Below are 57,671 nucleotides of genomic sequence, written 5' to 3'. Positions count from 1 at the left end.
ACTATAGTTCATGCCGGCAAAATTACACAGGTCAATTTTGCTTCGCAAGAGCAGCAAGAGAACGATCAAAAGAATGTGGAATGGACGGGTAATTACTCGCTCGATTTTAGAAAGAACCATCTTAAGGTGTTGGGAGGTTATTCGTACTCTTTGTATAACTATAAGCAATTCTACGCCCAAAATTACGATTTTCCGTTTGATACATACCTATGGAACAGCTTAGGATCTGGCTTATATAATGGCGGAGCCGCAGGGCAGGGTCAATTGGCTGTAGGTTCTACACAAAATGGCTCCACACTTATCGCTTTTTTTGGCAGGCTGAATTACGATTTTAATAATCGTTACATCTTAACAGCAAGTTTACGGCGCGAGGGATCTTCAAAATTTGGATCCAACAATAAGTGGGGCAATTTTCCCGCGGTTTCAGGCGCATGGAGATTATCAGAGGAGAATTTTTTAAAAGAAACTTTACCATGGGTAAATGAATTGAAAGTTCGGGCAGATTACGGTATTACCGGTAACCAGGATTTCGATAACTACCTTTCTTTGCTGCTATATGGCGGTGCCGGGTATTTCCCTTTTAACGGCGCGCCATACCAGGTGTATGGGCCAGCATCAAATGTTAACCCGGATTTGCGATGGGAAAAGGCAGTCAACTTTAACGCGGGTATAGATTTCGCTATACTCAATAATCGTTTAAGCGGGTCTGTAGATTATTATATCCGCACGAATAAAGACCTTTTAGGGCTTTATGATGTTCCGTTACCTCCCAATTCGCAAGATCGTACTTACGCCAACGTGGGTACAATGAAGAATTACGGTATTGAGGTTACCTTAAACGGAGCGGTAATTAAACAAAGCGCTTTTAGCTACAATGCTACGTTGGCGTTTGCTTATAATAAAAATAAATTTATTTCATTCTCTAACAGCATATACAAAGGTGCAACCTATCAATACGTTGCCGGCTTGCCCGCTCCGGGATCACCGGGTACTATACAGCGTATAGAAGAAGGACATAGCATTGGTGAATTTTATACGCTGCGATCTGCCGGTGTAAATGATGAGGGAGCTTTACTGGTGTATAAAAAAGACGGCAGTATTATTCCGGCCAATGAAGCATCTGATGATGACAAGCAATATGTAGGCAATGGTTTGCCAAAAATTACGGCCTCGATGAACCATAGTTTCCGTTACAAACGATTTGACTTGAATATATTTTTAAGAGGCACTTTCGGGTACAAAATTTTTAATACCCCGGCATTTTATTTGGGTACGGCGGCCAGCCAAACCGATGCAAATGTGTTGAAATCGGCTTATGATGATAAAAGCAAGTATTCAAAACTTACAAATGATAAAACTCAATACCGCGCAGCTGATTATTTCCTGGAGTCGGGCTCATTCGTGAAAATTGATAATGTTTCTTTAGGATACACACAGCCATTAAAAACAAAATATCTTAAATCTGTAAGGTTTTATGCAGCAGGTAGAAACCTGCACACATTTAAGAGCTATACAGGAGGCGATCCCGACCTTGTTCAGATCAATGGGCTTACTCCCGGTGTAAATACCTCATTGAACTATTATCCATCAACATTGCAAGTAATACTTGGCTTGCAAGCAACCTTTTAAGAACTAAAAACATGAAAAAATATCAACTTTTTATAAGTGGTGCGTTCCTGGCAATATTTTTAATGGAAAGCTGTACTAAACTGGATGAGCATGTATACGATAAAGTGGATGCAGCCAACTTTTTAACCCGCAGGGATGATGTGATAAGGGCTTTTTTAAGGCCATTTGAGCATGGTTACTGGAGTATTCAAGGGAATGACGTGTATGCTGTAGGCGAAAATAGCACCGATGAAATAGGTACTTACAACCGCCAGGGCGATTGGCAAGATGGGGGATACTATCAGCGCATGCACTATCATACCTGGACAACTAACGATGGTTTTACAAGCAGGGCCTGGAAGAACTTTTATCAGGGTGTTGTTCTTGCTACCAACTCCTTGCAGGATATGGAAAGCATACAGGACCCTGCAAAGCTGAGCATTACACCCGAAGAACTGGCCGATTTTAAATCTGAACTGCGTACGCTGAGGGCATGGTTCAATTTAAGGGCTTTTGATTTTTACCGTAACATTCAAATAGTTACCGATGTGAAAAATTCTACGCAAGGTAACCCGCAGGCTACGCCGCAGGAAACCTTCGCGTTTATTGAAAAGGAACTAACGGAATCAATCCCCGGTTTACCAACACGCGAGCAATTAGGTGCTAAAGGCATTGGCCGCTGGACCAAAGCCGGTGCTGCCGCTTTACTTGCAAGGCTTTACCTGAATGCCAAAGTTTATATCGGTACCGATAAGTTTGCCGAATGCGAAACAGTGTGTAAAGATATTATTGCAGGTAAATACGGCGCCTATCAACTGGATACCCGCTGGGACGCCCCGTTTGATTATACCAATACCGGCCTTAACTCAGAGGTGATCTATGGCTTTCCGGGAACGCTGGCACGTACGCACTGGCAGTACGATGGCGGAATGTTCTGGTGGGGTGTTACCTATGATGCCGGTCCCTTGTATTGTGGTTTTACTGATTTTGGACAGGCCAATCCTCGTTTCGCGCTGCAACCGGGCCGTGATGTGGATAGCGTGGAGTATACCCATCAGTTAGGCAAGCCTTTCGTGAAATTTCAAAAATATCCCGATGATTATCGCCTTGTAAAATACCGTAACCTTGGCGACAGCAAACGGGAAGGTATGTTCCTGTACGGTTACCTGCCGTTTAAACGCACGGTAAACGGTGTTGAGAAAGCTGATACGGTAAGGGGAAATAAAGGCCCGTACCCGTTGTTCATCCGCGACCAGGTGGGTATGTTCCTGGATACCAAACCGGGTAAAAAAATAGCTGATAAGGAATCAAATATGAACCATGCCGATCATAACTCGGGCGTGTTTATGGTAAAATATCCGCTTTACCCAACGCCCGATCCAAACCGTATCACATCCGCTTATGCTGAAGTGCGCCTGTCTGAAATTTATTACTCACTTGCCGAGTGTCTTTACAGAAAAGGCGATAAGCCCGGCGCGGTAGCGCTGCTGAACCAGGTAAGACAACGTAATTACCCAAGCGGGTCGGCAAGTTTATACAAGGCCGATGGTAGCCAGCTTACCGATCAGGAAATGCTTGACGAATGGGGCAGAGAGTTTTTAGGCGAAAACCGTCGCCGTACCGATCTTATCCGTTGGGGGGTATTTAATACCGGCACCTGGTGGGATAAAAAGCCCGATGGTGATAAGCATACCGAGATATTCCCTATTGGAAGGGATATCCTGAATGTAAACCCGCAACTGAAACAAAATCCCGGTTATTAATTTAAACGCCCGCTGCCCCGATACGCTTTGGTATCCGGGGCAGCGGGTTACTGTTAAATATTACAGCAAAAAGCCCTTGTTCGCCCATACTTACCCGATACTATTATTCATTCATCTATAAATTATCTAAATCCACTTTCAACCTTCATGTTTAAGCTACTGAAACATTTCTCCGGCAAAAAAAGACTGACGCTTTTATTGGTCGTTCTGCAAACACAGTTTACCAGCGCGCAGCAAAAACCGGTGCCGCTGGCAAACCCTAAGGCCATTGTTCAATCCGGTCAGGCCCGGTTTACCGTGCTCACCCCGCGCCTTATCCGTATGGAATGGACGGCCCAATTGCCCTTTATTGATAATGCCACCTTTACGGTACTAAACCGCAACTTGCCGGTGCCGTATTTTGTATCGCAAATAAATAATGGAGAACTTGTTTTAAAAACTGCAGAACTTGAATTACACTATAAAGTGGGTTCCGGGAAATTTACAGATCAAAACCTGACCATCACATCGCTTAACAAAAAGTACCCTTTTGCATGGGTGCCCGGCACAAAGCAAAAGGGTAACTTAAAAGGCACCTACCGCACCCTCGATAACTTTGATGGCGATTACCATATATGGGATAAAAAGAAGATGGAACTGGAGGATGGCTTGCTGGCTACCGACGGATGGACGGTGATAGATGATTCGCAGCGCTTACTGTTTGATAACAGTGAATGGCCCTGGGTTGCCGAACGCCCCGCGAAAGATTACCAGGATCTGTATTTTATGGGTTACGGCAGGCAATACAAAAAAGCGCTGCAAGATTTTGTACAGATATCGGGCAGGGTACCCTTGCCGCCGCGTTACGCGTTTGGTTACTGGTGGTCGAGATATTGGAGTTATTCTGACAATGAGGTACGCAACGTTGCCGAAAATTTTGAGCAGCATAACCTGCCGCTTGATGTATTTGTAATAGATATGGACTGGCATTATACCGACAGTTTGCGGGCAAAATACGATGTGTTCGACCAAACCAAACACTGGACAGGCTGGAGCTGGAACAAAAGACTTTTCCCCAACCCGGGCAAAACCTTAAGCTGGATGAAAAGTAAGGAGTTGAAAGTAACACTTAACCTTCACCCGGCCTCGGGCGTAGCACCTTTTGAGGAACCTTACAAGGCGATGGCGCAAACCTTAAATTTCGATACTACAACCAAAGCTAACATACCGTATGAGGGCTCAAACAAAAGGTTTATGCAGGCATTGTTCGGTACCATTTTGCATCCCATGGAAAAAATGGGTGTAAGTTTCTGGTGGCTCGACTGGCAGCAATGGCCAAACGATAAAAGAATTAAAAACCTAAACAATACCTGGTGGCTCAATTACGTATTTTTTACTGATATGGAGCGTAATGGCTCAACCCGTCCGCTGTTGTATCACAGATGGGGCGGCCTGGGTAATCACCGTTACCAGCTTGGTTTCTCCGGTGATGCCGTAATATCTTGGAAATCGCTTGCTTTTCAACCATATTTTACCAGCGCCGCGTCTAACGTGTTGTATGGTTACTGGAGCCACGATATCGGCGGGCACCAATTCGGTCCGGGTTCAGATCAAAAGCTTGATCCGGAGTTATATGTGCGCTGGATGCAATACGGTGCCTTGAGTCCGATATTCCGCACCCACTCGTCAAAAAACGCCAATTTGAACAAAGAAGCCTGGAACTTTAAAGGAGAATACTATGATGCATTGAAAGACGCCATCCGTTTACGATATGAATTAGCGCCCTACATCTACACTATGGCCCGCAAAACCTATGACAGCGGGATCTCTCTGTGCCGCCCCTTGTATTACGATTACCCGGAAGCGGCCGAAGCCTATGAAAACAAATCGGAATATATGTTTGGCGATGACCTGCTGATAGCGCCGATTGTTGAGCCGATGAAAAATGGTGAGTCGGACATTAAGGTTTGGTTGCCCGAAGGTAACGATTGGTTTGAATGGCAAACCGGAACCCTGCTGAAAGGCGGGCAGTATGTAAATCGCACGTTCGCTTTAGATGAATACCCGATTTATGTAAAGGCGGGTGCTATAGTACCGGCTTATCCCGCGGTTAAAAATCTGGAATATCAGCCTGCAAAAACATATATAGATGTGTTTCCGGGTGCTGATGGCAGTACCTCTGTTTACGAGGATGCCGGCAACTCAAAAAATTATGCTGCCGAGTTTGCTACTACAAAAGTAATTTCCAAGCACCTGCCGGGGCGCACGCAAAGCGTAACCATTATGGCACGCAAGGGCGCTTACAAAGGGATGCCGCTTAGCAGAAGTTACACGGTAAGGTTAGTAGGAGCAGAGATGCCGCAATCAATAACCGTTAATGGCAAAAAGCTTGATTACGCTGCCGAACAAAGTGCAGGCAAGTGGAACTACAACGGCAAGAGTTTGTCTGTAGAGATCTCGCTTCCGCAAGCCGCATGCGCAAAACCGCAGGAAGTATTGATCGCTTACAGCAAAACCGACATTGCTAACGTTAATACCGGTTTGGTTAAAAAGTTCCGCGAGTTAAGTAAGGCTGTAACAGGCTTAAAGTTTAAAGACGCGGATATTATTTTACCCGAAATGGCAGGCCGCTGCGAGGAAACTAATTTGAGATTGCAATATTATCCGGGGCAGTTTTACCAAATGTTGCAGTATTTTAATATAAACTACAGCAACGTGCCGGATGCGGTTAATAAAGCAACAAGTAAGGCTAATGCCGATTGGTTTAAAGAGCAATTGAAAAGTACAGGCAAATAAAATAATATGATTGGTTAAAAATAGGTGATTAGTTTATGTACGAGCAAAGACCGGATTGAGCGATCATTCCGGCTTTGTTTTTTATTTATACCGGACTATCCTTTGTACAAATTAAAGTTTTATAATTACTGGCAGGTTAACCTGATTATAAACTTAACGCTATCGTATTCATTGCCATTGATGATTGATAGGCATTACAAAATAAACTTAAAAATGAAGATTCTTTACACACTGTTATTGTGGCTTCTTGCTGTTACAGTAGTTTACGGCCAGCAAAATAACGACGCGCTGATGAGCCAGTTGAAGGGTATGCTTGTGCAAAGAAGAGTGTACGATGACCGCAAAGAAGCCGATATAGCCGGGTTGAAAAAAGCGTTGAAGCATTGTTCGCCAAACGAACTTGAAAAGCAATACCAGTTATGCAGCAGCTTGTTTGAAGAGTATAGAAGCTATCAGTACGATTCGGCCTACGTGTACACGCAAAAAATGATTGGCTTGAGCATAGCCATGCACGATTTGCCTAAGCAATACGACAGTAAAATAAAGCTTGGTATCATCCTCATATCATCGGGCATGTTTAAAGAAACGCTGGACTGTATCAACCAGGTTAATCCGAAGGTACTTGATAAGGGTTCAAAGTTGCGTTATTACCGATTACAGTGCGTATATTATGCCGACCTTGCCTATTACAACAACGATAAATACTACACGAAGCAATATGTAGAACAAGCTAACAAGTATCTTGATACGGCCATCTCCCTAACAGAAAATAATTCGTTCGAGCAGATCATGTACAAGGCCGAAATACCGGATACGGCCGGGCAAAAGATAAGTAATTATAAGTATTACGAATATTTGCTTTATCAGCGTAAGCTTACCCCGCACCAAACAGCCATGATAGCCGCGGCCTTAAGTGATCATTACCAGGGGGCAGAGCGGATGAAGTTGTTATTGATAGCCGCCATTAACGATATAAAATCATCTACCAAAGAAACCATGGCCGTATATAAAATAGGGACCAACCTGTATAAAAGCGGTGATATAAAGAATGCCTACCTGTTTATGCAGGAGGCTTTGAGCAACGCGCAGTTTTACGGATCGCGCCTGCATAAAATTGAGATAGCCTCGGTATTGCCCGATATTGCCGCCAATAAAATACTGATCTCTGAAAACGAGAAGAACAAGTTTATTATATACCTGCTATCAAGCTTGATCATTGTGGTGATCATCAGCCTGATCTCGTTCATCGTTTTTATACAGCTCAAACGGCTGCGTGTTAAAGAACGCATTATTGAGGAAAAGAACAACCAACTGGAGAAGATAAACAAGCGGCTATCAGAAGAAGCCCGCATTAAGGAAGAGTATATCGGCTATTTTTTCAATGTGTTTTCGGAGTATATTTTAAAGCTGGAAAAGCTGAAAAGGAATGCCGAGCGAAAGATGAAGAGTAAAAAATACGATGAGGTACTCGCTTTGTTAAGCCAAATAGATATTAAGCAGGAACGCGACCATTTATTCAGAACTTTCGACCGGGTGTTCTTAAAACTATTCCCTAATTTTATTACCTCTTTTAACGCGCTTTTAAAACCCGAAGACCAGATATGGCCAAAAGGCAACGAGGTACTAAGCGCGCATTTAAGAATATTCGCATTAGTCAGGCTTGGCATAAACGATAACGAAACAATAGCCAAAATATTAGAATATACGGTAAGCACCATTTATACTTATAAAGTAAGGGTAAAAGCAAAAGCGATTGTTCCGCATGATGAATTTACTAACCATATTATGGATATACAGGTGGTTGATACAGGTAAACCATAAATTGATAGATAATTCCTCTGGAGGTTATCAAAAAGAATAAAGACTTCTCAGAAACTTAAAGGCAATACTCGTGAAACTGTTATCACAAAGTAAGGGTCAGTTGCGAGTGTCAGGCATACTAACCTCTAATTGTATCTACTTGCAACCTGTATATCAATTTTACAAATTTTAGCTAAAATAATCATCCAACAAAAGCTTAAAGAGAGTAGGGGATAGTTGAGGCTATCTATTCACTATCTTAGTGAGTTATTTAAACTTTGGAAAAAATACAGATCATTGTAACTTAGTAGTTACAATTGCGATAAACCGGATTATTTGCCACTAATCAATGCTTCAAGAAACGCCAATACAGGTTAATGAAACTAATCAGTTGAAAAAACTGCTTGATGGCGATGAAAGGGCGTTTGATTATTTTTATGACCTTTACAGTTTGCCCATCTACAGGAAGCTGCTGAAGATGACCAAGGTAGAGTTTATAGCGGAGGAATTACTGCAAAACGTTTTTATCAAAATATGGGAAAAGCGCCACCTGATCAATCCTGAAAAAGGACTTAAGGCCTACCTTTACCACATTGCTCAAAATTTGGTATATGATTTTTATAGAAACCTTGCCCGCGAAGACGAATTAATGGAAGCGGTGAGCTACGCTACCAATGCCATTACCGAAGACACGGCTGAAAAGCTTATTTTTAAGGAAACCAATCAACTGCTGGAGATTGCGATAGAACAGCTTCCCGAACAGCAAAAGCTCGTTTTCAGGCTTTGTAAGCAGGAGGGCAAAAGTTATGAGGAGGTAAGCGAACTGCTTGGTATCTCCACTTCTACCATCAACGGGCACATTGTAAAAGCTACAAAAAAGGTAAAAGCTTACATGTTCAAAACGCATCACCTGTCGGCCACGCTCACGGTGCCTGTAGTGCTCTATTTGCTAAAAGAGTTATAAACAGTAACGATTCCTTTTTTTCTCAATAAGTTTCCGTAGTAATGACTTTCTCAATCATTTAATCGTTGCTATTGAGCTATTAAAGAAAATAATATTTATTTTAAAGTAGAGTAGATGGCAACGCTTTTTCAAACGTATTAGCATAAAAGAGCCTAATATTTTGGAAGAGAACCTTACCCTGTTGTATCAACGATTTCTCAATAATGATTGCACCGATGAGGAGTTATCGCTTTTGTTTCATTTGTTTGAAACGGCAGACGAGGACATATTGAAAAGATTGATCGAAGATGAATTATCAACGATTGAAGCTGAACTCCCGGCAAATGCTCAAGAAACAGAACGTTTAAACGCGGTTCGTTTACGTGTGAAAACGCAGATTGGCCGCGGCAGAATTTCTTCAAGAACACTTATATATAGCCTTAGCGCTGCTGCGGCAATTATTGTTGCCTTAACATTTACTTTTCTTTTTTGGCAGCGTCCGGGTAAAGAACAGGCTGTGCAAAAGGAACAGGTAGCAGCAGTTATTAAACCCGGGGGATTCCAGGCTACCCTTACGCTTGCAAATGGTAAAAAGATAGTATTGAACAGGTCTGTGAAAGGCTTTATCGCCAGTCTCGGTCATACAACCGTGAGCGTTAGTCCTTCCAATGGTGTTTCCTATACTTCTGTTGGTAAAAGCATCGCGAACTCGTCAAATACGCTGGCAACAGGTCGTGGCGAACAGTCGCCTTACCCGCTGATCCTGGCAGATGGCTCAAAGGTATGGCTCAACGCCGCGTCATCTATTACTTTTCCTTCGCAGTTTACCGGTAATGATAGGGTGGTAACCGTTAAGGGAGAAGTTTATTTCGAGGTAGCGCACAATGTTTCACGGCCATTTAAAATATTAAGCGGCAAGCAGGAGATTACTGTGTTAGGCACCCATTTCAACGTAAAAGCTTACGATGATGAAAATTGCATCAACACAACGTTATTGCAGGGTAGTGTGAAAGTAAAAGACCTGTCTTCCGGTGCCTCCAATCTTCTTGTGCCCGGGCAGCAGTCGAGGTTTAACAAAACCAACGGAGAATTAGCGGTTGCAAAAGCAAACCTGGAAGAAGTGATCGCTTGGAAAAACGGCTTCTTTATGTTCAATGATCAAAAGATCACCAGTGTGATGAAATCAATGAGCCGCTGGTATGATGTGGATATCGAATATCAAAACTTTAGCGACGGCAACGAAAAATTTGGGGGAACGTTTTCCCGCTCATCCAATTTGGGCGATATCCTTAGCAGTTTACAAAGCTTGGGTAACGCCCGCTTTAAAATTATAAATAGAAAAATTATTGTTTGTAACTGATGTTACCAAGCATCAGCCGCCATTATATAACCTAAAAATCAATTATTCATGCAAAACACCACACAAAAAGCAGAAAGGAGTTGCCTATAGAAGAGAGCCAAACACAACGGATTTACCAAAACCAGGAACGCTCGAACCGTTCCTGGCTGACCGGCGGATGCCGGCGTCAGGTAATTAATTATTGAAACAATCCAATAAACCCAATAACCTAACATACAAATGTATAAAAAATTTACTGAATTACTTTTCAGGAGGGATTCCTATGTAATTTCCAATCTGATCTTAAAAATGAAGATTACATGTCTTTTCATAATAGCAGCCCTGGTACAGGTGCATGCCGCTACATTGGCGCAGCGGGTTACATTATCCGTAAAAAATGCGCCGCTGTCTACTGTTATTGCCCAAATCAAGCTTCAAACCGATTATGATTTTGTGTATAACAACTCCGCTATAGAAAATGCCAAACCCATAACTCTGGAGGCAAAAGATCTGGATCTTAAAGAAGTGCTGGAACAGTGCGTTAAGGGGCAACGCTTTAGTTACAAGATAATTAACAAAGTGATCCTGCTTAACCGCAGGGAACAGGTAGAAGCACTACGTGCGACCAGCGATGTAGTCGTCGATCAAAAAATAACGGGCGTTGTGAGGGATTCTTTAAGCGGCGAAACATTGCCGGGTGTTACCATTGGGATAGAAGGCACAGCGCTGGGTGTTATATCTGATAACAATGGTGCATTTACGCTGAATGTGCCTTCGCCAAATGCCATACTGGTGCTGTCTTATATAGGCTACGAGCGACTGCGTTTCCCTTTAAACGGTAAAACAACGCTTGATATCCGAATGTCGAGAACAGATTCAAAGCTGAACGAGGTTGTGGTTGTAGGTTACGGTACCCGTGCAAAGGGAGCCGTTACAGGGGCCATATCTACAGTTAAGGCCGAGGTATTTGAGAACAGGCCGGTAACCAGCAGTTTCGACGCGTTGCAGGGAACTATACCGGGTTTAACAATAGCCAAAAACAGCGGGCAACCGGGCGGTGGCAACTTCGATTTGAAAGTACGCGGTAATTCGTCAATCAATGGCAACGCGCCTCTGGTGCTTGTAGATGGTATTCCGGGAGATATTAATACGATCAATACCAATGACATTGCCGAAGTAACCGTACTAAAGGATGCGGCCGCGGCTATTTATGGAGCCCGCGCGGGTGATGGTGTTATTATTGTAACTACAAAACGCGGCAAAAAAGGACCGCCTGAAGTTACTTATACGGGTAATTTCGGTATCAAAACACCTATATACCTCCGTAAAATAATGAACACGCTGCAATATGCAGAGTTTGCAGACGAAGGTTTACGAAATGTAGGTTTACCCGGCTTTCCGCAGGAAGTATTTGATAAGATAAAAGCCAATGCAGCACCCGATTTAGATAAGGGCTGGAACTACGGTGTAACCAATTATCCGGGTTTTTACGGCTATACGGATTGGAACAAGGTGATTTACAAAAGCTCTTCCCAACAGATCCATAACGTAGCCATATCCGGTGGCGGCGAAAATAATAATTACATGATCTCTGCCGGGTATAAAAGAGATAATGGGATCCTCCGTTTCGGCGAAAATAAATCAGATGGCTATAACCTGCGCCTTAATTACGATTTCCGCCTCGGTAGTAAAGTATCAGTAGAAACACGCACAAATTTTGACAATACCAATACTAAAACACCTTCGGAGATCAATGGCGAAAGTCCGCTGAAAAACGTAACCAGACAATTTCCTTACGCGCCACTTTATAACCAGGTTGGCCAGTTTTACAGCTACCAGGGCTATGCTAACCCGGCAGGCTATTTAGAAGAAGGTGGTACAACAACCGACAATTTCTCGCGCTTTGCAACCAATTTTAAGCTTGATTATACGATAGTTACAGGCCTGAAACTTACCGGGCAGGCTGCAGTGCGAATGGATTATACCAATGGTGCCGCTATCCATCCCACCATAATACGCAGCAATTATACCGGCGGCATTCAGGATATCAGGAATACACCTAATTCGGCCGCGTACGCTAATTCAAAAAGGTTAAACAAGTTGTACCAGGTTTATTTTGATTACAACAAAGTGTTTGGCGAAGATCACCGCTTCAATTTAACCGGTGGTGCATCGTTAGAACAAACCGATTATACTTATCAAAGAACTACCGGCTACAATTTCCCGAATAATAGCTTATTCACGCTTAACCTGGCCGACCGTACCAAAGTAGCTTATGCTGATTTTACGGGTAATATTAACGATCAGGCGTTGGGCTCGTACTTTAGCAGGTTAAGCTATGGGTATAAGAACAAACTGATTTTAGACCTTACCGCCCGTGCAGACGGAAGTTCAAAATTTGCGCCCGAAAAACGATGGAGCGCTGTGTTCCCTTCGGCGGCTTTAGCCTATAATTTGTCGGAAGAAAAATTCATCAAATCGATGAAAACTTTCGACCTGTTAAAACTGAGGGTATCCTATGGTAAAATGGGTAACCAGGAAATAGGCAGATTAGGCCTCTATGATTATATTCCGTTAATAACGCTGGATGGTAACTATCCATTAGGTTCACCCAACGCGGGCCTTACCGGGGCAAATGCTAACCCTGCATCTACAGATAGAACATGGGAAACCATCACCAATAAAAACATCGGTATCGATGTGGCTTTGCTGAATTCAAGGCTAAGTTTCTCTTTCGATTATTATAATAAAACCAATGACGATATGCTGGTGAATATTGCCGTGCCGGCAACTTTTGGTGCAACACCGCCGTCAAGCAACCAGGGTAAGTTAGTTACCAAAGGTTTTGAAACCATTGTTACCTGGAAAGACAAGATAAATGATTTCAGGTACAGTGTTTCGCTGCAATTAAGCGATAGTAAAAACAAGCTGGTGGAATTAAAAAACACTGATAATTATAACGAGGGCCTTGTGGAAACCCGGAAAGGTTATGCCATTAACTCTTACTTCGGTTATGTATTTGAGGGTATTATTAAAACACAGGCACAACTTGACGAATATAAGAAACTACAGGGTGTACCGGCAAGGGTATCTATAGGCGATGTAATGTATAAGGATGTCGACGGTGATGGCAAACTGACCGCGTTTGGCGATAAAAGCAAGGGACTGGCCGGTGATATGGTATACCTGGGTAATGTAACCCCGAGGTTTACTTATTCATCAAACATCAACCTGGGGTATAAGCAATTCGACATGCAAGTATTTTTACAGGGAGTTGGCAAAAGAGATGTGATCTATGAAAGCAATATCAGCAGGCCTAATACCTTCTTCTGGCCTTCGCTTGCCTACTTCTACAATAAAACCTACAGCGCCAGCCGACCAGATGCCGAATTTCCGAGGTACCTGCCCGGCAATTTGGGATATGACGATGTTTCGGGTTACAACTACCGCGCGTCTACCAAAACTATACAAAACGTATCCTACCTGCGGTTTAAGGTAATCACAATAGGGTATAACCTGCCCGATGCCATAGCAAAATCCATTAAGATGAAATCTGCCAGGATCTATGTGAGCGGTCAGGATCTGTTCACTGTGTCGAAAGGCACATTCGGTGGCAATTTTGATCCTGAAGACGGTTACCGCCAGGAGGGAACCTACCCTTACAATAAAGTTTATTCGGTGGGCTTAAATGTTAAATTTTAATTGAAACACACTATGAAACTTAAATATTTAACTCATTATATATTAATGAACAACACGTCCGGCTCAAAAAATACGGAAGCGATACGTAATATCACTTTTATTTGCTTTCTCAGTATCGCGGTTTTGTGGAGTGGCTGCAAAAAGGACCTCAACCTGGTATCAAAAGATAGTATTACAGATGCCACCTTTTGGAAAACCGGTGCCGATTTTAAATTGGCTGCCAACAACCTTTATAACGGACTGGACAGGTTCGGTGAAGAAGATATTGAATCTGATATCGCGTTCAATGTCCCAAATTCTGTAAGTAACGGACAGTTACAGCCACAGGAAGTTTCAACCACATGGAATTCAAGCTATGGTTATATAAGATCGGCCAATAACATTTTGGAAAAAGGTGCCGGGAATGCCGACCCTGAAATTAAGAAATATGTGGCCGAAGCTAAATTTTTCAGGGCCTGGTATTACTGGAAACTACTTAGGATATATGGCGGTGTTCCACTGATCACAAAGGTATTGAAGACAGATGATCCCGAGTTGTTCGCCCCAAGATCAAGCCGCACAGAAACAGCCGACCTGATCCTAAAAGATCTTGACGAGGCTAAAGATGATTTGCCGGTGCAATCAGATGTTTCCTCACCTGATGTCGGCCGTATTACCAAAGGCGCCGCGTTGGGGCTTGCTTCGCGTGTTGCCTTGTTTGAGGGCACATGGCAAAAATCAAGAGGAGGGAATGCCACCAAGTACCTTGATATCGCCGTTACCTCCTCACAGGCCGTGATCAGCAGCGGTGTTTACATCCTTTATACCGGGAGCGGGGCACAAAGCTATCGTTACCTGTTCCTTGAAGCGGGAGATGATGCCAAAGAAACCATTTTAGACCGCAGGTATGCCAGGAACATTATAGGGCACGATGCGCCTTACATGTATGATCAGGATGGCTATAACCCAACCCGTAAAATGGTTGATCTTTATCTTGATAAAAACGGCTTGCCAATCACTTCGGCGGGTACTGTTTTTCATGGTTACAATACATTTACTTCAGAATTTCAGGATCGCGACCCGCGGATGACACAAACCATGATCATCCCCGGAACATTGACCAACCGGGTGTTTTTCCCGGTAACAAATGTGGCTAACTGGCCTGATGCACCGCAGCGTAATTTCAATACCGGGTATATTCTTTATAAATACATGTCGGAAGACCCGATAGCCAATAACTCAGGCCGGGAGGGTGATAACAGTCTGTTTGATTATGACAGGCACCTGATCAGGTATGCAGAGGTGCTTTTAAATTATGCTGAAGCTGTTTATGAAAAGAACGGTTCAATTAGTAATAACGATCTTGACCTGTCGATCAATAAACTGCGCGATAGGGTGGGCATGCCACACCTTACCACTGCATTTGTATCAGCTAATAACCTCAACATGCAAACCGAGATCAGGCGCGAAAGAACAGTAGAGCTTGCTCTTGAAGGTTTTAGATACGATGACCTCCGCAGGTGGAAAACAGCGGAAACGGAGTTGCCACAGGATGTTAAGGGCATCAAAATTACCGGTACAGATTGGGCTACAAGAAAGCCTTACAATGATCCTAGCTATGCAGGTAAAGTGGATGTCAACGGATTCCTGATCGCCGAGCGTGGCAGGAAGTTCGATCCGGCGAAAGACTATCTGCAACCACTGCCTACTAAAGAAGTTGCATTTTACCAGGCCAACGGCCATACCCTGGAACAAAACCCGGGGTGGTAATTTATTAAATACCGGGCCGTATATATCGGCCCGGTATTTAATCTGTAAATTGTGATTGAGTAATCTTGTGATCAATAATATGTTGAAACCGGGCTTTAATTAAACGGCATTTGGCTGCCAAAGAACTACCTTAATATATGAACTTTAAAACAATACTCCCTTTTGCTTTTTTGCTCCTGATCTCGTTTTCAGATGCCGTGGCACAAGGTAACAAACCAAAGAAAGCAACAGCCTTAATGGGCGGGCGTTTTCTCACTTTCAATACTGTAATAAGGGTGAACCAGATAGAGGTATCAAGAACCCGCAATGTTGGCGAAGATGAACGGGCATTACATACACCTGCTCGCGTTATTGCCTTCAGGCAGGCTGTGGCAGATGGGTTTCCGGGTGGAAAAATGACATGGTCGTTCAGCTGGCTTGCATTGAATGATACTACAGCGAATTACCGCGAGATTAGAAAATTGGTGGTGGGTTATCATTATAAATATGGAGATGATGTTACATTTATACCGGGTGCCTATTTTGCCAATGCTTATAACACTACCGAGCAGGTAAATAAGGATGTACATGATGCTTTGCAAATTATAGGTAAAATGGTGGGCAATAATTACAGACCGTTAAGTATTGTTGCAGGTTTTACGTCGGCACCCAATCAGCAATACCTTGCAGAAAAGGAAGGCATTCACGTATGCCAGGGAAATATCTGGAGCCAGTACAGTATTGACAATCAGGATGGCGACGGATCAGTGGCTTATCCCTTCTATCCATCAAAAGAACATTTTTGCAAACCCGCGCAAAGTAAAAAGGATTTTATTGACTGTGTTAATTTAGATGGCTGGTCGGTTGATTTTCTTGCAGGGCGTAGGGAAGGTTTCAAAGATGGGTTTAACAGCCGCATGGGGGTAGGGCCTATCGAAACACTGGGTAAGTATGGTAATGAGACAGGTTTAAAAGAAATGATGCATACCACCGCTATTCATTTTGATAAAGGATTTGAGCTTAATGGCTTTGGCTGGGTTACCAATTGCTGGGAGCTTTGCCTGCCTTACGATCCTGCTTCCTTGAAAAACTGGCTTACCGCCATCAGAAAGCGCTGGCCCGATACCAAACTGATCACCCAGGGCGAATTTGGCCTGCTATGGCGTAAACATTATAAAAGTAATAGTTTTAATTACCGGTTTGTAGAACGTGGCTCCGGTATCGGCGGATCGGATGCTGATAATGAGATCAGCTGGTTTATGAATAAAGATTTTCGCCTCGCGTTACTAAAAAACTGGAAAAACAATACACCGGAAAAAGTGATAGACTTTACACGATACGATCTCCCTGCGAAGGAGCCAAAAGAGATGACCCGGAAATGGAGTCTTTTAGGAGCCATTAATCAAAAGCAATCACGTCCGCAGGATAAGCCGGTTTCTATTGATTCAATTTCCGCCGGTGCGCGGGCTATCATAGCTGCCCGGTACAAATATTTAATAAAGAAATAGTTATAATCGTAGTCTACCCTAATGTTCAGGTTATACGCTTGTTCAATTTTAAATGAAAAAAACCTTAAGAAGTAAGTAAATAATGATCAAGATGAAATTAAAGGCTCTTATTACGGCCACCTCAGCAGCAGTTTTACTCGTTACCACGTTTGGTTCCGTCGGTGCTCAACCTAAACCAGCGGACAATCCCCGGATAGTTAACATTGTTAATTTTATCCGTGATATAGAACCCCGCGACGGTAACATTACTAAAGATGTGCTTTACCAAACGGTAGTCAGCCAGATCAAACTGATGAAGCAATATCATCTTGGCGGTACCTTTCTTTTACAATACGACGCGCTGATTGATAAACGCTACCAGGAATTACTGAAAACGCTCCCGAAGGATGAATTTGAAATAGGGGGCTGGTGGGAGCTTCCGCAGCCGCTTATTGAAAAAGCAGGTATAAAATGGCGGGGCAAATATGCGTGGGACTGGCACTCTGATGTTGGTTTCTCGGTGGGTTATACCCCTGCCGAAAGGGAAAAAATTATTGATGTATATTTTACTGATTTTAAAAAGATCTTCGGGTATTATCCCAAATCAATTGCTTCGTGGGTGATTGATGCGCACTCCCTCAGTTATATGTACGATAAGTATAAGATTGTAGCTTCGGCCAATTGTAAAGATCAGGTAGGTACCGATGGTTTTACCCTGTGGGGTGGTTATTGGAACCAGGCATATTACCCCAGCCGTGTAAATGCCTACATGCCTGCGCAACACGCCGAAAAACAAATACCGGTTCCAGTGTTCAGGATGCTGGGCAGCGACCCTATCAGGCAGTATGCCGATGGCCGGTCGGTGACCACATTAGAGCCTGTTTACACACATGCAGGCGGAAACGAACAGTGGATTAACTGGTTCTTTCAATCGTTCGCAAACGATTCATCGCTTGGGTTTAACTACACACAGGCGGGGCAGGAAAATTCATTTACCTGGGATGCCATGAAGAAAGGGCTGGAATGGCAAATGCCGATCATTGCCCGCCTGAAAAAGGAAGGCAAGGTGCGTGTAGAAACCATGGCACAATCGGGCGAATGGTTTAAGAAAACCTACAAAGTTACCCCGGCAACCACGTTTACGGTTAGTAAAGATCTTGGCGAAAGCGATAAGAAAACCGTTTGGTACAACAGCCGTTTTTACCGGCTCAACCTGCTTTGGGATAACGGGAACCTGCGCATAACCGATATTCATTTGTTTAATGAAACCATACCCGATAAATACCTGAAAGATGTAACCACCGTTAATCAAAGTTTCTTTTATACCCTACCGGTGGTGGATGGTTTTCAATGGGGTAAAGCCAATAAGCCTGAAGGTTTTCGTTTAATGATGAAAAATGGGGAAGCGGAAGTTCCGGTTCAAGGCGGCAATCCTACCTTTAAGAACGTTGATAAAAACACAGCACGCGCTACCTGGCCGGTAGGTTCGGGTTCTTTCGAAATTACAATGAATGAAAAGTCCCTGACCATATCAACGGTCAACCACCCGGCAGGCGACTGGTTTCTGGACCTTTTTGTAGCTGAAAATTCTAAAACCGCGTTCAAGACAGTAGCAGAAAATAGTGCCGAATATGAGTTTGATGGCCATACCTACCGGCTTGCGACAACAGAGGGGACTATCGAAAAAACTACGAACGGCAGTTTGTACCGTATCAGGCCAAAAGGGCAACGTATCGTGTTAACGCTGGCAGATCAGTAAGGAGGTGCATTTATTTACGATGTATTGATCTGTTTTATTTTTCAAAAGGTTGCCTTCTGCTTAAACTATGAAAAAGTATTTGTTTGTATTGTTTTTTGTATTCTGCTTATGTTCGTTTAAGGAAAAGGAATTAAGCTGGATAGCGATAGGTGATTCCATCACCTATCTGAATGATCATCCCGACGAAACAGGGCATAGGGTGAATAAAGGCTACCTTACACGGCTAGCCGAGCTGTTACCTAATATAAGATATATCAACCAGGGCCACAATGGTTGGACCTCGGGAGCTATCGCCGAAAACATAGAACGCCTTGGCCTTGTTAAAGCCGACATTTATTCCGTTTTTTTAGGTACTAATGATTGGTGGCAAGGCAGACCGGTTGGAACATTAGACGATTACCGGAATAACAGCGGCAATACAACAGCTTACGGTTCCTTCCGTATCATTACTAACAAGATACGGCAGTTAAATCCTGAAGCTAAGATTGTACTGATAACCCCTATGCAGCGGAATGACTTTGTTTATATAGCCGATGCAAACAATAACGCATTTGGTTCTTATCAAAACAAGAACGGGCAATCGCTGGAAGCATTCGCGGATGCAGTTATCGCAATTGGCCAGTTGGAGAAGATCCCCATTGTTGATCTGTATCATCATCCCCAGCTTAGTATAGAGAACCTGGTTAATTATAAACGGCTTAAAAATCCCAAAAGCGGCAAATACGTTAACTATACTTATCCAAAATCAATAGGTATACCCTTTAATGCCAAAAACGATGAATATCCATACCCCGAGGCAGCAATAAATTTAACTTATGATGGTTTGCACCCATCGGATAAAGGGAACGCTATTATTGCAAATACGCTTGCAGGCAGCTTCAAACAGTTGGGTCTTGCGCCACGATGGAATAAGTATATCGATCCGGAAAAATATAGCGAACCGTTCTGGAAAGCAGATACCATTACAGATGAACGCGTACAAATCATCAAAAATCGTGATCAGGCAAGCGCGGCGCTGCTTTTTAATGCCCGCAAAATCTTGTCCGTAAAATCTTCAGACCACAGCAAGGTTTTTGTGAAGGGCAAAGACTGGCGATACGCCAATGGGAAGATTTTCATAAGCGCAGCATCAGCCATTCCTTTCCTAAAAAAAGAAGACCTTATTTTTACAGAAAATAAACCCGGCTTATCAATGACAGGTAAAACACCCGGAACATTTGTATTGTTCAATGAGAACGCCTACTTCAGCGCACGTCAGCTCTCTGTTACCTACATTCCTGAAAAAAACAGAAAATGGACCGGGCCGGTTCCTGTATTTCAGGGAGATAACCTGCCTGTTACTACCGGGAAGTTATCGGCAAAAAAAACTGTTAATATTGTTTTTTATGGCAATAGCATAGAAACCGGTTACAATGCCAGTGGCTTTGAAAATGTACCGCCGTATATGCCTACTTGGCCGGAGCTTGTTGTTTATCATCTCAGGAAAGTTTATGGTGCACAGGTGAATTATACCAATACCTCTGTGCCCGGTAAGCTCGCACAATGGGGCTTAGATTCTGTTGCCACCCGTGTTATCGCTTATCGCCCCGATCTGGTGGTGATAGGTTTTGGTATGAATGATGGCAGCGCAAATGTTTCGCCCGAACAGTTTAGGGCGCAGATCAAAGGTATCATCGATTCGGTATCAGCGGTTAATCCGGAGACAGAGTTTATCCTGATATCGCCCATGCTGCCCAATCCTAATGCGGTACAATCGGGTTTGCAGTATACTTACAAAGCAGAGTTAAGCAAGCTTGTGAGGAGAGGTGTAGTTTTAGCAGATATGACAGGTGTGCATGCCGAGTTATTAAAACACAAAAGCTATCAGGACATGACAGGCAATAATGTTAACCACCCTAACGATTACCTTGCACGGTGGTATGCACAGATAATTAACGGCCTTTTAATTAAATAAATGTATTAATTAAGGTTAGCGGATTGCCGAATTATAAAAGATTATAACGGTTAAAAAATAAACGCCTCACTATTAAATAGTTGAGGCGTTTGTTTTGTGTTGATTTTTTGGAGAAGTGTTGCGATAAATTAAGTTGCATAAGCGAGCCTGATGTTTTCGCGCAGCAGGTTTGAAGATGGCTTGCATGAATTATCGTCCGCTGGGATTTCTTTTTTTAGTTCCCTGAGTTTCTTTGCCAGGTAATTGATCTTTACATGGCTGTATAAAATCTCATAATCCACTATGATGACAGATAGTTTAGAGAGCAGGTCTTCATATTCAGTATACATTTCTTCCAGCTCTGCGCGATATTCCGCTGTTTGCTGTGCGTGTTCACATTCGCTTTGTTTTTCGTTCAACAGGTTTTCCATTCCAAGCAAGGCATCAATCAGATGCTTATGCCTGGCTTTACTAATTCCGTGCATTGTATTAATAATTATCGCGGAAATAACTGCACCAGTTCATGATAGTCCAGAAAGAAATTTTTTCCGACACCGGGTATCTTACTTAAGGATAGGCTTTGTACTTTACCGGGAGAAACACCATCGTAAGGCAATTCTAAATTAATCGTGCTGTAGTCCCGGTTGTTAACATAGTATGCTTTAGTTTTTGCATCTCTTACCACTACAATAGGATATAATTCGGTTCCGGTTTGCTGTGGTGTGGCCACAGGTACCTGAACTTTAAAATAAGGTGTCCAGTTGCCGGGCTCAATATTTTGGGCAATTGGTATGGTGGTGGTATTTACCACAATGATGGGGTCGGGCTTGGTAGAATCAAAATAGTATTCAAGTACCTCAATGTTGATGTCAACAGCGGCAGAACCTCCATGTGGGTCCAGGTAAAAATTCACCGTATAATCATTTCCCGACGGATCGGGATAAGCGTAGCCTTTACTAAACTTCAACCCATCGAAATAAAAGTTGGGAACAATATTTTGCTTATCGTTGATATTGAATGTTTGGGTGTAAACCGTTTCGCCGGTGCTTTTTTTTCTCAACTCCATCTTAATTTCATCCGTAACAAAAGCCAACTGATCTTGTCGCATCGAGGTTTTTATCACCTTTCCGTAGTAGTCGCGCATTTTTACTCCGTCAAAATATTGTTCAATAGTATCTCCTAACACAAAACCGGTTATTTTATACTCTTTATTAATTGCCTTTATCTTCGGTAATACCGAAACTCCATCCCTTTTACAGGCGCTGAACAGCAATATAGGCAGCATTACTGCCAGGAATATTATCTTAATTTTTTTGCTCATGATTAATCAATTAAAAATTGTAAGAAACGGTAAAACTGAATGTACGGCCTACATGGCGGGTAAATGTTTCCCGGTCGCCAACCCGCCTTTTCGTTTCCGGGTCAACATAACCTTCTTCAAATTTCTCCGAGAAACCGAACTTATAAGCATACTTGTCGTTCCATTCCAGGTTTACCTTGCCTTCGGTATCGGGTTTTAGTTCATACGTTGTAGGGTCATTGATAAAATATCGGAAAGGCGCATCCAGCAGGTTGCTTATATTCAATTTGGTTTCTATTTTCCCCTTCAAAAATTTATAGCTGATTTGCCCGTCCATTTGCGAACGCGGCCTTTCATATTCAACATAAGCAGGCTCTATACCGGTAATAAATGTTTTGTAACCGGCATGGTTATAGGTAAGGTTTAAGCCCAGTTTTTTGCCGGAATAGCGTATACCTGCATTATATAATAACGGAACCTGCCCATACAACGCCCGCGGATATTTCAAATATTTATAATACATGGTATCAACTCCGGCAGCAGTTGTTTCATACTGCACCTCCCGCGCCCTTACCTGCGATTTTTGAAGCGTAAGGTTACCGCTGATATACACATCCTTAAGAAATGGGAGGCCTTCATACACAAAGCCCAAACTTTTACGAAGTTCAAACTCCCAGCCCCTTACTTTTGCCCAGTCGGAATTGGAGATGGTGATATAACCTCTTCCATTATTTTCATTATCTAACCTGTAGTATTCTGCCGGTTTATCAAAGTACTTGTAGAAGTAAGCTACCGATAGCAGTTCTCCTGCACCGGGAAACAGCTCTATTTTGGCATCGTAATTATCAATGAGGGTACTGCTAACCCCGTTGCTTCTCACCACCGATCCGTAGTTGGGGTTGTAACGCGAAAATCTCGAATTTTCCATCAATCCCGGGCGAACGGCTGCCTTGGCATAAGAGGCACGCAGGTTGAGATCCTTTAAAGGCGAGTAAGTAATATTTGCCGATGGCAAGAAATACCAATCCTTATTTTCAGCAAAAAAGATCTTACTGTTCTTGTCTCTCAACAAACTGGCGGAGTTGATGAGCGTATCCAGCTTAAAGTATTCGGCTCTTACACCCCATACCATTCTGAGGCCGGGCAGCAATTTGTGATCTAACATTACAAATGTGCCTGTATTTACACTTTTAGCCTCAAATTTATTTGAAGTATAATCTTGCTTAAAGTAAAACAGACTGTTGCCGGTATTTTCCATGCTCATGTAATTACCCCATTCCTGAATAGGGAGCAATTCGATAGGTACGGTAGAGTTTGTGCCCATTGCTATAGGAAGTACCTGCCAATCGTAAAAGGCATGCTTTTTTAAATAATTGGCACCGGTTTTAACGGTATGGCTGGTTTTACCCAGCTTAAAATCATAAGCGGCGCTAAACACGGCATCAATGTTCTTTTCTTTATAAATATATTCGTCGCGGTGCAGCGGGCCTGCACCCGGATCGCTTATGGTACCCGGTTGATAGAGGTACAATACTGTGTTCCCAACTTCCCTCGCGTTCATAGAAGCCGTAATGGCATCCCGCTCTATCGCTTTCAATGAGGTTCTGGCCAAGCCCCATTCAATTTTTATTGAATTAAACTGATGGGTGCCGCTTACTTTGTTCTGAAGCAGATCTGTAAACTTAGGCCTGTCATCTTCCAGTATGCCCCCATATTTGAAATCCATGTTGTCTTTCGCGTTTTCAAAAGTCCAGCCGGTATAGCGGTTAAACCTGTTATCAAATATCCTTGTGTATAAATTATAGGTATTGATCTGGTGATTCTGTGTTTTGAAACCGCCGTTTAGCAGCAAACCCAAAGTGGTATTAAACCCATATATATTCCCGGTATTTACATCTGTAGGATCATCTCCGCGTGCAGGCTCATGCGACCAGTCGCCGCGGCGCATATTGGAAACATAATCGTTGCTTTGCGTATTCCGGTAACTTAATGAGCTTACAAAACCCAGCCTGCGCTCTTTAGTACTGCTCAGCGCGTAAGTACGCCCCAGGCTTAACTGGTAATTTTGCGAAGGCAGCGCGTCAAAACGTCGGGCGCCTAAGCGTTCTGTTCCGCCAATACGTTTGTTTTGTTCGCCAACCTGGGCAGCCTTAACTGCATTTTGCTCATCACTCTTTGTTGGGTCAAACTTGCCCACTAAATTCAGCAAACCATCAGGAAAATGATTTCGTGTACCATCGTCAAACCCGAGGTAGTCATACTTACCACGGCCATAACTTAAAAAGTCTTTCCCGGTGGTGCGGCTGTTGAAAGACGTACCCGCGCTTATAGACAGAAAATTACTTTCGGGTACAGATTTGGTGGTGATTTGAACCAAGCCTCCGGCAAAACCATAAGGCATATCCGCCGTGATGGATTTGGCCACTACGATATCTTCAACCAGGTTGGTAGGAATAAGGTTGAACTCAAAATCGCGCTCCTGCACATCTGTGCTTGGCAGTGTACTACCGTTTAGCAACGATACATTATAACGTTCGGCAATACCCCGTATAACTACCCTTCTGTTTTCAGTGGTAGATACACCGGTGATGCGTTTCAGGGTTTCACCCACGTGCTTATCCGGTGTGGCACTGATCTGATCGCCGGAGATACCGTCGGAAAGATTGGAGGTGTTTTTTTGCCGGGCATATAAACCTGCAACCGAGGCCTTTTTATAGCCGCTTGTAATTACCACCTCTTTCAACCCTTTAGTATCTATTTTCAGGGCCACATCAAGCGGAGTATTTTTATCGTCGGTTACTACAACACCGGTAACCCGTTGGGTTTGGTACGATACGAAGCTAAACTCCAGCGTGTAGGTTCCCGGCGGCAGGTTCAGGATGTAGGTTCCGTCAACAGCAGCCACAGCTCCGCCACCTGTTTCTATTACACGCACAGATGCTCCGGGCAGTGCCTGGCCTTTTTCATCTACTATCTTACCCGAAATACGTCCGGGTTTCGGCGGAACGGGTTTTACTTCGATCACTATAAATTCGTTAACAAGTTTATAGCCTAAGCGGGTGCCCGATAATATTTTTTTCAGCGCGTCGCTTACCGAGATTTGCGAAGTATTGAGGGTTATTCTCTTATTTTCTTGTTCCAATAACTGGTTAAACAGCGTGAACTTGATGGCGCTGTTCTTTTGCAGCTGAAGCAGGCTTTCCTTTACCGTAGCACGATTAAGGTTGAGCGATACTTTTACCTCATTGATATTTTGGCTCTTAACAGCCGATGCCAAAAGCAAACCGGCAAAAGTAAGCTGGATAAGAAGTGCGATAAATGAACATTTCATCAGGAAATACCAGTTACAGCCCGGTTTGCGTTCCTGCTGGTTTTTTTGTAGTAGTGATGATACATACTGATCATGACAAGGGTTTAATATAATTCTGTCAGCAAAATAAGGTTCTGCTGATTTTTGCATAAATTTGAACATTGACGTTTTTTGTCTGTAAAGGCATAATTATGTTAATACCGCCGGGTAAAACCCGCGGGTGGATCGCTTTTAAGCCTGCGTCGTCGAAAACTATTGGCTTAAAGGAAAGATCTGATCAGATCTGCTCCCGGCTTCCGGGAGTAGATTTCTTTATTTTAGGGTAAAATTATTTATGCATATTTTTCTCCTGTAGTGTTTACTTGGGGGATATGATGATTTGATGTTTATTAACACGGTACTTTAAACCCGTGGCTCCCATAATGGCATCAAGCGCCAGCGTTACCGGGGCCTTACCATTAACATTTATATTTAAGCTGTAGGCTTTCAGCTTATCGCCTTTGATAATAATTTTTGTATTGTACCACCTTTCCAGCTCACGGGCTATTTCGTCAAGGCGGGCATCGTTGAAGGCTAAACTTCCGTCTGCCCAGCCTGTTATATCTGCTATAGCTATGGTGGAGATCACCGCTTTATTTGCCGCGTTTAGGCTTACTTCTTTTCCGGGGGTAAGTATAGCGAGTGATCTTAACGCATCGGTATGGTCTTTATAGCCAACACTTACCTTACCGGTAGCAACGGCCACCTTGAGGCGCTGATTTTTAAAGGCTTCTATTTTAAATGAGGTGCCCAACACCTGGGTTTGCACCCTGCCGGTATGTACTATAAAGGGATGTTTAACATCGTGCTTCACCTCAAAAAAAGCTTCCCCTTCTAAAAATATTTCACGGGTATTGCCATTCAATAATTCGGGATAACGCAATCGGCTGTCGGCACCGAGGTAAACAACCGAACTATCCTGTAAGGTGATCCTCGTACGTTGCCCGCGGGGGTTATATTTTTCTAATAAAGCGAGCTGCCCCGAAGTTCCTTTGGGTAGCCATTCAAGCAGTAGCCATGCCCCCAGGCCGGTTACCAGTAATAATATGGCGGCATATTTTAACCACGCGTAGCTGCGCAAAACTGGAATGGGTTGTTGTTCTGTCGTCCGGTTGTTCAGTTGTTCATACCACCTGTCTGCATCTTCAGTTGGGGCGGTCTTATCAATTTCGAAACTGTTCCAGTCTTCTAAAAGCATCTCTTCCAATGCTTGCTTTCCTTCGGGAAGCTGAATGTAGTTCAACACAAAGGCCAGTTCTTCAGGCGAACATTGCTGATCGATGTATTTTTTTAATAAGATCTTTATTTCTGTTTCCTGCATGCCTGTTCTCTTACTATCTAATACGTAAGCAGCAGCGCATGGTACTAATCAGAAAATAAATATTTTTTGAGTGGCGGGGTGTATTAAAAAAGGGTAACGGCGAGCAGCAGCGTGAAAGCCACATCTGTATGGTCTTTCATGGTTTCCCTTAGTACGCCAAGCGTGGCATTAATGTGCTGTTTAACTGTACTTACCGATATATCCATTTCGGCAGCAATTTCTTTATGGCTCTTTCCCTCCTGCCTGCTGAGCTCGAACGTGAGTTTACGTTTAGGGCTGAGGCCACTGAGTGTTTCGAGGTATATATTGTTGAGGTCTTGCTGATGAAGGTGAATTTCGTGGCTCGGAACGCTTAAATGTTCCAGACTCACGCCTTCAATGGCTAAAGTTTGAACAGCGTTCTTTCTTAAATGATCTATTATTCCGTTCATCACCGAGCGGAACAGGTAAGCATTCAGGGTATTTTCAGCATCCAGGTTGTCTTTATGCTGCCATAAGCGCAACAGCACATCCATAACCAGTTCTTCTGCCAGCTCCCTGTTATTTACACGCTTTAAGGTATACTGAAAAAGCTTTTGAAAATACTGTTTAAACAATACATCGAAAGCACGTTTGCTGCCCTTTTGCCATTGCGCTAAAAGTTCCTGATCATTGTATTGTTGCAATGGCATACTGTGTATATGTAAACATACCAAAGGTAGCATGCCGGGGATATGGCTATATTAAAGCTGTGTTAACTTATTGCACACTTTGGTGTTTTGAGTTTAACCAGTATTATCTGATCGATAAAATATCAGAGACGACTATTCAAATTCAAAATTTGAAACTGATTTTTTCTGCTTATAAATAAGCCCCCGGCTACTTGTGTAACCGGGGGCTATCGTAAACCTGTTAACTTATTTCAGGACGATTCCTTTTAATTGGCTCCATCTGTTTTAGCACGCGCTACCGCGTAATCACCAACCTTTTCGCCGGTAGTTAATCCTACCTGGCAATCGGAGCGGTAATGTATGCCGCCATACATGCGCGACATGGATGCCTCGTTGGCCATCGCCTTAAAGTCGTTAGCCTTATCGGGTACCAGGTAGCTTAATATGGTTGCAGCGGCCCCGCTAAAGGTAGAGTGTCCTGATATATATGCCGGGAAGTTTGGTACGCCTGTATATGTTTTTATGCTCGGCTCCAACTGGCATGGCCTCGCGTTAAAATAAAAGTACTTGGTGTTCCAGCACACAATGGCCGCATCCATTAGCGAAGCATTCAACAGCGCATAATTTCGCGCCCAGCGTACCTCACTGTATTGTTTAGTTACAAATTCTTCAGTGGCTATGGCATTCCAGTGGCCGGGTGGGGTATAAGTACCGGCGCCATCAGCCCAAAAATTAACGATACGCATCCGTTCGCGGCTCGGGCTTTTGGTGAGGTCCATCAGTTCGTCGAGTTCTTTTTTCATTTCCGGCGATTCGGCTGTTGGCGGTGCCTCCGGTCTTAATGTAGCAGTTACTTCCGGTGCAAAAAGCAATGGTTTTACGTTGCCATACACAGGTAGCATTGGCGGCCGTTTAGGCAGTTCAAGCGAGATCCAGGGCGTTAAGCCTTGCGCTTTATGGTCATCTTCCAGTTTTTTCCATATTTCAGGGGTTCCAACGGCGGCACCCATTCCGTCTGTTCTGGCGCGGCTTACTATTTTGCGGGCAACCCATCTGCCAAGCGAATCGCCGGCTATAATGTCGCTCATTACGTTAGCACCTGTCCAAAGCCTGTATTTTTTCTCTTCATTGGCCTTTTGGGCAATATAGCTTGCATCGGCAGGGAAAAGCAGTTTCATTATTTCAAATGATGCACCGGCCACTACCGCGTCTTCTGATGGATAAGAAGGGAGGTCGCTTTTAGGTACCGATACATTAACCGATCCGTCAACCTTGTATGGCGCCGGTCTTTTGAATTTGTCTTTAAAATACCAGGCCGATATTAGTGCATCGTACTGCGCGGCACTTACATAAGCGTAAGCCCTTGCCGCATAAGGAGGATTAGAGAACGGGAATGACGGGTATGCAAACGGGTTGGCCGCGCTCGGGATAGGGTAGGTGCCATCCGGATTTTGGTAAGGTGGCAAATTGTGTTTGGCTACCAGCTCACGCATTATTTCGTTCCAGCGCAGCACGCTGCCAACCTTCCAGTAGTTTATTATTCTTGTTTGCTCGGCAGTAAGGTTTTTAGTAGCCTCTTTGAGGTCGCTGATCTCTTTCTTATAACTGGCTGACGAGGTACTTGCAGGCTCGGGCAAAGCGAAATCACTTGCCGACGTAATAATGAGGGGCTGCCAGTTTTTTGCAGATGCATCCAACTGCGCGGGTGCAAGAGCCGGGTATGCACTATCTGCTTCAACAATATCTTTATTACATGCCGAAAATACGGTTAATGCTAAGATGGAAAGGCTTAAATATGTATATCTTCTTTTCATAATTATTGACGTACAATTGGATGTTTTGCAATTCTGATATTATATAATAGACCGGCCATAAAACCCTTTGCCTGGCCTACATTACGACCGGCAAGCGTACGCCAGGCCATAGCGTGTATACCCAGCTCGGGCAGCTGCTTCAGGTAATACTTGCCTTCAAAACCAATGTTGGTGGTGTTCATTTTGTTGCTCACAAAAGGCATATCGTTTTTGCGGATATCGAAACCACCGAAGGTTCTTGTCTGATCAAAAAAGGCCTCGGCTATGATCATGCTTGTGCGGTAACCGGTACGCAGCTGGTAACTCCCGGCGTTAGGCATTTCTACCTCGTGCGAGTTAATTTGCCTGGTAGTGTAATATGATGGACGATCGATATCCACATTATTACGATACATATAAGTACCCGAAGCCGAAAGGAATAACTTACTGATCTGGTAATCGGCAATGATTCGGCCTGTAGCTACATTTGATCCCATTCCTATCGACATAGGCATCAGGTCGATATTATAATTATGCGATGGTACTACATAACCGCCAATGGCGAACAAGGAAAACTTTTGGCTGCCGGATATTTTGCGGAGCGGACGGTATTTGATATAAAAGGAGAGATCCTGGAAACCGCTTAAACCGGCCAATGTACCACCAGACGCTTTGGTTGAAACATAAGGCAGTGATACCATTACATTTAGATTGTTTCTAATGCCGTAATTAAGCATGGTAGTTACCGACCGTGTTGTGAGTGTGCCTATATTGAGGTTTTCGCGCTTAAAGGTGCCTTCCCAATATTTGTCCCAACTGCTGTAACCGTATGCTGCTGCTACGCATAGGTTGTTTTTACCCATCATTACCGCATCCAGCTCATTCTGCGCAAAAGAATGAAGCCAGCATGCCGATATAAGTAAACTGGTAATGATGTACTTGCTCCAGATGTTCATAGTTTAATTTAGGTTTTTAAAATATAGTTAATTAAGTATTCGGTATTCCGGCGGTTCTCCCTGATGTTTCAGGTGTGTCTTAAATCTTTTTAAAAGTGATATTAAAGTAATCACTTCTTTTTAAAAATACTAAAAAAGTTTTAAATTTTGTAAAAATAGCGTTACAGTAGCCTTTAGAGCAATTTTATAATAGTGCAGGTTTTGTACTTAAATAATTGCGCGAACTTTATTTGTAATAGTATATTAATTAAGGTTCAATACAATCAGGCAAGCCTTACCTGAATAAAAAGTATAAAGGTGTTTGCTGTAAATATGTGAAATGTATTCCCCCTATAATATTATAAGCCTTTATGAAGAACCCATTAGTAAAGAACAAGATACCTGTGTTTATAATTATTATCTAAATAAATACTTTGTATTATAAAAAAAGCATGAAAGCATTTTTATACAAGTAATTGATAAAATAGTATCAATATAGAATAGGTAGCACTATGATATACTAAATATGGATCTCCGCGGAAGCGGAATGATATCGCGCGCTTACTATTAAGAAAACGGCGAAGAGCGTAATTTTGTATTCGATTTGGTAGGATAATGCAAATCATATATCCCAAAACAAAAGAAGGCACGGTATTATCGTGCCTTCTTTTGTTTAACTATTACGGATGATTTATTTTGCGTTTAGCTTGTCGGATAATACTTTCATGTAAAAACCGCCAATTACGCTTCTCGCTTTAAAATTATCGCGAATACCGGTATTGGAATCATAAAAATCGTTCAGCGGAACGCGTGATTCCGTTTCGATCGCATGGTTGTAAACCGGTTTTACAAGGGCTGCAAATTCTTCGCTTGTAGGTGCAAATGTTGCTGTCCAAAGTATCCAGTCATTTTTAGTATAAGCTTTTCTGCTGTCAAGCGGTATCCCGTATTTGTTCTGCTTTGTAAGGTAATATTTTGTCTCGGTATTATATATCTTCTGCGGAAACAGGTTTAGGTTTAAAACTTTATCCCATACAAGATTATACTTTTGGCTCCAGGTATTTTTATCATCAAAAGTTAGCGCGTAATGGTCGCCGGCATCTGCCATCTCAATCCATTTTGGTACCATGCTTTCGGCAATGGCCCTGTACTTTTTCGCTGTTTCAGCTTCTCCTAAAGCTTCGGCCATTTGCGCGTAGCAAGCAATACCAACAATTGCTTTTACCGATAAATTGGCATTACGGGCCAGGTGACCGGCAAAATCATCAGTACATAACTGGGTTTTAGGGTCAAGACCTTCTTTTGTAAGATAATCAACCCAGGTAGTCAGTGTTTTCCAATGTAATTTGGCGTAATTAGTATTGCCTTGCGCCTTGGTTATAGCCGCGGTAAGAATGATCATATTACCAGATTCTTCTACCGGCATAGGCTCGCCATAAGTTTGGCCGTTAGCTAAAGGATACGTGCCAAGGTCATGCGCGGCCCATGGGTGCGGGTATTTCCCGCTTTCGCTAAAATAGAATATACCGTTTAACATACCCTGAAGCAACTCCGGTTTATAGATCAGGTATAATGGTGCCGAAGGATAGGTTACATCAACCGTATTAATGAATCCGCCACTGTTATTCTCTTTTGATAACCATAATAGTTCACCCTCCGGGCTTTTTACTAAAGTGTGGGCCGCTATACTTTGGCGGTAAGCTATTACACATAAATGCGCGTATTCTTTACCGCCCGATTTTAATGCTGTAGCATATACTTCCTTGTTAAAAGCATCGCATTGTTGCATTACAGATTTATATTCGGTTGCAGCAGCAGCAAGTTGCCCCTCAATAGTTTCCTTGCCGGAGTTATTCCACCATGGCCTTAAATTCTTTTTAAAATATTGAATGGCATATATCTCATCATACCCCAGTTCAATAAAACGCTCAACCGGTGTTTTGCCAACTGTACCAAAAGGAATTACGGTGTTTAACGATAACGATTTGCCACGAGCAGCAGTTGAGGCAGATGATCCATTTCTGAAAGCGTCAGCAGCCTCATTGCCGGAAGTAATAAACTGAACCGCACCGCTTGTTTTAGGTGCTGCTACATAAAAATAGCCCCAGTCTATGCGCATATCATCTGCACCTTTTTGCAAAATGGGTTGTTCTGCTGTTCCGGTTTTTAAGATAGATAGCTTATCTGTAGCATACTTTTGAGCGGTAACTTCCTGCGATGGGCGGAACACTGCGATGTTTGACGACGCACTTAATAACACTTTTACCGTATGGTTTTTTCCATCATTAGCACTTACATTATAAGTTATATACGAAACCGGACGCGATAATAAAGCAAGATCTTTCATTAATAACGGCGAGGTAAATGTCAATTTCAGATCTACTTTACCGCAGGTAAAATTATAAATGGTTTGGGTAGCTGTTATATCTACATTTTTTTGTTCTGCCAGCTGTATCTTAGCAGCGCTATCCTTTTGTTTGTCTACTAATCCAAAATCAAGGTATCTGCCACCTGCACTATTAGCCAAATGAATAGCGATGACATTTTGGCCTGCTTTAATTTCACTCTTATTAATAGGGAAATACTGAAATGTATTTGTCCAGCCTGTTTTTTCATAAACCTTTTTGCCGTTTAGGTAAACCTCTATGTTATCATCGTGGTTCATTTTCAAAAACAACTCATTAATGCCCGATGTATTTGCAATGTTAAAGGTTCTCTTTACCCATATATCATGTGATTTCCAAAGTGTTTTTACCGTGTTGGCATCGTCGCCTATAGGTGCTGATCCCGATTTCCAGTCGCCATCGGTATTTGTTGCCGATGTCCAGTCGCCCTTTGGTTCTGTTTCGGTATATTTAACAGTGAATGGGCTTTCGTCTGATGTAGGTAATATCACCTTGTAGTTCACCTCTTCCTTACCTAAAAAACGGTATATGCTGCCATCTACATTTATAAGCCCTAAAAGTGAATGATCGGCACCAGTCCAATGCGTAGTTGTTGATGCCTGCAGCTCATCAGTGTTTGACCAAATACTGAAGTTTGGGTTGTGAGTAATCAGCGGATAAGAAGGCGCTTTCCTTTCTTGCGCGCTGGTTTGGCCGATAACAAAAAGGCAGGCCAGCATGCCGAGGAACTTTAATTTGTTGAATTGGTTCATATAGTTGTGTTTTCGATAATTGACGCGGTAAAATTAAGTCACTGCACTCGCTTAGCTCCGATTTATTGTATCAAGCTTTCGCTTAATCGTCTCATATGTATTAAATGTTATAAAATATACGACTAATAAAGTGAAAAGTGCATGAATTTTAGTAGGATAGGTAGATTAATTGAGTGAAAAGCAGTATCAAAAATATTTTTTAAGACACTGCTTTTCACTGCTATTTTCTTTATTTAAAAAGTAACTTTATGTTTTAGTGCTCTGTATTTTGAAAAGAAATTCGGCATAGTATATAAATTCTATAGATTTAATATATTATACTTGTAGATAGATACCTTTTAAATCAGCTAATCATAATTACAATTCAGATACTATGGCAGAAAAACCAAAACAAACAGCATTAGGTGATGTAGCCGCAAGGCAGTTAGCCATCGCTACACGTACAGTACCACAATTATTAAACACGTCGCCCCGCTGGTTAACATTATTGTTAAACTGGGTGCCTGTAGAGTCGGGAGTTTACCGGTTAAACAAGGTAAAAGATGCCGATAATGTAGAAGTAGATTGCTCATCGCGTGATGAGCGTGAACTGCCATCAACCTTTGTTGATTACATTGACAACCCGCGCGAGTATAACTTAAGCGCGGTAAACACGGTACTTGATGTGCACACGCGTGTATCTGATCTGTACAGCAAGCCTTACAACCAAATTAGTGAGCAGTTACGCCTAACTATTGAGATCATCAAAGAAAGGCAGGAGAGTGAACTGATCAACAACCTGGAATATGGTTTACTAAGCAGCATTGCCGATTCACAGAAAATTAAAACACGCCTTGGCCCCCCAACACCTGATGATCTGGATGAGCTGATCACTAAAGTGTGGAAAGAGCCTGGTTTCTTCCTGTTGCACCCTTTAGCAATAGCCGCGTTCGGGCGCGAGTGTACCCGCAGGGGCGTACCGCCGCCAACCGTATCGCTGTTTGGCTCGCAATTTATTACCTGGAGAGGTATACCGCTTATCCCTTCAGATAAATTGCCTATTGTAAACAACAAATCTAAAATAATACTTATCCGCACAGGTGAAAGCCGCCGCGGTGTAGTTGGCTTATACCAGCCGGGCCTTCCCGGTGAGCAATCGCCGGGCTTATCGGTTCGCTTTATGGGTATCAATAACAAAGCAATTGCATCGTACCTGGTATCATTATACTGCTCATTAGCAGTGCTTGTTGATGATGCTATTGCAGTTTTAGAGGACGTTGACCTGGGAAATTACCATGAGTACAAATATTAATCACGAAAACCTGCCCGACACTGGCGAACTGGAGAAACTGGCCAACCAGTTCTTCAAAGCTGTTCCGGGCGACTTTTTGGAGCAGTTAAAGGCGCAGCAATCCCAACCGGATCTGCCAAAGCCCGATAACCTGCTGCAACAAAGTTTTGCACCTGATGAGAGTTTGTTAAACATTACTCCGCAGGCAAATACTTATGAGTACGCTAAATTGCCAAAATCGGTAGCGGGTAGCGGTGTATCGCCTTCGGCTATAAATCAGGGAAGTGTGGTGAATCTGCAAAATCCGCAAACAAGTTTTGATGACCCGGATTTTAAAGCATCGAACGCGCCTGCGGCCAATGGAGGCTTTCCATTCGGTACCGGTTTGCCTGTGCAGCCGCCGAACATAGGCTTTAGTTATTTGCAGCAGCCCGATATTCCTGTTAACAATGTACCTGAAACATTACCGGTAGGGGAACAATTTACATCGGTACCTTCAAATTTGTTTCAGTTGCCTTATCAGCAGGAGCAGCCTTTTGAGGCCGAGCTACGTGCGCTTTTAACACATAGCAATGGTGCAGGCATCAGTCCGCAAATACCGTTTGCCGGTTTACCATCGGTTAACGAAAGCTCTTTTTACTTTTTAAATAATGAGGTTGCCAAGCCATCGGTTAACCCGGTTCAAAAAGATAAAAAGGTCGGGCTAAGCCAAATAATTACGCCACCGTTTGACGTAAATCTGGTGCGCCGCGATTTTCCTATACTACAGGAGTATGTGAACGGCAAGCAGTTGATTTGGCTTGATAACGCGGCTACCACGCAAAAGCCCAAGCAGGTAATTGACCGCATCAGCTACTTTTACGAGCACGAAAACTCTAACATACACCGCGCGGCGCATGAGCTTGCTGCCAGGGCTACCGACGCGTATGAAGGCGCTCGCAAAAAAGTGCAGGAATTTTTAAACGCGGGTTCTGTTAACGAAATAGTATTTGTACGCGGTGCAACTGAAGCCATTAACCTGGTTGCTAAAAGCTGGGGCGAGCAAAACCTGCATGCAGGCGACGAGATCATTGTTAGTAACCTGGAGCACCATGCCAACATAGTACCATGGCAGCAGTTGGCCGCTAAAAAAGGCCTCAAGATAAAAGTGATCCCGGTGGATGACGACGGACAGATACTGCTTGACGAGTATACCAAATTGCTTGGGCCTAAAACTAAACTGGTTTCCTTTACACAGGTTTCCAACGCTTTAGGTACGGTTACCCCGGCAGCGCAAATCGTTCATCTGGCACATTTGGCAGGAGCGAAGGTATTGGTTGACGGCGCACAGTCGGTTTCGCACATGAGGGTTGACGTTAGGGCGCTTAATGCCGATTGGTTCGTATTTTCGGGCCACAAGGTATTTGGTCCTACAGGCATCGGTGTGCTTTACGGTAAAGAAGCGCTGCTGAACGAAACCCAGCCATGGCAGGGTGGAGGCAACATGATAGTGGATGTAACCTTTGAGCATACGCAATACCATAACGCGCCTTCACGCTTTGAGGCCGGTACCGGCAATATTGCCGACGCGGTTGGCTTGGGCGCAGCTATTGATTATGTGAGCCGTTTGGGTATGGATGCCATAGCCCAATATGAGCATTATCTGCTGGAATACGCTACAGGATTACTAAAAGAAGTGCCGGGCATACGCCTGATAGGTACCGCTCCTGATAAGGCCAGTGTACTATCATTTGTATTGGCAGGCTATAAAACCGAAGAGGTGGGCGCCGAACTGAACAAAGAAGGCATCGCCGTACGTTCGGGCCACCATTGCGCGCAGCCTATTTTGCGCAGGTTTGGCGTTGAAAGTACAGTACGGCCATCTCTGGCATTTTACAATACCTGTGCCGAGATTGATGTGTTGGTTAATACCCTTCACAGGCTCGCCCGCTGATCGTACAGATCTGCAATAGAGACACCATTTTAACAGAAATTTATAATTACAGCATGAAGCAAAGCTTTATGCTGTAATTATTTACGCTCCCTCTATGATAATGTGTTGATGAAATGCATAAAAATTCCACTTAATCTATAGATTTTATTAAGTTTGTGTTCCTGCTGTTTAAAATATAGCCGGGACCGGTCGCAAAATTAATTTAAACAACCTGATGCATGAAAGAGGATAAACTGGACGGATTTATAGCGCTCCTTTACGAAACCCATAAACGTGAGTGGGAGGCTACGCCCAAGATAAGAGAATGCGTTAGCTGGCTTTCAGATCTGTTTGAGTTTCTTTTTCCTAACAATCATGCTCATAAACTATCCATCTACGGCGGACAGCTCAAAAAAAACCAGATCGATCTGGAAAACATATTATTAAGTTACCTTGATACCAAAGAGGTAGAAGTGGAAAGCGCGGTAAATGCCTTTTACGATTCACTGCACAATATTTACCAGGATTTGCGGCAGGATGCATCAATGATCTATGAAAAAGATCCGGCTGCCATCAGCATACATGAGGTCATCGTATCTTACCCCGGGTTTTATGCTATTGCTGTATACCGCATAGCCCACCGTTTAACCCAACTCGCTATACCTATTTTACCCCGTATATTATGCGAACACGCGCACGGTAAAACCGGGGTGGATATTCACCCCAAAGCCAGCATTGGAGTACCATTTTGTATTGACCATGGTACCGGTATTGTAATAGGGGCTACAAGTGTTATCGGCAAAAATGTAACCATCTATCAGGGCGTAACTTTAGGTGCATCGCAGGTAAGTAAACAACTGTCGGAAACTAAAAGACACCCTACGGTAGAAGATAATGTGATCATTTATGCAAGGAGTACCATCCTTGGCGGACACACCGTGATAGGCCACAATAGCGTTATAGGCGGCAGCGTATTTCTTACTAAAACAGTGCAGCCTTACTCTCATGTATTTAACACGCATCAACTGCGTGTCGAAATAAAAAACAATTAACTCATTATTTAACAATGGTTGCCAAGCTCAGCTCATCCGAGGTAGTACATTTTTTGATCATCCTGATCGTTATTCTTATTCCCGCGCGTTTATTGGGCGAGCTATGTAGAAGATTTAAGCTTCCGGCTATCATCGGTGAAATATTTGCAGGCATCATTGTTGGTCCAACTGTTTTGGGTTTATTATTTCCCTCACTGTTCGAAAATATCTTTTTATCAGCCCCGCACGCCTTTCAGGCTTTCGACGGGATATCGAATATCGGTATCATCCTGCTGATGTTCATTGCCGGGTTCGAGGTCGACCTGAAACAGATCAGGCAAAATGGCAAGCAGGCCATCAGTATCAGCCTTACTGGTATTTTATTTCCCTTTGCTATCGGCTTTGCCGCGGTGTGGTTCTTTTATGATAGCCACTTTGCCAATGGATTCAATACTCAGCTGGTTACGTCGCTGTTTTTTGGTACCGCGCTTTCCATCACCGCGCTGGCGGTAATTACCAAAATATTGCTCGATCTTGATATTTTGAACACCCGCATAGGTAACATTGTGCTTACCGCCGCCATGGTTGATGATTTTTTAGGTTGGATATTATTTTCGATAATTATTCAACTGATGCATACAGGTAAAGAGGAAGCTTCTTTTTGGTCGGTTACTATTGTAGTATTGTACGCGGTCTTTATGCTTACTGCCGGCCGTTGGTTTATCCACAAGGCATTGGCCTTTGGCGGCAGGTCGCAAAAAACAGGCCGTATGCTTACTATGGCCGTATGCCTTTGCCTTATCAGTGCTTGCATTACCGAAATATTGGGGGTGAGGGCTGTGTTCGGTGCCTTTTTGGTAGGTATAGGTATCAATGATTCTGCTTATTTTACCGAGAAGCATAAGCATGTTTTGCATCAGTTTACCATTTTCGTATTGGCGCCACTATTTTTTGCCTCGGTGGGTCTTCGGTTAAACTTCATCGCCAATTTCGACATCGAGATTGTAGGTCTTATATTGGTTGTAGCGTGCTTGGCTAAGCTTATTGGCGCAGGCATAGGCAGCGCGTTAAGCGGTATGAGCAAAAATGAATCGATAGCGGTAGCCTTTGGTATGAACGCCAGGGGCGCACAGGAGATCGTGCTTGGTTTGCTGGCGTTGCAGGCAAAGATCATCAGCGAACCTGTATTTGAAGGTTTGGTAGTAATGACTATTGTTACCATGATCATTTCGGGGCCTATTATGAAATACTATTTTTTAAAGGAACAAAGCGCGATCTTAGTAAAACAAGCTAAGCTAATGGATAAAAGCCTTGGGTAATTGACGGCACCGGATAGACGGGTAATTGCATCTTTCGATTTATAGCGATTAGCTCTTTCCTGTTGTTTGCATGGCAATTACATGTCCGCAGAACAAGCCTCTAATGTTTTGTATTCGCATTGAAACAGGTACTTTTGGCCATAGGCGTATTTTAGCCGGAGATATATATACTTCTGCTTTTTACCAGTGCCTTTTATTAGCTATGCAAACCCTTAAACAATTACAAAAAGGAGAATTAAAAGGTGCTGTTTCATTAAAACTTACCGAAGGGCTTTCGCATTTTCCACCGGAGATATTCGAATTGGCTGATACGCTGGAACTGCTTGACCTTTCATTTAATAAATTAAGTGAATTACCTGCCGACTTCGGCCGCTTAAAGAAACTCAAGATCTTTTTTGCATCAGAAAATTTGTTCACGGTTTTGCCGGAGGTACTGGCTGATTGTCCGTTGTTGGATATTGTTGGTTTTAAATCAAACATCATTGAAAGAGTGCCTGTTAGGGCGCTTAATGCTAATATTCGCTGGCTAATACTCACAAATAACCGCATAACGGAGATGCCTGCTCAAATAGGCAACTGTAGCCGCATGCAAAAGCTGATGCTTGCCGGCAATAAGTTAAATACATTGCCTGTTGAACTTGGTAAATGCCTTAATTTATCACTTTTACGTATCTCTGCAAACCAATTAAATGAGTTACCGCAATGGCTGTTAACTATGCCTTCGCTTTCGTGGCTGGCATTTTCGGGCAATCCGTTTAGTATGCAGCCCGCTATTACTACTATACCTTTTATTGATTTTAGGGAGCTGGAGCTGGGCACGCAGCTTGGCGAAGGGGCATCGGGTATTATATCAAAAGCCAAATGGCAAATTAATGATGTAATAAGTGAAATAGCCGTTAAAATATTTAAAGGCGCAGTTACCAGTGACGGCCTCCCCGAAGATGAAATGTTTACCTATATGGCAGCAGGTAACCATTATGGTTTGGTAAAACTGCTTGGGCAAATAGACTCACATCCCGAAGGAAAACAAGGGCTCGTGATGGACCTTATTCCGCAACGTTTTTTTAACCTGGGTAACCCGCCAAGTTTTAGCAGTTGTACCCGCGATGTTTTTAAGGAAAACATGAATTTATCAGTACTCCAGGTGCAAAAAATAGCTTTAACCATAGCATCATTAGCTGCGCAACTACATACTAAGGGTATTATGCACGCCGATCTTTATGCCCATAATATATTAATAGATGAAGAGGGAAATACGTTGTTCGGTGATTTTGGTGCAGCTTGCTTTTACAACCAATCGGATACCGTAACAGCTAATCTGACGCAACGAATAGAAGTTAGTGCTTACGGCCATTTACTGGATGATTTGCTTGGTTTGTGCAGGGAAAAAGGCGAGGATGAATTTTTGACAAAACTAGCCGTTTTACGTAATGCTTGTACATCGCAAAATGTTGCTTTGCGTCCCAGCTTTCAATATTTGGCCAATGAACTGAGTAGGTTTCAAAGCGATATCTGAATAGTATAGGGGTAAACTTTCGTGGTAATAGCTTTTTATCTAAAAGCTATTATGTCCGTTTCATTGGCTTATTTGTCCAACTATGTGGGCATATTACGGTACTCTGTTTTTTTGAGATACATTTGTAAATGTTTAAAGCCTATCAGATCAAGTGGTATTTTATTTTAACCGGGATACTTGCAGTAAGCAGCTTATTACTAAGGCAAATAAGTTTAAGGCAGATTGAATTATGGGAGTATTTTGATTTTTTCTTCCGTTTGTTAACCACCACCATTACCTGCTGGCTTATTCATGGTTATTTTTTGCTGCACAAGTTTTCATTTAATAATACCATCAAGCAATTCCTGAGCAACGCGGCAGCCATTGCGGGTACCATGATCTTAAGTTATTTGTTTGCCAGGTATTTACCTACTACGCATTTAAACGATCCGCCTACAGCGCCCAATATCGGCGCTGTGTATATGATACATTTTATGAGGGCGTTCTTTTTGAGTATTATCTGTTACATCGTTTTTTACAGCATTCATGCCAATACTGCCCTGCAATCATCAAAACTGGAGAACGAGATACTGGAGCAGGCCCATCTGCGGGCACAATTGTTATCGCTGCAACAGCAAATAAGTCCACATTTTTTATTTAACTCTTTAAGTACATTAAAAACCATAGCGGTAGATCAGCCAACAAAAAACTACGTTGTTCAGTTGGCAGCCGTATACCGTTACGTTTTAAATTTTAACGAGCAATATTTAACCGAACTGCAAGACGAACTTACCTTCATCCGCTCGTATCTGTACATTATGGGCGAACGATACGAGGATGCCTTGCAGGTAAAGATCGAAATACCCGACAGTCATTTCAGGTACCAGATACCGCCGCTCTCGTTACAGTTGCTGGTTGAAAACGCCATTAAACACAATACCATAGCGCCCGATCAGCCTTTGCATATCTTAATAACCACTAATGATAGTCCGGCGCTTATAGTGGAAAATAACTTTCAACCCAAAAAAATCCCCGATGAAAGCACGGGCACCGGTTTAAAAAACATTCGCGAACGATATAAGTTGTTATTTCATCAGCCCATTCAGGTACTAAATGAGGGGGGCAAGTTTTCGGTTACTTTACCATTATTAATAAAATGAGAGTAGTTATTATTGAAGATGAAAGCAAAACGGCCAAGGAGCTGAAAAGCATGCTGGAGGAAATAGATGGCGACATTCGTGTTGAAATTGTACTGCCTTCTGTAGCTACGGCAATAAAATGGCTTAAGGAAAACCCTGCACCCGAGCTCATCTTTTCTGACATTCAGTTAGGGGATGGCTTAAGTTTTGAAATATTCAGAGATGTACAAACGGAAGCTCCCGTTATATTTTGCACCGCTTTTGACGAATACGCCATTAGGGCATTTGAATCAAACAGCATCGATTATTTGCTGAAGCCCGTTACCGAGGATATGCTGCAACGCAGTCTCGAAAAATACCTGCGGTTTAAAGAGCACCTCATCAGCAGTAACCAATATTTGTTAAACCTCAATAAAGTACTGGTACAAATGGATACCAGCTACAAGCAAAATATACTGGTTCACTACCGCGAAAAGATAATACCTATACGGGTAGCCGATATCTACTTCATATACGCCTCAAACGGAGTTGTTTATGTTTATACAGGCAATAACAAGAGCTATCCGGTTCAGTATACTATTGAGCAAATGGAAGCCATGCTTAACCCGCAGCAATTTTTCAGAGCCAACCGTAAGTTTATTCTCAACCGGGATATAATCAGTAACATCGAACATTATTTTAACCGTAAACTGGTGGTGGTTACCAGTTACGAGTCACCCGAAAAGATCATCATCAGTAAGGTGAGGGCACCCGCGTTTTTAAAGTGGATGGAGCAATAAGCCGCTACATTGCTGTATAGTGCTGATCTGTACCTTCAACTCTTTGTCCGTTTCATTACCCATTTTGTCCCGTTCATTTTAATATCCCGGTACCGGTAGCCCTGCCGGGATAGTTTTGCGCCATTAAGTAACCCAAAGTATTGGCACTTATAGCAAAACATGAAAAAGAACATAGCACTGGCCATCATTTGCTTTCTGCCTTTCCACTTGTTTGCCCAGCAACAATGGAATTTAAAGGAATGCATTGATTACGGCTTAAAAAATAACCGCAGCAACACGGTTTACGAAAACGAAAAAAAGGCTGCCGATGCAAAGGCCAAAGAGGCACTTGCCGATTACCTGCCCAAGGTAAACGTTACCGGCACATTTGACGACAATTTAAAGGTTCAGCAATCAGTTATCCCGGCTGGCGTATTCGGCCCCGACCCGGTGAAGGTGGCCTTTACCCAAAAGTTTAATACCAACGGTACCGTTCAGCTCGATCAAACTATTTACGATCAGTCCTTACTGAACGGCTTAAAGGCAAACAAATTCAGCAAGCAACAGGCCGATCTGAACATTAAGCAAAACGAAGAAACCATTATTTACAACATCAGCAATGCTTATTACCAGATATATGTATACCGCGAGCAGCTGCGCTTGCTGAAGGAGAACCTGGAAACCTATCATAAGCAAATGGACATTTCGAAATTGCAGGTACAAAAGGGCGTTACCCTGCAAAAAGATCTGGATAAGGTTACGGTAGATTACAACAACGCGTCATCGCAGATCCGCGTGGCCGAAAGCAACTTAACCCTGTCAGAAAATCAGCTTAAATACGAAATGGGCTATCCTATCAATACGGTATTACCAGTTGATAGCGCGGCACAGCAAGATGTGGCTATGCCCGCGGCGGTTAATACCAACAGCAGCTCATTTTCGGCATTTAACCGTACCGATTACCAGTTATCGGAGGTAAACTCCAAACTGCTGCAAATAGACCAGAGCCGCATAAAGGCTGGCGCTTTACCTAAGCTGACAGGTTATGTACGCTATGGCGCCGTTGGTTTCGGCAACACATTAGGCCCGGCATTTAGTGATCTTAACCCTTTTTCGGCCGTTGGTTTAAAGCTTACCATACCGCTTTTCGATATGTTTAAACGTAACGCGCAGTATAACCAGGCCAAATACAAAAGCCTCAATGCCATAGAGAACCTCAAGCTTGATGCCGGTAAATACCAGCTGGAGTATGAAAACTCACGTACCAAACTGATAAAAGCGCAAACCAACCTGGATAACGACAGGCGAAACATAGCCCTGGCCGAGTCGGTTTTTAAAACTACCGACCTGCAATACAAAAAAGGGGTTACAGATTTGATAGACTGGCTTACCGCCCGCAACTCCATCAAAGACGCTCAAAACAATTACCTCAGCTCGCTCTACAGCTTTTACCAGGCCAAACTCGATCTTGAAAAAGCCGGCGGCAGCCTTAAAACCTTTTATAGCTCACTTTAAAATATGAAACGCAAATATATAATCAGCCTCATCGTAGTGGTGTTACTGGCCCTGATCATCTTCAGGCTTGCTGCTAACAAAAGCACTTTAGATAAAAAGAAAGAACCGGCCAAAGATTCAGTAGTAAGCATACCTGTAAAGGTTGCCACAGCAAAAGAGCAGTTACAGGAAGTAAGCCTGATAAAAACAGGTAACCTGGCTCCGTTTAAAGAGGCAAAGGTGCTATCAACCACCGGCGGTACCATACAGCAATTACGGTTTAACCTGGGCGACCACGTAACCGAAGGCCAGGTACTGGCTATAATGGATACCCGTTTGGCGCAGCTTGATCTGCAAAAGGCGGAAACCAATGCCGCCAAGTTAAAACGCGATCTGCAAAACTATACTGAATTATTGCAGGGGCAGGCCGCCACGCAGGAAAAGGTAAACGAGATCAATCAAAATTACCTGGACGCCGCCAACCAGGTGAGCCAGATCAAAAAGCAGATTAGCGACGCGGCCATTAAAGCCCCAACCAGCGGAACCATATCTGAAAGACCGATAGAACAGGGCGTTTTTGCCAATGCCGGTACGCAAATAGCAACCATTGTTAACCTGTCGCAAGCCAAGGTACAGCTTAACCTTACCGAGATGGAGGTTTACCAGGTTAAACAGGGCCAGCAGGTAAAAATTACTACAGATGTTTACCCGGGGCAGGTTTTTAACGGCAGCATCAGCTTTATCAGTCCGCAGGCTGATGAAACCCATAATTATAAGATAGAGATTATGGCCGATAATAAAGAAAGCGCGCTGCTGCGTTCGGGTACGTTCGTTTACGCCGATTTTTCGCGGAAGACGACACAAAATATATTGCTTATACCACGCGAGGCATTAACAGAGAGCATTAAAGATGCCAGCGTGTATGTGGTGCAAAATAACGTAGTGCGCCAAAAGCCAATAAAAACAGGTATTGAAATGGGCGGCATGATACAGGTAACCTCCGGTTTAAAACCGGGCGAAGTGGTGGTAACATCCGGGCAGATCAACCTGAAGGATGGCGCACAGGTAAGTATTTCTAAATAAAACGAGCAGCCATGTCAATAACAGAAATTGCCGTTAAACGGCCCCTTTTAATCATAGTAATTTTTACGGTGCTGTTCATTTTTGGCGCGCGGTCTTACTTCAGCCTTAATTATAACCTGCTGCCCAAAATAGAGGTGCCTACGGTATCGGTTAGTACGGTTTACCCGGGTGCCGCCGCCGCCGAGGTGGAAACATCGGTAACTAAAAAGCTGGAAGATGCTTTTTCATCTGTAGAAGGTTTGGATAAGATCACCTCTACCTCGCAGGAGGGTATATCAAGCGTGGTTGTACAACTAAAAAGCGGAACCGACATTGACCAGGCCGAACGCGACATTCAGCGCAAGGCCGATCAGGTACAGAATGACCTGCCCGACGATATTGATAAGCCTGTTGTAAACAAGATCAATCTCGAAGAAACGCCGGTAATTAAAGCGGGTGTAACCTCGCAGCGGTCGCCGCGCGATCTGTATGATTTTGTCGATAAGCAATTGCTGCCCTTGCTGCAAAATGTGGCGGGCGTAGGCCAGGTAAATATTATTGGCGGCGATGAACGCGAAATTCAGGTAAACATAGATCAGGACAAGCTGAAAGCCTACGGTTTGGGAATAGGCCAGGTAACCGATGCTTTAAGCAAAGCCAATCAATCGTTCCCGGCAGGTAGTATTGAAACACGTAACCAGCAAATGTCTATCCGTTTTGATGCCAATGTAACATCGGTAGCTCAAATTCGCGGCCTTATTGTACAGCAAAGGCCAAAAGCGGGCAGTGTTTACCTTAAGGATATTGCCGAGGTAGTAGATGCTACGGCAAAAACCACAGCCATTAACCATATTAACGGCATACCATCAATAGGTGTACAAATTATTAAGCAAACCGATGCCAATGCGGTAGATGTAACCGATCTGGTGAAAAAGAAGTTCATCGAAATAGAATCGCAATATAAAAGTGAAAATTTAAAATTCAGCGTATCGTCCGATCAGAGTATTTACACGCTTAAATCGGCAAATGCCGTAATGGAAGATCTTGGCCTTGCTGTGGTGATAGTAGGTATAGTGATGCTGGCCTTTTTGCATAGCTTTCGCAGCTCTATGTTTGTATTGGTAGCGCTGCCGTCGTCCATCATCCCAACTTTCATCGCCATGTACTTTATGGGGTTTTCACTCAACCTGATGACGTTGATGGCCATGTCGCTGGTGGTAGGTATTTTGGTGGATGACTCCATTGTGGTGCTCGAAAATATTTACCGTCACCTCGAAATGGGATCGGATAAAGAGAAAGCCGCCCTGGAAGGCCGTAGCGAGATAGGTTTTACAGCATTGGCCATCACCCTGGTGGATGTTGTGGTATTCCTGCCTATTGCGTTTGCAGGCGGTATCATCGGCAACCTGTTGCAGGAGTTCTCTTTAGTGGTAGTTTTTTCTACCCTGATGAGTTTGTTCGTATCCTTTACGGTTACGCCTATGCTGGCCAGTAAATTCGGCAAGATAGAAGAGCTGAATAAGAACAGTTTATGGGGCAAGCTCAACCTCGGTTTCGAACGTTTTTTAGATACCCTGAAAGAAGACTATGGTAAGATGCTGGCCGTTGTGCTGCATAAAAAAAGGTGGTTGTTAGGTGGCGTTATCCTGCTTATTATCGGTTCTATTGCTTTGGTGCCATTCGGTTTTATAGGCGCTTCATTTATACCCAGTGCCGATCAGGGCGAGTTGTTGCTCACATTGGAGTTAACCCCTTCGGCCTCAATTTATCAAACCAATATGGTTACCCAGCAGGCCGAAAAGCTGATCATGAAACAACCCGAAGTAACCAAGGTGTTTTCGAGCGTTGGCTTTGTAAGCGGAAGCGTGGCCGGTACCACCAATAATAGTAACCGCGCCGAGATCACCGTTACACTGGTTGATAAAAAGGAAAGAAACATTTCATCAGAAGATTTTGGCGGCCGCATGCAAAAGCAGCTGAATGCGGTGATACCGGGAGTGAAGATCACTTCGGCGCCTACATCCATAACAGGCGGCGCAAACCAGGCGCCTATACAAATAGCCGTTAAAGGTATCGACCTGAAAGCCGTACGTGAAACTGCCGAAGCATACAAGAAAATTGTGGCCTCGGTACCTGGTGCCCGCTTTGTGGAACTATCTGTTAAAGACCAAAAACCACAGGTTGAGGTAAACCTGAACCGCGAAAAAACGACCTTGCTGGGTATTGATGCCAGCCAGGTAGGGGCAGCGTTGCAAAACGCGTTCAGCGGTAACGATAAAAGTAAATTTAAGCAGGCCGGTAACGAGTATGATATATTGATAGGTTTGGATAGTTACGACCGCTCGGATATCAACAACGTACGCAACCTGTCTTTTACCAACAGCGATGGCCAAACCTTTGTGCTAAGCCAGTTTGCCGATGTTACCGAAGGCTTGGGCGAAAGTGTATTACAACGCAGCGATCGCCTTGGGGCAATTACGGTTAACGCTTACGTTGCCGGCAGGCCCAGCGGTTCGGTTACCAACGATATTAAACTGAAATTACCCCAGGTAAAATTGCCCGAAGGTATTTCGGTAGAGTTTTTGGGCGATGCCAAGAACCAGGCAGATGCATTCGGCAGTTTGTTTTTTGCGCTGGGGGTAGCTATTGTATTGGTTTACCTCATTATGGTGGCCTTGTACGAAAATGCTATTTATCCTTTCGTGGTATTATTCTCTATCCCGGTTGCGCTTGTGGGGGCATTGCTTGCCCTGGCGCTTACCATGCAAACGCTCAATATATTCTCGCTGATAGGCGTGATCATGTTACTGGGACTGGTATCCAAGAACGCCATCCTGATAGTAGATTTTACAAATCACTTAAAAAGCGAAGGCCACTCGGTTACCCACGCGCTGGTTGAGGCCGGTAAAGAAAGGCTGCGCCCTATATTGATGACCACCCTTGCCATGATATTGGGTATGCTCCCCATAGCTATTGCCAGCGGCGCAGGTGCCGAAATGAAGAACGGTATGGCCTGGGTAATTATCGGCGGCTTAACCAGCTCTATGATATTAACGCTGTTTGTTGTGCCATCTATGTACCTTATTATAGAAAACCTGATGTTGAAGTTCAAAAAGAAGAAGGTAGATGACACCCAGTTACGCTTAGAAGCCCATCATTAACAATTAATATATAACAGCCAGGGCCGGTTTTAATCGAATATCCCTATTCCGGTTTAACCGGTTCCTGGTTTACGCTCCATCCCTAACTCCCCATGTATTATGAAGATCCGCTATCAATTAACCTGCTTATTGTTATTAGTTTCCTTTACTACTATTGCACAAACCGACAAGCAAGCTACTATAAAAAAAATGACCGATTCCATTAAATTGGCCACGCTGTCGGAGTTGGCTGTTAAAAATCCTGCTTTACGGCAAATAAACATCTCTACCGATATCATCAGCAGGGGCAACATCAGCAGCAAGCTTTACAACGACCCGCTGTTTAAAGGTAAGGCCAGTACGGTGCGTACAAACTTGCTGTTCAACGTGCCCGTTAAATCGTGGGGTAAAAACTCGCTTTCGGCATCAGTTAGTTACTTTCAGCAGCACATACAAATAAGGGAAGTGCAAAGCTTTAGCCCCATGCTCAATAATAACGACTTTGTTTCTGATAAATCAACCGTAGGCCTTTCGTTCGGTATTCAGCGCAGAGATTCCATATTCGGCAGGCCGGTATTTTTAATGGCAAGCGTGCTGGGTGTTACCAATGATGCCAGTTCCATAAAAAAGCTTAGCTACCTCGGTACGGCTATTTTCCCGCTGAAACAAACCGCCACTACCAGGTACTCTGTCGGGATTATCTTAAATATCGATCCGTCGCTTAAGGTGCCGGTTGTGCCGTTATTTACTTACTGGCATAAGTTTAGTAACGATATTGAATTGAATTTTAACCTGCCGCAGCAAGCCGGGTTACGCAAAGCTTTTTCCGACAGGCTTTCGGGAACATTGGGCACTTCGCTGTCGGGCTCAATCGCGTTCTTCAACCTTACCCAGCCAAACTTACCGCACGATGCCAACTACACCACTATCGATCTGAAAACAGGGCCGGGTATAGAATATCGTTTAGGCAAAAAGTTTATGGTAGGTGTAAACGGAGGTATACTAACCCCGCTATCCGCACGTGCATTTGATCGCGACAAAACCTCAAGCGAGTATTTTATAAGCAATAAGCTAAGTAATGTGCTGTATATGAACTTTACTTTTTCTGTATTGCCATTCCTGAAATAGTAGCAGATATACAAATCGAAGAAGATCTCTCACTACGTTTTGAGACAGCGTGAATATTAAACCAGCTTGTCATTTCGATGAGGAACGAAGAGAAATCTTCTGCTTCAAGTATGTAGCAGACTTACAGATCGAAGAAGATCTCTCACTACGTTTCGAGAAATACTTTTCATAACACCCGTGAGATAAACAGGCAAATTTTAATGTGATAAGGTTTAGGCGTAGAAGGGTGCGGGTGACGTGTTTTACTATGTTTAAACCATCACGTCAATTCGCTTGGCGATATGCCGAAGTATTTTTTAAAGGCAATGCTGAAGTTGGTTTGATGTTTAAAACCCGTCATTTCGGCTACATCGAAAATAGTACGGCGGTCCTCAATGAGGAGCTGTTTGGCCATTTCCATGCGTAAGCGTGTTACGTAATCGTAAATGGTGCAGCCAAAGTATTCTTTGAAGCCCTTCCGCAGTTTTGATTCGTTGATGGATACCGATAGTGCCAGTTCGCGCTGCATGGGCGGGTTAATGAAGTTATTCTCCAGTATGTCTCTTGCCATTTCCAGCTTGGCTATGTCTTCGTGCCGCAGTAATTTTTCGTTGGATAGATGTTCATTGTTGAACTGTTCTATCTGGTAAATGAGCAGCTCCAGTACCTTTGCTTCCGTGTGCAGGCGTTTGAACTCGCCGGTCTTTTTGTTTTCGAGTATCTCGTCTATGATCCGGTGCATCTCGGGGGTGGCACGCATATCCACCTCCGAAAACTTGGCCGAAATCCCTTTGTCAATCTCCTGCACAAAATCCTCATGCAAAACGGAGTGGCGATCGATCAAACGGTAATAAAAATCTTTGCTGATCACGATCAGGAAGTAGGTGTATTCCACACCCGATTTTAGCTCGTAACTCGACTCGGAGTTAGGAATAAAACGGATATTATGCCTGCTTGCTCCCTGGTAAGGTAGCTTTGAACCCGGTACCTGGTAGGCGATAAACTGGCTTACAATGCTTTCGCCCTCAATACCGGTATCAATGATCACATTTTCGGCAAACTTCATGCGCGAGTGCATCAGGAAAAGGCCGCTGCTGCATAAAAGATAATTCTGCATATCGATAGGGGCATCGGTAATATCGATACGTCTTTCGGTAACCTTACTAAGTGGGTCATAAGTATCCGGGATGTTCTCTACGAACAACCAGTCGGGCAATCGATCTATTCTGCTTCGAACTATCATGATACTCAGTTTAACTCCGAATGATTTATTTTTATGGGTTTGGTTAAAACAAGAGGTGATAAGGTTTTGGGGTTTATTTTGATCTCGGTTTCCACATCAAAAACATGGTAAATATCGAGTGTATTGAGTACTTCTATCGGTGTGCCGTACTTCCAGCGACGACCGTCCTTGAGCATTAGCACCCTGTCGGCATAATCGGCTACCAGATTGAGGTCGTGCAGTACGGCAATCACCATCATGCCTTTTTTACATAAGGCTTTGGCAATGGCCAGGGTTTGCTGCTGGTAGCGCATATCCAAACCGGCAACAGGTTCATCTAAAAACAGTACAGCTTCGGGCTGATCCCATATCTGCGCCAATACACGTGCCAAATGAACCCGTTGTTGCTCGCCGCCGGAGAGTTGCAGGTAAGAGCGCTCGCCGAAATCCTTTAAGCCGCAAATGCGCAGGGTCTCCGAAACAATGCGCTGATCCTGCTCGCGTGCCTGCTGTTTTTCGTGCGGGTAACGGCCCATCATCACAATCTCTTCAACCGAAAAGGCGAGGTTTACATGGTGGCTTTGTGCCAGCGTTGCACGCTTTTGCGCCAGTTCGAGCGGATCAAAATCCGACATTGATCTGCCATCAAGCGTAACAACCCCCGAGGATGGTTTGTTCTCCGCGTTGAGCAAGCTTAACAGCGTTGATTTTCCGGCGCCGTTAGCCCCTACAATAGCCAGCATCTGGCCGCGCTTGGCAAATAAAGATACGTTCTTGATGATCTTTCGGCCATTTACCTCATAACAAATTTCCTTAACTTCAAGCATCAGGATGATATTTTATTCTTGTCTCTTAAAAGGATGAATATAAAAACAGGACTGCCAATGAGCGCTGTTATTACGCCTATAGGCTGCTCAATAGGGGCGGTTACAATACGAGCCAGCAAGTCGGCAAGGCAAAGTGTGGTAGCACCCAAAATAGCGCTGGCCGGTAACACAAAGCGGTTGTTTACACCGCCCATCAGCCTCACCAAATGAGGCACTATAAGCCCCACAAAACCAACAATGCCCGAAACCGCCACACAGGCACCCACCGCCATTGTGGATAGCATGATGACCGTTCGCTTAACGCTTTTAGTTTTTACGCCTAACTGCTCGGCCTGCCGCTCGCCCAATACAAAGGCATTAAGCTTTTGGCCCTGCAAGGGCAGCAAAATAAGTGAGGCCATTACAAACGGGAAAATAGCATAGATCAATTCCCACGTCGCACCCGAAAGGCTTCCCAGCATCCAGAAGGTGATATTGCGCAGTTCGCTTTCTTCGGCATTGGCGGTAATTAAGCCCGTTACTGCCGTGCAAAGCGCGTTTACCGCAATACCCATCAGCAGCATGGTGGCAATTTGCGGCCTGCCGTTGGTGCTGGAGAGTTGGTAGATAAGAAAGGCCGTTAACGTTGCGCCCGTAAGCGCGCCAATGGCAATTACATAATAACCGAATATGCCGCCCAATACAGTAAAAAAACTCGCTTGCAACACAATTACAAACACCGCCGCCAATGATGCCCCTGCGGAGATACCGAGCAAACCGGGTTCGGCAAGCGGGTTACGAAAAATGGCCTGCACAGCTGCCCCCGATATACCGAGCGCCGCGCCAACCAGTAAGCTTAATACTACCCTTGGCATCCGCACAACAAACAAAATAGTTTCAAATTGCGAACCCGCAGCCGGTTTGGTTATGCCTGTTTTGCTCAATAACAGTTCAATAAGTATAGGCAGAGGAATATGCACCGCGCCAATGGCCAGCGCAAGCAGCATGGCAATTACCAATGTGCCTGTCATCAAAGTATATATCAGCGGCTTTTTCATTATTTAATTGCCGCAAGCTTTTGATGCAGGGTGCTGATAGCCTCGCCCAAACGTGAACTGAAGTTTACCATCAGCGGGCCATCAACCTGTACTATTGCGTTGTTCTTACCCGCCTTGGTGGCCATTACGCCCGGCATTTGCAACACCGATTTTGTACCGCCCAGGCTGTTCAGGCCAAAATCGAATAGCAAGATCACATCGGGGTCAGTCCGCACGAGGGTTTCGGTGCTGTAGGGTTTAAACTCGTTAAACTCCTTAATGGCGTTGGTGCCACCGGCCAATTCAATAATTTCGGCCATTTGGCTTCCGTTCCCGGCAACGGTCATGGTGCCTGCGCCACGAGCGTAAATGAAGAGTACCTTTTTAGGTTTCGCTTTATCGGCCTTTACTTTAGCAATTTCTTCGTTGATCTGTTGTTTGGTGGTTGCTGCCAGTTGCTCGCCTTTTTCAGGGTCGCCTATGGCTTTGGCCACTTTCTTTATAAAATCTACCGCACCGGCAGCGCTGTAGGTTTGGTTTATAGTTACCAGCTTGATGCCTGCGTTTTTTAACTGATAACGTAATGTGCTGCTTACTTCTTTTTCGGGAGCCAAAACAAGATCAGGGGAGAAGGAAAGTAATACCTCTGACGATACACTCCTGTTTTTGCTCACCTTTGGCAAATTTTTTACCTGCACCGGGTACTGGCTGGTTACATCGGTAGCCACAATGGCGTTGCCATAGCCCAGTGCCCACACGGTTTCGCTAAGCGCATTACTCAACGTGATAATGCGCTTAGGAGGGCCATCGGCTTTTGCCGCCATTGCAACAAACAACAGTACCAAAGTTGCCAAAAGGGCAGAGGTAGCTCTTGTTCGAAGGGTAAATAACTTGTTTAGAATCATTCTAATCATTCTGCAAAACAAGCACAATTTTTCGGTAGTGCAAAAGAGCTCCTGCTGCGGTGTGAGGTATTTCGTTGTTCCTCATCCGGGAGGTAAGTCCTTGGGTTTGTTTGATAATTATTTGTATGTCAATTGTTTGTGTTTTATTATAGCCTTTTTGTATTCTGATGGTTAGATGTATCAGGCATATACAAGCCGCCATTTCAGCGCAAAATAAATCGGATTGCATACGAAATAAATCGGATTGCATACAAGGATTTCAATTGTAGATGCGAGATTTGCGCTGTTTTTATTTAGAATGATTAAAAATAATACGAGCTTGTATAATCTACCCCGCATATTACTGACGATGTTCGCCGTCCTCTTTTTAGCATCAAGTGCTTACAGTCAGGATATGGTTTCGATAAAGGGGAGGGTGCTCAACGAAAACGGCGAGCCTGTTGCCCGTGCCACCGTTTCACTTTCGCCGGATAACCACCTTACAGAAACAGACAGCAAAGGAAGCTTCAGTATGAAACGGATTTATACCGGTTTGTACCGTGTGCAGATCAGCTGCGTTGGATACGAAATGTATTCCGGCGAGGTCAATATAAAAGGGCAAGATGCTGCATTGGAATATACCCTGAAGGCAAGCAACGATGAATTGCAGCAGGTAGACATAGTAGCCAGAGGCCAAAACGCGCCCGATAACCTCATTAAAGCGGAAAACAGTGCCATGCCTGTAACGGTGATTACCCGCGAAACCATTGAAAAAATGGGAAGCCGTCGTTTGGATGAAGTGCTTAAAGAGCAAACAGGTATGGCTATCGTTAATAACATAGCCGGCGGGGCACGCTCGGTAGGTGTGCAAATGCAGGGTTTCAGCAGCGATTATATTATGGTGCTTATTGATGGCCAGCCCATGTTGGGCCGCAATAACGGGAGTTTAGATCTTTCGCGTATCAGCGTATCTAATATTGAGCGAATAGAAATTATAAAGGGCGCTTCATCGTGCCTGTACGGCAGCGAGGCTCTGGGCGGTGCCATCAACATCATTACCCGGTATGGCGCAACGCAGCCGCAGGCATCAATCAATTATCAGTACGGCAGCCTCAATATCAGCGATGCCACACTGGAGGCCGAAACCCCGTTTGCCGATAACCGTGGCTATGTGAATATTTCAGGCAATTTTTACCATAGCGATGGTTTCAATACCAACCCCAAATACATACTTAACGGTACTACCGCTCCGCCTTATGATAATTATAGTTTTCAGGGCCGGGGTAAGTTCCAGGTGAGTAAAAACTCCAGTATTGGGCTTACAGGAAGGTACGGTTTACGTAAATCTTTCATGACCAAAGATTTTGGCCTGGGCATCATATCAAGCGATACGCAGGACGAAGCGGAAATAAATCTCTCCGCAAGTTTCGACCACCGGTTTAACGATAAGCTACGGGGTTTAACACGCTACTACTTTACCAATTTTGACTCGAACGTTAACCTCTCATGGCTACAGGGTGGCACCGGCATTACCGATAATACCTTTGTGCAGCGCCTGCACCGTTTTGAACAGCAGTTTTCATACCAGCCAAATACCTCGCTTAACTTAACCGGGGGAGTGGGATACGGTATAGAGCAAATGTCGAACATGGGCGAAGCTTCACCTAATGACGTGCAAACAGGATTTGCCTTCGCGCAGGCTAACTGGCGTACAACAGATAAGCTGACCACCACAGCGGGCCTCCGGTACGATTTTACCAATAGTTTTGGCGGCAGCGTTAACCCAAGCCTGGGTTTCAATTATCAGCTTACCAACAGCCTGAAACTAAAGGCAGGAGTGGGCACAGGCTTTAAAGCGCCCGATTTTAAGAGCAGGTATTTAGTATTCTTTAACCCGGTTGCCAATTATTTTGTGGTGGGCAACGAGGTGTTACGCCAAACTATCGAAACGCTTAGCGCCCAGGGCGAGATCAGCGAGATAAGGAGTTATCTGTATAACCAGCTCACCGGCAATTTAAAAGCCGAACAAAATACTTCGTACAATGCAGGTACGGAATGGCAGCTATCAAAAAACTTCAAGCTGGAAGCAGGTGTGTTTTACCACCGTTTGCGCAACCAGATAAACGCTATACAGGTAGCTACCGGCAGTGGCAACCGTCCTATATATACCTACCAAAACCTGCCCGAAGCCGTTAACAAGGGTATAGAAGCATCCTTTTCAATAAGGCCGCTAAAGGATGTGGAAATATCAGCAGGTTATCAGTATCTGATAGCGAAGGATTTAAGCGTGGTAGACAGTATTAAGAAAGGTAACTATCCTTACAACCAAAACATTCACGACCCTAAAACGGGTAACTCATACCCGCCAACACCGTCATCTTATTTCGGTATAGAGAATCGCTCACGCCACATGGCAAACCTTAAGGTGTTTTATGTATATGCGCCCTGGGATATGAGCATCAACAGCAGGCTCACTTATCGCAGTAAATACCCGTTTGCCGATGCTAATGGCAACCAGTTTATTGACAGGTACGACACTTTTGTGGGCGGTTTCGCGCTATGGAATATGGCTGTTGAAAAACGCCTGATGAAGGAGCACCTCACCCTTCGTATCACTGCCGATAACATTATGGGTTATACCGATCCGCTTATTCCGGGACAGCCGGGCAGGGTAATTCTTGCAGGTATTAATTACCGTTTTTTTAAGGATTAAGGCGAAAATAAATCGGATTGCATACGAAATAAATCGGATTGCATACCTGTATTTCCAAAAGGGATACGATATTTGCACTATTCTTATTTAGATTAATTAAAAATAATAAGTGTTTAAATCGAGCCACATTATCATCTTCCCAAGCACCATAAAAATGGGGGAGAAAGGTAAGTTTCAAAAGATACAATGAATAAAAACATACTCAAATTTTTCGGGCAATCCGTGTTACCGGCAGTTATCGCCCTGCTGCTATTCTCATGCGGAAAAACCTACGATCTTAACGGAACCGATTTTCAGCCCGATACCCCGCCAAGTGATTCGGTATTCAGCAGGGAAATATTGATCCGTAACCTGGGCGATAACCTGCCTGCCGGTGATATGCCCTTAGATAGTGAAGATCCGCTATACTTCAGCCTCGAAAAATTTTCATCAGTGCGTATTTCCTATAAAACTACCAACCGCTGGGATATGGCCTTTCATGGCAATTCGCGCAGCGAAATTGCCGGTAACAACGGCAAGGTAAGCGGTTTGGGTTATGGTTCGGCATCAGTAGGAGGTATCATTCTTACTAACCAGCCTTACAGTACAGTTACCGAAATACCCGATGATAGCCAGTTTCAAGTACCCGGCCGTTCGGGCCTGGATGCCATAGGTTTTTTCGGTGAGCCGATGGGCCACGTGGCCTACACTTTTTTTGGCAACATATTCCGGCCTGATAAAGTGTTAGGGTACTCTGATAGCAGCTACGACCCGCCTGTTCAGATAGAAGCTGCCAAATATGCCCACATGATGTATGCCCTGTCGGAAGACTTTGCCAAAGCCTTCCCGGTAACTACAAATGGCGACTCAACCAAATGCCGAACACTGCTGGTAAGAACGGCAAAGGGCAATTACGCCAAGGTAGAAATGCTGAGCTATTACAAAAATACTATCGATCCTTTTGAAATGAACAGGGGTAAAGGTTACGCCATCAGCTTAAGATACATGGTAGTAAAGGCCGACGAAAAACGCTTTGGGTTTATTGCCCGCCGAAAACCTATGACGGTGAATTTGAGCACCCGTACGGTTATCGTAGAAAAATAAAATGAACTATTCTTTAAATATAAATCTTCAAATAGATGAATAAATCTAAACTAAAAAACAATTATAAAACCTTTGCCCTTCCGTTGGTGGCATTGGTTGCAAGCGTGGGTATGCTGATGTCCTCATGTAAAAAGAAGGAGGTAGTACCTTATGAGCAAGACCCCGTAAACCGTATTACAACCTACCGCATAACCAATGCCCCTGAAGCCATTAATGGCGTGGTTGATGATATAGACAATACCATTACTGTTGAAGTGCCTTATTATTTAAGCATCAATTTAATTGTACCTGAAATTAAACTCGCCGATGGCGCTACCCTTATTGATGCCCAGGGTAACAGCATAGATGTAAGGGAAAATCTTGATCCTGTTCCTTTTGATACTGTTGGTTATACCTACAGGGTTAAGGATGATAAGAACAACATTCGCAAGTATACACTCATCACCAGGATTGCCCCTTATAAAGACGCGCTTAAAATGGGTTATTTTGTAACCAGGGATGCTAATGGTAATGTAATAGCGGACGATGTAACTGAAAAGGAAGCGGCGGTTAACTCGCGTATTACAATTTTTGGTAACCTCGAATCGAGCGCTAATACCGCGAAGCTTACTCTGGTAAACAAACAGACTAATGTAGCTGTACCTAACGCGTTGTCTGTTAAATTAGTTGCCCGTAACCCTGAAACACATTACATAACAGCCGATATATCTGCCAGTACCGATAGTGGTTATTATTACATTATTGCTGAGCACCAGGGCCGTAAAGATACCCTGCCTACCATTCACCTTGTTTATACCAAACCTTTCTTTGGTTTTTTACCTAAGCCATTAGCACAAGGTGATACAGTTACCATGAAA

37 protein-coding genes (2 of these 37 only partly in view) are annotated in these 57,671 nt (G+C 43.8%); 25 read left to right on the top strand and 12 right to left on the bottom strand.

The genetic code is table 11. The annotated features are described in order from the left end of the window. The 11 genes from ABD894_RS12120 to ABD894_RS12070 form a co-directional block, all read left to right on the top strand. A protein-coding gene (locus ABD894_RS12120; RefSeq protein ID WP_345211300.1) for a SusC/RagA family TonB-linked outer membrane protein crosses the window boundary here: on the top strand, nt 1–1,629 show its 3' portion. Its footprint begins 1,359 nt before the window's first position; only the last 1,629 of its 2,988 coding nucleotides appear in the window; the start codon falls outside the window, past its left edge; it ends in the stop codon at nt 1,627–1,629. A gap of 11 nt (nt 1,630–1,640) precedes the next feature. After that, a complete protein-coding gene (locus tag ABD894_RS12115) occupies nt 1,641–3,371 on the top strand; it encodes a RagB/SusD family nutrient uptake outer membrane protein (RefSeq protein WP_345211299.1) in 1,731 nt (576 codons plus the stop codon). A 147-nt stretch (nt 3,372–3,518) separates the two neighbouring features. Continuing rightward, nucleotides 3,519–6,146, top strand: coding sequence for a glycoside hydrolase family 31 protein (locus tag ABD894_RS12110; RefSeq protein WP_345211298.1), 2,628 nt, complete (start codon nt 3,519–3,521; stop codon nt 6,144–6,146). Between the two features lie 213 nt (nt 6,147–6,359). Continuing rightward, nucleotides 6,360–7,967: a DUF6377 domain-containing protein gene (locus ABD894_RS12105; RefSeq protein WP_345211297.1), complete on the top strand. Its 1,608-nt coding sequence runs from the start codon at nt 6,360–6,362 to the stop codon at nt 7,965–7,967. A 328-nt stretch (nt 7,968–8,295) separates the two neighbouring features. Beyond that, nucleotides 8,296–8,910 carry an RNA polymerase sigma factor gene (locus ABD894_RS12100; RefSeq protein ID WP_345211296.1) on the top strand — a complete coding sequence of 205 codons (615 nt, stop codon included), beginning with the start codon at nt 8,296–8,298 and terminating at the stop codon, nt 8,908–8,910. Nucleotides 8,911–9,091: 181 nt separating this feature from the next. Then, entirely contained in the window at nt 9,092–10,249 is a 1,158-nt protein-coding gene (locus ABD894_RS12095; protein ID WP_345211295.1) for a FecR family protein, read from the top strand. A 288-nt stretch (nt 10,250–10,537) separates the two neighbouring features. Then, nucleotides 10,538–13,930 carry a TonB-dependent receptor gene (locus ABD894_RS12090; protein WP_345211294.1) on the top strand — a complete coding sequence of 1,131 codons (3,393 nt, stop codon included), beginning with the start codon at nt 10,538–10,540 and terminating at the stop codon, nt 13,928–13,930. Nucleotides 13,931–13,942: 12 nt separating this feature from the next. Next, entirely contained in the window at nt 13,943–15,679 is a 1,737-nt protein-coding gene (locus ABD894_RS12085) for a RagB/SusD family nutrient uptake outer membrane protein (protein WP_345211293.1), read from the top strand. A gap of 137 nt (nt 15,680–15,816) precedes the next feature. Beyond that, entirely contained in the window at nt 15,817–17,166 is a 1,350-nt protein-coding gene (locus ABD894_RS12080; protein WP_345211292.1) for a DUF3863 domain-containing protein, read from the top strand. A 91-nt stretch (nt 17,167–17,257) separates the two neighbouring features. After that, the gene (locus ABD894_RS12075) at nt 17,258–18,904 is read left to right on the top strand and encodes a hypothetical protein (RefSeq protein ID WP_345211291.1); all 1,647 of its coding nucleotides are present in this window, start codon (nt 17,258–17,260) and stop codon (nt 18,902–18,904) included. A 67-nt stretch (nt 18,905–18,971) separates the two neighbouring features. Then, the gene (locus ABD894_RS12070) at nt 18,972–20,858 is read left to right on the top strand and encodes an SGNH/GDSL hydrolase family protein (RefSeq protein WP_345211290.1); all 1,887 of its coding nucleotides are present in this window, start codon (nt 18,972–18,974) and stop codon (nt 20,856–20,858) included. Nucleotides 20,859–20,986: 128 nt separating this feature from the next. Here the strand turns inward: ABD894_RS12070 and ABD894_RS12065 are convergent, their stop codons facing one another. From ABD894_RS12065 to ABD894_RS12030, 8 genes are all read right to left on the bottom strand, one after another. Continuing rightward, a complete protein-coding gene (locus ABD894_RS12065) occupies nt 20,987–21,322 on the bottom strand; it encodes a hypothetical protein (RefSeq protein ID WP_345211289.1) in 336 nt (111 codons plus the stop codon). A gap of 11 nt (nt 21,323–21,333) precedes the next feature. Further along, nucleotides 21,334–22,158, bottom strand: coding sequence for a hypothetical protein (locus ABD894_RS12060; protein WP_345211288.1), 825 nt, complete (start codon nt 22,156–22,158; stop codon nt 21,334–21,336). Between the two features lie 10 nt (nt 22,159–22,168). After that, a complete protein-coding gene (locus ABD894_RS12055; protein ID WP_345211287.1) occupies nt 22,169–25,597 on the bottom strand; it encodes a TonB-dependent receptor in 3,429 nt (1,142 codons plus the stop codon). Between the two features lie 208 nt (nt 25,598–25,805). After that, nucleotides 25,806–26,807, bottom strand: coding sequence for a FecR family protein (locus ABD894_RS12050; RefSeq protein ID WP_345211286.1), 1,002 nt, complete (start codon nt 26,805–26,807; stop codon nt 25,806–25,808). Between the two features lie 83 nt (nt 26,808–26,890). Continuing rightward, a complete protein-coding gene (locus ABD894_RS12045; protein WP_345211285.1) occupies nt 26,891–27,478 on the bottom strand; it encodes an RNA polymerase sigma factor in 588 nt (195 codons plus the stop codon). Between the two features lie 245 nt (nt 27,479–27,723). After that, complete coding sequence (locus tag ABD894_RS12040) at nt 27,724–29,271, bottom strand: vanadium-dependent haloperoxidase (RefSeq protein ID WP_345211284.1); 1,548 nt, start codon at nt 29,269–29,271, stop codon at nt 27,724–27,726. 2 nt (nt 29,272–29,273) lie between these two features. Beyond that, nucleotides 29,274–30,206, bottom strand: coding sequence for a transporter (locus ABD894_RS12035; protein ID WP_345211283.1), 933 nt, complete (start codon nt 30,204–30,206; stop codon nt 29,274–29,276). A 670-nt stretch (nt 30,207–30,876) separates the two neighbouring features. After that, nucleotides 30,877–33,342 carry a glutaminase family protein gene (locus tag ABD894_RS12030; protein WP_345211282.1) on the bottom strand — a complete coding sequence of 822 codons (2,466 nt, stop codon included), beginning with the start codon at nt 33,340–33,342 and terminating at the stop codon, nt 30,877–30,879. Between the two features lie 373 nt (nt 33,343–33,715). On the opposite strand from ABD894_RS12030, the gene ABD894_RS12025 reads away from it, so the two are divergent. From ABD894_RS12025 to ABD894_RS11975, 11 genes are all read left to right on the top strand, one after another. Further along, the gene (locus ABD894_RS12025) at nt 33,716–34,633 is read left to right on the top strand and encodes a family 2A encapsulin nanocompartment shell protein (RefSeq protein WP_345211281.1); all 918 of its coding nucleotides are present in this window, start codon (nt 33,716–33,718) and stop codon (nt 34,631–34,633) included. Further along, nucleotides 34,617–36,545, top strand: coding sequence for a family 2A encapsulin nanocompartment cargo protein cysteine desulfurase (locus tag ABD894_RS12020; RefSeq protein WP_345211280.1), 1,929 nt, complete (start codon nt 34,617–34,619; stop codon nt 36,543–36,545). The genes ABD894_RS12025 and ABD894_RS12020 overlap by 17 nt, the downstream gene beginning before the upstream one ends. Before the next feature lie 218 nt (nt 36,546–36,763). Continuing rightward, nucleotides 36,764–37,576: a serine O-acetyltransferase gene (locus tag ABD894_RS12015; protein WP_345211279.1), complete on the top strand. Its 813-nt coding sequence runs from the start codon at nt 36,764–36,766 to the stop codon at nt 37,574–37,576. Between the two features lie 14 nt (nt 37,577–37,590). Next, nucleotides 37,591–38,874 (top strand): cation:proton antiporter, encoded by a 1,284-nt coding sequence (locus ABD894_RS12010; protein ID WP_345211278.1) that lies wholly within the window; start codon nt 37,591–37,593, stop codon nt 38,872–38,874. A gap of 202 nt (nt 38,875–39,076) precedes the next feature. After that, on the top strand, nt 39,077–40,390 hold the full coding sequence (locus tag ABD894_RS12005) for a leucine-rich repeat-containing protein kinase family protein (RefSeq protein ID WP_345211277.1): 1,314 nt from the start codon (nt 39,077–39,079) through the stop codon (nt 40,388–40,390). A gap of 128 nt (nt 40,391–40,518) precedes the next feature. Then, a complete protein-coding gene (locus tag ABD894_RS12000) occupies nt 40,519–41,529 on the top strand; it encodes a sensor histidine kinase (RefSeq protein ID WP_345211276.1) in 1,011 nt (336 codons plus the stop codon). Further along, entirely contained in the window at nt 41,526–42,287 is a 762-nt protein-coding gene (locus tag ABD894_RS11995; protein ID WP_345211275.1) for a LytR/AlgR family response regulator transcription factor, read from the top strand. The genes ABD894_RS12000 and ABD894_RS11995 overlap by 4 nt, the downstream gene beginning before the upstream one ends. A gap of 159 nt (nt 42,288–42,446) precedes the next feature. Next, nucleotides 42,447–43,781: a TolC family protein gene (locus ABD894_RS11990; protein ID WP_345211274.1), complete on the top strand. Its 1,335-nt coding sequence runs from the start codon at nt 42,447–42,449 to the stop codon at nt 43,779–43,781. Between the two features lie 3 nt (nt 43,782–43,784). Beyond that, nucleotides 43,785–44,843, top strand: a complete 1,059-nt coding sequence (locus ABD894_RS11985; RefSeq protein ID WP_345211273.1) for an efflux RND transporter periplasmic adaptor subunit — start codon at nt 43,785–43,787, stop codon at nt 44,841–44,843. Between the two features lie 11 nt (nt 44,844–44,854). Beyond that, nucleotides 44,855–47,983, top strand: coding sequence for an efflux RND transporter permease subunit (locus ABD894_RS11980; RefSeq protein WP_345211272.1), 3,129 nt, complete (start codon nt 44,855–44,857; stop codon nt 47,981–47,983). Nucleotides 47,984–48,082: 99 nt separating this feature from the next. Then, nucleotides 48,083–49,090, top strand: coding sequence for a hypothetical protein (locus tag ABD894_RS11975; RefSeq protein WP_345211271.1), 1,008 nt, complete (start codon nt 48,083–48,085; stop codon nt 49,088–49,090). Nucleotides 49,091–49,349: 259 nt separating this feature from the next. On the opposite strand, the gene ABD894_RS11970 is transcribed toward ABD894_RS11975, so the two are convergent. From ABD894_RS11970 to ABD894_RS11955, 4 genes are read right to left on the bottom strand one after another with little or no spacing between them, the layout of a single operon-like run. Next, nucleotides 49,350–50,312 carry a helix-turn-helix transcriptional regulator gene (locus ABD894_RS11970; protein ID WP_345211270.1) on the bottom strand — a complete coding sequence of 321 codons (963 nt, stop codon included), beginning with the start codon at nt 50,310–50,312 and terminating at the stop codon, nt 49,350–49,352. 5 nt (nt 50,313–50,317) lie between these two features. Beyond that, complete coding sequence (locus tag ABD894_RS11965; protein WP_345211269.1) at nt 50,318–51,118, bottom strand: heme ABC transporter ATP-binding protein; 801 nt, start codon at nt 51,116–51,118, stop codon at nt 50,318–50,320. Next, nucleotides 51,118–52,155 (bottom strand): FecCD family ABC transporter permease, encoded by a 1,038-nt coding sequence (locus tag ABD894_RS11960; RefSeq protein ID WP_345211268.1) that lies wholly within the window; start codon nt 52,153–52,155, stop codon nt 51,118–51,120. Before ABD894_RS11960 ends, ABD894_RS11965 begins: the two co-directional genes overlap by 1 nt. Next, nucleotides 52,155–52,958: a heme/hemin ABC transporter substrate-binding protein gene (locus ABD894_RS11955; RefSeq protein WP_345211267.1), complete on the bottom strand. Its 804-nt coding sequence runs from the start codon at nt 52,956–52,958 to the stop codon at nt 52,155–52,157. The genes ABD894_RS11960 and ABD894_RS11955 overlap by 1 nt, the downstream gene beginning before the upstream one ends. Before the next feature lie 430 nt (nt 52,959–53,388). On the opposite strand from ABD894_RS11955, the gene ABD894_RS11950 reads away from it, so the two are divergent. The 3 genes from ABD894_RS11950 to ABD894_RS11940 all read left to right on the top strand — a co-directional run. Beyond that, entirely contained in the window at nt 53,389–55,731 is a 2,343-nt protein-coding gene (locus tag ABD894_RS11950) for a TonB-dependent receptor (RefSeq protein WP_345211266.1), read from the top strand. A gap of 186 nt (nt 55,732–55,917) precedes the next feature. Continuing rightward, nucleotides 55,918–56,814 (top strand): HmuY family protein, encoded by an 897-nt coding sequence (locus tag ABD894_RS11945; RefSeq protein WP_345211265.1) that lies wholly within the window; start codon nt 55,918–55,920, stop codon nt 56,812–56,814. A gap of 35 nt (nt 56,815–56,849) precedes the next feature. Next, on the top strand, nt 56,850–57,671 hold the 5' portion of the coding sequence (locus ABD894_RS11940) for a hypothetical protein (RefSeq protein WP_345211264.1). Its footprint extends 354 nt past the window's final position; 822 of the gene's 1,176 nt are visible here — the first part of the coding sequence; the start codon lies at nt 56,850–56,852; the stop codon falls past the right edge of the window.

It is taken from the genome of Mucilaginibacter gynuensis (assembly GCF_039541195.1).
Classification (GTDB): domain Bacteria; phylum Bacteroidota; class Bacteroidia; order Sphingobacteriales; family Sphingobacteriaceae; genus Mucilaginibacter; species Mucilaginibacter gynuensis.
Note: the sequence above shows the minus strand (reverse complement) of the source record. Positions and strands in the feature narration are given on the sequence as shown.

Excerpts from the sequence above, each read along its gene's own strand:
- ABD894_RS12025 (WP_345211281.1), top strand. The coding sequence starts at position 33,716 with ATGGCAGAAAAACCAAAACAAACAGCATTAGGTGATGTAGCCGCAAGG.
- ABD894_RS12000 (WP_345211276.1), top strand. The coding sequence starts at position 40,519 with ATGTTTAAAGCCTATCAGATCAAGTGGTATTTTATTTTAACCGGGATA.
- ABD894_RS12055 (WP_345211287.1), bottom strand. The coding sequence starts at position 25,597 with ATGCAAAAATCAGCAGAACCTTATTTTGCTGACAGAATTATATTAAAC.
- ABD894_RS12050 (WP_345211286.1), bottom strand. The coding sequence starts at position 26,807 with ATGCAGGAAACAGAAATAAAGATCTTATTAAAAAAATACATCGATCAG.
- ABD894_RS11995 (WP_345211275.1), top strand. The coding sequence starts at position 41,526 with ATGAGAGTAGTTATTATTGAAGATGAAAGCAAAACGGCCAAGGAGCTG.
- ABD894_RS12060 (WP_345211288.1), bottom strand. The coding sequence starts at position 22,158 with ATGAGCAAAAAAATTAAGATAATATTCCTGGCAGTAATGCTGCCTATA.
- ABD894_RS12080 (WP_345211292.1), top strand. The coding sequence starts at position 15,817 with ATGAACTTTAAAACAATACTCCCTTTTGCTTTTTTGCTCCTGATCTCG.
- ABD894_RS12105 (WP_345211297.1), top strand. The coding sequence starts at position 6,360 with ATGAAGATTCTTTACACACTGTTATTGTGGCTTCTTGCTGTTACAGTA.
- ABD894_RS11960 (WP_345211268.1), bottom strand. The coding sequence starts at position 52,155 with ATGAAAAAGCCGCTGATATATACTTTGATGACAGGCACATTGGTAATT.
- ABD894_RS12065 (WP_345211289.1), bottom strand. The coding sequence starts at position 21,322 with ATGCACGGAATTAGTAAAGCCAGGCATAAGCATCTGATTGATGCCTTG.
- ABD894_RS11980 (WP_345211272.1), top strand. The coding sequence starts at position 44,855 with ATGTCAATAACAGAAATTGCCGTTAAACGGCCCCTTTTAATCATAGTA.
- ABD894_RS12015 (WP_345211279.1), top strand. The coding sequence starts at position 36,764 with ATGAAAGAGGATAAACTGGACGGATTTATAGCGCTCCTTTACGAAACC.
- ABD894_RS11985 (WP_345211273.1), top strand. The coding sequence starts at position 43,785 with ATGAAACGCAAATATATAATCAGCCTCATCGTAGTGGTGTTACTGGCC.
- ABD894_RS12110 (WP_345211298.1), top strand. The coding sequence starts at position 3,519 with ATGTTTAAGCTACTGAAACATTTCTCCGGCAAAAAAAGACTGACGCTT.
- ABD894_RS12070 (WP_345211290.1), top strand. The coding sequence starts at position 18,972 with ATGAAAAAGTATTTGTTTGTATTGTTTTTTGTATTCTGCTTATGTTCG.
- ABD894_RS11955 (WP_345211267.1), bottom strand. The coding sequence starts at position 52,958 with ATGGCGGCAAAAGCCGATGGCCCTCCTAAGCGCATTATCACGTTGAGT.
- ABD894_RS11975 (WP_345211271.1), top strand. The coding sequence starts at position 48,083 with ATGAAGATCCGCTATCAATTAACCTGCTTATTGTTATTAGTTTCCTTT.
- ABD894_RS12090 (WP_345211294.1), top strand. The coding sequence starts at position 10,538 with ATGAAGATTACATGTCTTTTCATAATAGCAGCCCTGGTACAGGTGCAT.
- ABD894_RS11945 (WP_345211265.1), top strand. The coding sequence starts at position 55,918 with ATGAATAAAAACATACTCAAATTTTTCGGGCAATCCGTGTTACCGGCA.
- ABD894_RS12045 (WP_345211285.1), bottom strand. The coding sequence starts at position 27,478 with ATGCCATTGCAACAATACAATGATCAGGAACTTTTAGCGCAATGGCAA.
- ABD894_RS12035 (WP_345211283.1), bottom strand. The coding sequence starts at position 30,206 with ATGAACATCTGGAGCAAGTACATCATTACCAGTTTACTTATATCGGCA.
- ABD894_RS12030 (WP_345211282.1), bottom strand. The coding sequence starts at position 33,342 with ATGAACCAATTCAACAAATTAAAGTTCCTCGGCATGCTGGCCTGCCTT.
- ABD894_RS12020 (WP_345211280.1), top strand. The coding sequence starts at position 34,617 with ATGAGTACAAATATTAATCACGAAAACCTGCCCGACACTGGCGAACTG.
- ABD894_RS11965 (WP_345211269.1), bottom strand. The coding sequence starts at position 51,118 with ATGCTTGAAGTTAAGGAAATTTGTTATGAGGTAAATGGCCGAAAGATC.
- ABD894_RS12115 (WP_345211299.1), top strand. The coding sequence starts at position 1,641 with ATGAAAAAATATCAACTTTTTATAAGTGGTGCGTTCCTGGCAATATTT.
- ABD894_RS11990 (WP_345211274.1), top strand. The coding sequence starts at position 42,447 with ATGAAAAAGAACATAGCACTGGCCATCATTTGCTTTCTGCCTTTCCAC.
- ABD894_RS12075 (WP_345211291.1), top strand. The coding sequence starts at position 17,258 with ATGAAATTAAAGGCTCTTATTACGGCCACCTCAGCAGCAGTTTTACTC.
- ABD894_RS12085 (WP_345211293.1), top strand. The coding sequence starts at position 13,943 with ATGAAACTTAAATATTTAACTCATTATATATTAATGAACAACACGTCC.
- ABD894_RS11970 (WP_345211270.1), bottom strand. The coding sequence starts at position 50,312 with ATGATAGTTCGAAGCAGAATAGATCGATTGCCCGACTGGTTGTTCGTA.
- ABD894_RS12100 (WP_345211296.1), top strand. The coding sequence starts at position 8,296 with ATGCTTCAAGAAACGCCAATACAGGTTAATGAAACTAATCAGTTGAAA.
- ABD894_RS12010 (WP_345211278.1), top strand. The coding sequence starts at position 37,591 with ATGGTTGCCAAGCTCAGCTCATCCGAGGTAGTACATTTTTTGATCATC.
- ABD894_RS12005 (WP_345211277.1), top strand. The coding sequence starts at position 39,077 with ATGCAAACCCTTAAACAATTACAAAAAGGAGAATTAAAAGGTGCTGTT.
- ABD894_RS12040 (WP_345211284.1), bottom strand. The coding sequence starts at position 29,271 with ATGAAAAGAAGATATACATATTTAAGCCTTTCCATCTTAGCATTAACC.
- ABD894_RS11950 (WP_345211266.1), top strand. The coding sequence starts at position 53,389 with ATGTTCGCCGTCCTCTTTTTAGCATCAAGTGCTTACAGTCAGGATATG.